General features: G+C 66.0%; 58 protein-coding genes (2 of these 58 running past the window's edge). 32 read left to right on the plus strand and 26 right to left on the minus strand.

All coding sequences use genetic code 11. The annotated features are described in order from the left end of the window. Positions 1-544 carry the 5' end (the start) of a glycosyltransferase family protein gene (locus tag IE113_RS06040; protein ID WP_229822159.1) on the minus strand. 572 nt of this gene lie to the left of the window's left edge, so only the first 544 of its 1,116 coding nucleotides appear in the window; the start codon lies at positions 542-544; its stop codon lies beyond the left edge, outside the window. Positions 545-676: 132 nt separating this feature from the next. On the opposite strand from IE113_RS06040, the gene ftsH reads away from it, so the two are divergent. Further along, positions 677-2,605, plus strand: coding sequence for an ATP-dependent zinc metalloprotease FtsH (ftsH, locus tag IE113_RS06045; protein ID WP_189539508.1), 1,929 nt, complete (start codon positions 677-679; stop codon positions 2,603-2,605). A 30-nt stretch (positions 2,606-2,635) separates the two neighbouring features. Here ftsH and IE113_RS06050 read toward each other — a convergent pair whose 3' ends face one another. After that, the gene (locus IE113_RS06050) at positions 2,636-3,673 is read right to left on the minus strand and encodes a DUF3667 domain-containing protein (protein WP_189539509.1); all 1,038 of its coding nucleotides are present in this window, start codon (positions 3,671-3,673) and stop codon (positions 2,636-2,638) included. A gap of 84 nt (positions 3,674-3,757) precedes the next feature. Between IE113_RS06050 and IE113_RS06055 the strand changes: the two genes are divergently transcribed. After that, on the plus strand, positions 3,758-4,141 hold the full coding sequence (locus IE113_RS06055) for a hypothetical protein (RefSeq protein ID WP_189539510.1): 384 nt from the start codon (positions 3,758-3,760) through the stop codon (positions 4,139-4,141). Between the two features lie 69 nt (positions 4,142-4,210). Here the strand turns inward: IE113_RS06055 and rpoZ are convergent, their stop codons facing one another. Further along, positions 4,211-4,555: a DNA-directed RNA polymerase subunit omega gene (rpoZ, locus tag IE113_RS06060; RefSeq protein ID WP_189539511.1), complete on the minus strand. Its 345-nt coding sequence runs from the start codon at positions 4,553-4,555 to the stop codon at positions 4,211-4,213. Between the two features lie 108 nt (positions 4,556-4,663). Further along, positions 4,664-6,172 carry a replicative DNA helicase gene (locus IE113_RS06065; protein WP_189539512.1) on the minus strand — a complete coding sequence of 503 codons (1,509 nt, stop codon included), beginning with the start codon at positions 6,170-6,172 and terminating at the stop codon, positions 4,664-4,666. 153 nt (positions 6,173-6,325) lie between these two features. Here IE113_RS06065 and IE113_RS06070 point away from each other — a divergent pair, with 153 nt between their 5' ends. From IE113_RS06070 to IE113_RS06080, 3 genes are read left to right on the plus strand one after another with little or no spacing between them, the layout of a single operon-like run. Further along, a complete protein-coding gene (locus IE113_RS06070) occupies positions 6,326-6,808 on the plus strand; it encodes a UPF0262 family protein (RefSeq protein ID WP_189539513.1) in 483 nt (160 codons plus the stop codon). Positions 6,809-6,833: 25 nt separating this feature from the next. Continuing rightward, positions 6,834-7,532, plus strand: coding sequence for a glycoside hydrolase family 25 protein (locus tag IE113_RS06075; protein WP_189539514.1), 699 nt, complete (start codon positions 6,834-6,836; stop codon positions 7,530-7,532). Between the two features lie 18 nt (positions 7,533-7,550). Then, the gene (locus IE113_RS06080; RefSeq protein WP_189539515.1) at positions 7,551-7,979 is read left to right on the plus strand and encodes a cytidine deaminase; all 429 of its coding nucleotides are present in this window, start codon (positions 7,551-7,553) and stop codon (positions 7,977-7,979) included. On the opposite strand, the gene IE113_RS06085 is transcribed toward IE113_RS06080, so the two are convergent. From IE113_RS06085 to IE113_RS06095, 3 genes are all read right to left on the minus strand, one after another. Further along, positions 7,976-9,118: a M14 family metallopeptidase gene (locus IE113_RS06085; RefSeq protein ID WP_189539516.1), complete on the minus strand. Its 1,143-nt coding sequence runs from the start codon at positions 9,116-9,118 to the stop codon at positions 7,976-7,978. The two genes, IE113_RS06080 and IE113_RS06085, sit on opposite strands and share 4 nt — an antisense overlap. Next, the gene (locus tag IE113_RS06090; protein ID WP_189539517.1) at positions 9,115-9,708 is read right to left on the minus strand and encodes a DUF4136 domain-containing protein; all 594 of its coding nucleotides are present in this window, start codon (positions 9,706-9,708) and stop codon (positions 9,115-9,117) included. The genes IE113_RS06085 and IE113_RS06090 overlap by 4 nt, the downstream gene beginning before the upstream one ends. A gap of 70 nt (positions 9,709-9,778) precedes the next feature. Further along, positions 9,779-10,447, minus strand: coding sequence for a DUF4136 domain-containing protein (locus IE113_RS06095; RefSeq protein ID WP_189539518.1), 669 nt, complete (start codon positions 10,445-10,447; stop codon positions 9,779-9,781). A gap of 130 nt (positions 10,448-10,577) precedes the next feature. Between IE113_RS06095 and galE the strand changes: the two genes are divergently transcribed. From galE to IE113_RS06110, 3 genes are all read left to right on the plus strand, one after another. Next, complete coding sequence (gene galE, locus IE113_RS06100) at positions 10,578-11,582, plus strand: UDP-glucose 4-epimerase GalE (RefSeq protein ID WP_189539519.1); 1,005 nt, start codon at positions 10,578-10,580, stop codon at positions 11,580-11,582. A gap of 137 nt (positions 11,583-11,719) precedes the next feature. Further along, positions 11,720-11,845 carry a type B 50S ribosomal protein L36 gene (ykgO, locus tag IE113_RS06105; protein WP_003046794.1) on the plus strand — a complete coding sequence of 42 codons (126 nt, stop codon included), beginning with the start codon at positions 11,720-11,722 and terminating at the stop codon, positions 11,843-11,845. Between the two features lie 108 nt (positions 11,846-11,953). Continuing rightward, positions 11,954-12,577, plus strand: a complete 624-nt coding sequence (locus IE113_RS06110; protein WP_189539520.1) for an HAD family hydrolase — start codon at positions 11,954-11,956, stop codon at positions 12,575-12,577. Positions 12,578-12,705: 128 nt separating this feature from the next. Here IE113_RS06110 and IE113_RS06115 read toward each other — a convergent pair whose 3' ends face one another. Continuing rightward, the gene (locus tag IE113_RS06115; RefSeq protein WP_189539521.1) at positions 12,706-13,050 is read right to left on the minus strand and encodes a DUF8200 family protein; all 345 of its coding nucleotides are present in this window, start codon (positions 13,048-13,050) and stop codon (positions 12,706-12,708) included. Positions 13,051-13,247: 197 nt separating this feature from the next. On the opposite strand from IE113_RS06115, the gene IE113_RS06120 reads away from it, so the two are divergent. Together IE113_RS06120 and IE113_RS06125 are read left to right on the plus strand one after the other, a co-directional pair. After that, positions 13,248-13,760: a winged helix-turn-helix transcriptional regulator gene (locus tag IE113_RS06120; protein WP_189539522.1), complete on the plus strand. Its 513-nt coding sequence runs from the start codon at positions 13,248-13,250 to the stop codon at positions 13,758-13,760. 41 nt (positions 13,761-13,801) lie between these two features. After that, positions 13,802-15,142: an aldehyde dehydrogenase family protein gene (locus tag IE113_RS06125; protein WP_189539523.1), complete on the plus strand. Its 1,341-nt coding sequence runs from the start codon at positions 13,802-13,804 to the stop codon at positions 15,140-15,142. A gap of 34 nt (positions 15,143-15,176) precedes the next feature. Here the strand turns inward: IE113_RS06125 and IE113_RS06130 are convergent, their stop codons facing one another. Continuing rightward, positions 15,177-16,685 (minus strand): YifB family Mg chelatase-like AAA ATPase, encoded by a 1,509-nt coding sequence (locus IE113_RS06130; RefSeq protein WP_189539524.1) that lies wholly within the window; start codon positions 16,683-16,685, stop codon positions 15,177-15,179. Positions 16,686-16,827: 142 nt separating this feature from the next. On the opposite strand from IE113_RS06130, the gene IE113_RS06135 reads away from it, so the two are divergent. The 7 genes from IE113_RS06135 (at position 16,828) to IE113_RS16380 (ending at position 21,681) form a co-directional block, all read left to right on the plus strand. Continuing rightward, a complete protein-coding gene (locus IE113_RS06135) occupies positions 16,828-17,514 on the plus strand; it encodes an alpha/beta hydrolase (protein ID WP_189539525.1) in 687 nt (228 codons plus the stop codon). A gap of 248 nt (positions 17,515-17,762) precedes the next feature. Continuing rightward, complete coding sequence (gene rpmH, locus IE113_RS06140; protein ID WP_039336437.1) at positions 17,763-17,897, plus strand: 50S ribosomal protein L34; 135 nt, start codon at positions 17,763-17,765, stop codon at positions 17,895-17,897. Between the two features lie 8 nt (positions 17,898-17,905). Next, positions 17,906-18,286 carry a ribonuclease P protein component gene (rnpA, locus tag IE113_RS06145; RefSeq protein WP_189539526.1) on the plus strand — a complete coding sequence of 127 codons (381 nt, stop codon included), beginning with the start codon at positions 17,906-17,908 and terminating at the stop codon, positions 18,284-18,286. Beyond that, a complete protein-coding gene (yidD, locus tag IE113_RS06150) occupies positions 18,283-18,492 on the plus strand; it encodes a membrane protein insertion efficiency factor YidD (protein WP_189539527.1) in 210 nt (69 codons plus the stop codon). Before rnpA ends, yidD begins: the two co-directional genes overlap by 4 nt. 55 nt (positions 18,493-18,547) lie before the next feature. After that, positions 18,548-20,317 (plus strand): membrane protein insertase YidC, encoded by a 1,770-nt coding sequence (yidC, locus tag IE113_RS06155; protein ID WP_189539528.1) that lies wholly within the window; start codon positions 18,548-18,550, stop codon positions 20,315-20,317. Then, complete coding sequence (yihA, locus tag IE113_RS06160) at positions 20,314-20,985, plus strand: ribosome biogenesis GTP-binding protein YihA/YsxC (RefSeq protein WP_229822160.1); 672 nt, start codon at positions 20,314-20,316, stop codon at positions 20,983-20,985. Before yidC ends, yihA begins: the two co-directional genes overlap by 4 nt. A 51-nt stretch (positions 20,986-21,036) precedes the next feature. Beyond that, complete coding sequence (locus IE113_RS16380; RefSeq protein ID WP_189539529.1) at positions 21,037-21,681, plus strand: TehB-like domain-containing protein; 645 nt, start codon at positions 21,037-21,039, stop codon at positions 21,679-21,681. A gap of 7 nt (positions 21,682-21,688) precedes the next feature. Here the strand turns inward: IE113_RS16380 and IE113_RS06170 are convergent, their stop codons facing one another. After that, positions 21,689-22,111, minus strand: a complete 423-nt coding sequence (locus IE113_RS06170) for a VOC family protein (protein ID WP_189539530.1) — start codon at positions 22,109-22,111, stop codon at positions 21,689-21,691. A gap of 73 nt (positions 22,112-22,184) precedes the next feature. Here IE113_RS06170 and IE113_RS06175 point away from each other — a divergent pair, with 73 nt between their 5' ends. The 4 genes from IE113_RS06175 to IE113_RS06190 all read left to right on the plus strand — a co-directional run bounded on the left by IE113_RS06175 (position 22,185) and on the right by IE113_RS06190 (position 26,313). Further along, on the plus strand, positions 22,185-22,853 hold the full coding sequence (locus tag IE113_RS06175) for a glutathione S-transferase family protein (RefSeq protein ID WP_189539531.1): 669 nt from the start codon (positions 22,185-22,187) through the stop codon (positions 22,851-22,853). Then, on the plus strand, positions 22,850-23,710 hold the full coding sequence (locus tag IE113_RS06180) for a S1/P1 nuclease (RefSeq protein ID WP_189539532.1): 861 nt from the start codon (positions 22,850-22,852) through the stop codon (positions 23,708-23,710). Before IE113_RS06175 ends, IE113_RS06180 begins: the two co-directional genes overlap by 4 nt. Positions 23,711-23,749: 39 nt before the next feature. Continuing rightward, the gene (gene dapE, locus IE113_RS06185; protein ID WP_189539533.1) at positions 23,750-24,880 is read left to right on the plus strand and encodes a succinyl-diaminopimelate desuccinylase; all 1,131 of its coding nucleotides are present in this window, start codon (positions 23,750-23,752) and stop codon (positions 24,878-24,880) included. A 65-nt stretch (positions 24,881-24,945) separates the two neighbouring features. Continuing rightward, complete coding sequence (locus tag IE113_RS06190; protein ID WP_189539534.1) at positions 24,946-26,313, plus strand: dicarboxylate/amino acid:cation symporter; 1,368 nt, start codon at positions 24,946-24,948, stop codon at positions 26,311-26,313. A 3-nt stretch (positions 26,314-26,316) separates the two neighbouring features. Here IE113_RS06190 and nth read toward each other — a convergent pair whose 3' ends face one another. Together nth and dapB are read right to left on the minus strand one after the other, a co-directional pair. Beyond that, on the minus strand, positions 26,317-26,970 hold the full coding sequence (gene nth / locus IE113_RS06195; RefSeq protein ID WP_189539535.1) for an endonuclease III: 654 nt from the start codon (positions 26,968-26,970) through the stop codon (positions 26,317-26,319). Then, positions 26,967-27,695, minus strand: a complete 729-nt coding sequence (gene dapB / locus IE113_RS06200) for a 4-hydroxy-tetrahydrodipicolinate reductase (RefSeq protein WP_189539536.1) — start codon at positions 27,693-27,695, stop codon at positions 26,967-26,969. The genes nth and dapB overlap by 4 nt, the downstream gene beginning before the upstream one ends. A 35-nt stretch (positions 27,696-27,730) precedes the next feature. On the opposite strand from dapB, the gene IE113_RS06205 reads away from it, so the two are divergent. Continuing rightward, positions 27,731-28,435: an NAD-dependent deacylase gene (locus IE113_RS06205; protein ID WP_189539684.1), complete on the plus strand. Its 705-nt coding sequence runs from the start codon at positions 27,731-27,733 to the stop codon at positions 28,433-28,435. On the opposite strand, the gene IE113_RS06210 is transcribed toward IE113_RS06205, so the two are convergent. Further along, positions 28,421-29,194 (minus strand): HesA/MoeB/ThiF family protein, encoded by a 774-nt coding sequence (locus IE113_RS06210; RefSeq protein ID WP_189539537.1) that lies wholly within the window; start codon positions 29,192-29,194, stop codon positions 28,421-28,423. The two genes, IE113_RS06205 and IE113_RS06210, sit on opposite strands and share 15 nt — an antisense overlap. Positions 29,195-29,297: 103 nt before the next feature. Between IE113_RS06210 and IE113_RS06215 the strand changes: the two genes are divergently transcribed. After that, positions 29,298-30,071 carry a glucose 1-dehydrogenase gene (locus tag IE113_RS06215; protein WP_189539538.1) on the plus strand — a complete coding sequence of 258 codons (774 nt, stop codon included), beginning with the start codon at positions 29,298-29,300 and terminating at the stop codon, positions 30,069-30,071. A 23-nt stretch (positions 30,072-30,094) separates the two neighbouring features. On the opposite strand, the gene IE113_RS06220 is transcribed toward IE113_RS06215, so the two are convergent. The 6 genes from IE113_RS06220 to IE113_RS06245 form a co-directional block, all read right to left on the minus strand. Continuing rightward, positions 30,095-30,835, minus strand: a complete 741-nt coding sequence (locus tag IE113_RS06220; RefSeq protein WP_189539539.1) for an alpha/beta fold hydrolase — start codon at positions 30,833-30,835, stop codon at positions 30,095-30,097. After that, on the minus strand, positions 30,832-31,299 hold the full coding sequence (locus tag IE113_RS06225) for a YbaK/EbsC family protein (protein WP_189539540.1): 468 nt from the start codon (positions 31,297-31,299) through the stop codon (positions 30,832-30,834). The genes IE113_RS06220 and IE113_RS06225 overlap by 4 nt, the downstream gene beginning before the upstream one ends. After that, positions 31,296-31,760 (minus strand): low molecular weight protein-tyrosine-phosphatase, encoded by a 465-nt coding sequence (locus IE113_RS06230; RefSeq protein ID WP_189539541.1) that lies wholly within the window; start codon positions 31,758-31,760, stop codon positions 31,296-31,298. Before IE113_RS06230 ends, IE113_RS06225 begins: the two co-directional genes overlap by 4 nt. Further along, positions 31,753-32,031 carry a hypothetical protein gene (locus IE113_RS06235; protein WP_189539542.1) on the minus strand — a complete coding sequence of 93 codons (279 nt, stop codon included), beginning with the start codon at positions 32,029-32,031 and terminating at the stop codon, positions 31,753-31,755. Before IE113_RS06235 ends, IE113_RS06230 begins: the two co-directional genes overlap by 8 nt. A 4-nt stretch (positions 32,032-32,035) precedes the next feature. Beyond that, positions 32,036-33,589, minus strand: coding sequence for a 2-polyprenylphenol 6-hydroxylase (gene ubiB / locus IE113_RS06240; RefSeq protein WP_189539543.1), 1,554 nt, complete (start codon positions 33,587-33,589; stop codon positions 32,036-32,038). A 152-nt stretch (positions 33,590-33,741) separates the two neighbouring features. Then, the gene (locus IE113_RS06245; RefSeq protein WP_189539544.1) at positions 33,742-34,473 is read right to left on the minus strand and encodes a class I SAM-dependent methyltransferase; all 732 of its coding nucleotides are present in this window, start codon (positions 34,471-34,473) and stop codon (positions 33,742-33,744) included. 55 nt (positions 34,474-34,528) lie between these two features. Here IE113_RS06245 and mutM point away from each other — a divergent pair, with 55 nt between their 5' ends. The 3 genes from mutM to dnaA all read left to right on the plus strand — a co-directional run bounded on the left by mutM (position 34,529) and on the right by dnaA (position 37,688). Further along, positions 34,529-35,344, plus strand: a complete 816-nt coding sequence (mutM, locus tag IE113_RS06250) for a bifunctional DNA-formamidopyrimidine glycosylase/DNA-(apurinic or apyrimidinic site) lyase (protein ID WP_189539545.1) — start codon at positions 34,529-34,531, stop codon at positions 35,342-35,344. Positions 35,345-35,500: 156 nt separating this feature from the next. After that, positions 35,501-35,761, plus strand: a complete 261-nt coding sequence (rpsT, locus tag IE113_RS06255) for a 30S ribosomal protein S20 (protein WP_189539546.1) — start codon at positions 35,501-35,503, stop codon at positions 35,759-35,761. Between the two features lie 499 nt (positions 35,762-36,260). Beyond that, positions 36,261-37,688, plus strand: a complete 1,428-nt coding sequence (dnaA, locus tag IE113_RS06260; RefSeq protein WP_189539547.1) for a chromosomal replication initiator protein DnaA — start codon at positions 36,261-36,263, stop codon at positions 37,686-37,688. A gap of 134 nt (positions 37,689-37,822) precedes the next feature. Here the strand turns inward: dnaA and IE113_RS06265 are convergent, their stop codons facing one another. Together IE113_RS06265 and IE113_RS06270 are read right to left on the minus strand one after the other, a co-directional pair. Next, positions 37,823-40,375, minus strand: a complete 2,553-nt coding sequence (locus IE113_RS06265) for a TonB-dependent receptor (protein WP_189539548.1) — start codon at positions 40,373-40,375, stop codon at positions 37,823-37,825. A gap of 136 nt (positions 40,376-40,511) precedes the next feature. Beyond that, positions 40,512-42,122, minus strand: a complete 1,611-nt coding sequence (locus IE113_RS06270) for a tetratricopeptide repeat-containing sulfotransferase family protein (protein WP_189539549.1) — start codon at positions 42,120-42,122, stop codon at positions 40,512-40,514. A gap of 66 nt (positions 42,123-42,188) precedes the next feature. On the opposite strand from IE113_RS06270, the gene IE113_RS06275 reads away from it, so the two are divergent. Continuing rightward, positions 42,189-43,481, plus strand: coding sequence for an APC family permease (locus IE113_RS06275; protein ID WP_189539550.1), 1,293 nt, complete (start codon positions 42,189-42,191; stop codon positions 43,479-43,481). Positions 43,482-43,483: 2 nt separating this feature from the next. Here IE113_RS06275 and IE113_RS06280 read toward each other — a convergent pair whose 3' ends face one another. Both IE113_RS06280 and IE113_RS06285 read right to left on the minus strand, forming a co-directional pair. Next, complete coding sequence (locus tag IE113_RS06280) at positions 43,484-45,082, minus strand: phytoene desaturase family protein (protein WP_189539551.1); 1,599 nt, start codon at positions 45,080-45,082, stop codon at positions 43,484-43,486. 3 nt (positions 45,083-45,085) lie between these two features. Continuing rightward, positions 45,086-46,267: an aromatic ring-hydroxylating oxygenase subunit alpha gene (locus IE113_RS06285; RefSeq protein WP_189539552.1), complete on the minus strand. Its 1,182-nt coding sequence runs from the start codon at positions 46,265-46,267 to the stop codon at positions 45,086-45,088. Positions 46,268-46,329: 62 nt separating this feature from the next. Here IE113_RS06285 and IE113_RS06290 point away from each other — a divergent pair, with 62 nt between their 5' ends. Further along, on the plus strand, positions 46,330-46,935 hold the full coding sequence (locus IE113_RS06290) for a TetR family transcriptional regulator C-terminal domain-containing protein (protein ID WP_189539553.1): 606 nt from the start codon (positions 46,330-46,332) through the stop codon (positions 46,933-46,935). Here IE113_RS06290 and IE113_RS06295 read toward each other — a convergent pair. Beyond that, positions 46,916-48,319 (minus strand): M20/M25/M40 family metallo-hydrolase, encoded by a 1,404-nt coding sequence (locus IE113_RS06295; RefSeq protein ID WP_189539554.1) that lies wholly within the window; start codon positions 48,317-48,319, stop codon positions 46,916-46,918. The genes IE113_RS06290 and IE113_RS06295 overlap by 20 nt on opposite strands. A gap of 115 nt (positions 48,320-48,434) precedes the next feature. Between IE113_RS06295 and IE113_RS06300 the strand changes: the two genes are divergently transcribed. From IE113_RS06300 to IE113_RS06310, 3 genes are all read left to right on the plus strand, one after another. Beyond that, positions 48,435-50,813 carry a putative bifunctional diguanylate cyclase/phosphodiesterase gene (locus tag IE113_RS06300; protein ID WP_189539555.1) on the plus strand — a complete coding sequence of 793 codons (2,379 nt, stop codon included), beginning with the start codon at positions 48,435-48,437 and terminating at the stop codon, positions 50,811-50,813. Between the two features lie 131 nt (positions 50,814-50,944). Next, positions 50,945-51,613: a L,D-transpeptidase family protein gene (locus IE113_RS06305; RefSeq protein WP_229822161.1), complete on the plus strand. Its 669-nt coding sequence runs from the start codon at positions 50,945-50,947 to the stop codon at positions 51,611-51,613. A gap of 84 nt (positions 51,614-51,697) precedes the next feature. Then, on the plus strand, positions 51,698-52,432 hold the full coding sequence (locus IE113_RS06310) for a class I SAM-dependent methyltransferase (protein ID WP_189539556.1): 735 nt from the start codon (positions 51,698-51,700) through the stop codon (positions 52,430-52,432). Between the two features lie 31 nt (positions 52,433-52,463). On the opposite strand, the gene IE113_RS06315 is transcribed toward IE113_RS06310, so the two are convergent. Continuing rightward, positions 52,464-53,255: an SDR family oxidoreductase gene (locus tag IE113_RS06315; RefSeq protein ID WP_189539557.1), complete on the minus strand. Its 792-nt coding sequence runs from the start codon at positions 53,253-53,255 to the stop codon at positions 52,464-52,466. 102 nt (positions 53,256-53,357) lie between these two features. Between IE113_RS06315 and IE113_RS06320 the strand changes: the two genes are divergently transcribed. Then, positions 53,358-54,059: a 2-hydroxychromene-2-carboxylate isomerase gene (locus IE113_RS06320; RefSeq protein WP_189539558.1), complete on the plus strand. Its 702-nt coding sequence runs from the start codon at positions 53,358-53,360 to the stop codon at positions 54,057-54,059. Here the strand turns inward: IE113_RS06320 and tilS are convergent. Then, positions 54,056-54,350, minus strand: partial view of a tRNA lysidine(34) synthetase TilS gene (gene tilS, locus IE113_RS06325; RefSeq protein ID WP_229822162.1) — the 3' portion only. It continues 641 nt past the right edge of the window; the window shows 295 of its 936 coding nt (coding positions 642-936); the start codon falls outside the window, past its right edge — the gene reads right to left on this strand; its stop codon occupies positions 54,056-54,058. The genes IE113_RS06320 and tilS overlap by 4 nt on opposite strands.

Raw genomic sequence — 54,350 nt, forward strand, 5'->3', positions numbered from 1 at the left:
CCCACAATTCGTGCAGCACGAAGTAATAGCGATTGAGCCCCAGCGACGCGCCAAAGAACAACAGCGCCAGCCCGATCCGGCGGGTGCGCGGATCGCCCGCCTCCTCGGCCAGCCGGTCCCACCAGGCCTTCAGCACGGCCAGCATCAGCACAATCGCCGCCACCATCTGCCCGACCGGCCCCAGCCACATCGCCAGATAGGCCAGCGTGGGCGGCCGCACCGCCCAACCGGGGGTAACCGGATAGTCCGAGCGGCGATGCTCCTCGGCCGCAACGGTATAGTAATTCTCGCCCTTGCCGATGCGTTCGATCACGGTGTCATACAGCGCCAGATCGTCATCGCGCGGACGTTCTGCCCCCGGCACTTCGGTGCCGGCCAGGTTCTCGACGAAATCCTTGGTGACGATATCCTGCTTGCCCACCGTGATCGGCACCAGGGCGGAAGCGATCAGCAGCAGCGCAAACGCCAGCAATGCCAGCCGCGCGGGCAGGCGCGGCCAGCTGGCAAAACGGTCTTCGGCCAGCGCGGCACGGGTCTGGTTCATCAAGTTCCCCCAAGGTCTTGAGGCCAGCTTGTGCATTGGCCCGCGCCGTGGTGCAAGCCATCGCAACTATTGCGGCGTTAGCTTGCGATTCAGCCATGCCGTCCTACATTGGCGGCGAAAGGACTTTTTGCGATGAATGAGGAACAGCCGAACGGCAATCCGATGATGAAGAGCCTGCTGATCTGGGGCGGCATCATCATGGCATTGCTGCTGGTGGTATCGATGATGAACGCGCGGAGCGAACCGGCGGGCAGCGCGATCGGCTATTCCGAGTTCCGCAATCGCGTGTCCGAAGGGGCAGTGGCATCGGTCCAGATCAGCGAAACCCGCATTACCGGCAAGTTCAAGAACGGCGATGCGTTCACCACCGTGCCCGTGCCGAACGATGCCACGCTGCAGCCGCTGCTGCAGGACAGCGGCGTCAAGTATGAAGGCAAGGCGCAGGAAGAACCCAACCTGCTGCTCTACATCCTGGTCCAGTCGCTGCCGTTCCTGCTGATCCTGGGCGTCGCGTTCTTTGCGCTGAAGCAGGTGCAGAAGGGCGGCGGCGGCGGCGCGATGGGCTTTGGCAAGTCCAAGGCCAAGCTGCTGACCGAACGCCAGGGCCGCGTCACGTTCGACGACGTGGCAGGCATCGACGAGGCGCGCGAGGAACTGGAGGAAATCGTCGAGTTCCTGCGCGATCCGCAGCGCTTCTCCAAGCTGGGCGGCCAGATCCCCAAGGGCGCGCTGCTGGTCGGCTCGCCCGGCACCGGCAAGACCCTGCTGGCCCGCGCCATCGCGGGTGAAGCGGGCGTGCCGTTCTTCACCATTTCGGGTTCGGACTTCGTCGAAATGTTCGTCGGCGTCGGCGCATCGCGCGTCCGCGACATGTTCGAACAGGCCAAGAAGAACGCGCCGTGCATCGTCTTCATCGACGAAATCGACGCCGTCGGCCGGCATCGCGGGCATGGCTTGGGCAATTCGAACGACGAACGCGAACAGACGCTCAACCAGCTGCTGGTCGAGATGGACGGGTTCGAGGCGAACGAAGGCATCATCATCATCGCCGCGACCAACCGCCCCGACGTGCTGGACCCGGCGCTGCTGCGCCCCGGCCGGTTCGACCGGCAGGTCGTGGTTCCGATCCCCGACATCGAGGGCCGCGAGAAGATCCTCTCGGTCCACATGAAGAAGGTGCCGCTGGCCCCCGACGTCAACCCGCGCGTGATCGCGCGCGGCACGCCGGGCTTTTCCGGTGCAGACCTCGCCAATCTGGTCAACGAGGCCGCCCTGCTCGCCGCCCGCCGCAACAAGCGGCTGGTCGCCATGCAGGAATTCGAGGACGCCAAGGACAAGGTCATGATGGGCGCGGAACGCCGCAGCATGGTTATGACCGAGGACGAGAAGAAGATGATCGCCTATCACGAGGCAGGCCATGCGATCGTCTCGGTCAACGAGCCGGCCAGCGATCCGATCCACAAGGCCACGATCATCCCGCGCGGCCGCGCGCTGGGCATGGTGATGCGCCTGCCGGAACGCGACAGCTATTCCTATCACCGCGACAAGATGCACGCCAACTTGTCGGTCAGCATGGGCGGCCGCGTGGCCGAGGAACTGATCTTCGGCTATGACAAAGTCTCGTCCGGCGCCTCGTCCGACATCCAGTACGCCACCGGCCTGGCCCGCAGCATGGTCACCAAGTGGGGCATGTCGGACAAGCTGGGGCCGCTCCAGTACGAGGACCAGCAGGAAGGCTACCTTGGCATGGGCGGGTCGCAGCGCACGTTCGCCTCTGACGAGACGAACAAGCTGATCGACAGCGAAATCCGCGGCCTGGTCGATGGCGCACACAAGCGCGCGACCGACATACTCAAGACCAACGAAGACAAGCTGCACCTGCTCGCCCAGGCACTGCTGGAATACGAAACGCTGACCGGGGACGAGATCAAGGAACTGCTGGAAACCGGCAAGATCGACCGTCCCGACAAGCCGAGCGGCCCGGCCCGCCCGGCCCCGGTGCAGGGTTCGGCCATTCCCAAGGCCGGCCGCCGCTTTACCGAAGCGCCGCAGGGCGCCTGAACTTACGCCTTCTGACTGGCCCGGTCTGGCTTAGCCGCCGGATTGGGCCAGGATCAGCATCGCGAACAGCATCAGCACCGTGGTGGCGATGAACAGCATTGCCCAGGTGCGCCAGATTGCCCCGAACCGGCTCAGCCCATAAGTGCCGCGCAGTTGCCGGTACATGTGCCAGGGCGGCAACAGCAGCGCTGCCATCACCACCAGCGGCGCCCCCGCCGCATTGGCCAGTGTCAGCACCACGGCCAGCAGCGACATGAAGCTGAGCGAATAGGTCACGAACACCGTGTGATCGTAGAGGTAGAACCGGCGGCTGAACGGGAACAGCAGCCACACGAACGGCACGGAAATCGGGATCAGTGCCCAGCTGTATTTGTAGGCGTTGGTTTGCAGCTGGAAGGTCACCAGCCCCGGATTGTCACGCATCGCCTTGATCGCCTGATCCAGCGCGGGAATGTCGCTGGCGTTTTCGAATTCGGGCGGAGTGCCATCCTTGATCCCGCGCAGCAGTTCCAGCGCCTGCCGGTTCTTCGCCAGTTCCTCGTCCAGCCCAGCGGTCGAGCGGCCCTGGCGCACCAGTTCGGCGCGCCGGGTTTCCTGCTGGCGCAGCGTCCCTTCCAGCTGGCTGATTGCGACAGGGACGTCGCCGTCCACCTGCAGGGCTTCGTTCGGGTCCAGTCCGCCCGCAACCTGTTTGACCACGGCGAACATCAGGAACACGCTGAACAGGAACAGCGCGATCGGGCTGACATAGCTGGCACGGCGGCCATCGATGTATTCGCGGGTCAGCCGTCCGGGGTTCCAAGCCAGCAGCGGCAGGGTCCGCCAGATTTTGCCTTCGAAGTGGAACACGCCGTGCATCAGATCGTGAAAGAACGCCCCCAGTGTGCGGTGAACGTGCGCGGCCTGACCGCAGGCGTGGCAATGGCTGCCAAGCAGCGCGGTGCCGCAATTCAGGCAGGCGGATCCATGGGCGGGGCCATCCGCCCGGCCGTGATCCGGTTCCACCGCCCGCGCAATCAAGGCGCCTTGCGCGATATCCCCAACGATTTCGCCGCCGTCCGAGTCCATGCTATTCCCCCAGCCAGAAACCGGTTCATGCTGTTGTCAGCCGGGCCGGGTCAAGCCATCGGCCTGATAAAACGGGAGAAGTGCATGAAGTCGATTACCGCCATCATCGGGGGCAGCCTGTTGCTGGCCGCCGCCCCGGCCCTGGCCAACCCCGGCGAAATGAGCGTTGCGACGTTCCTGGCCAAGGCAGACGCGCTGCGCGCCAAAGGCCCTGCCGCGCTGTTTTCAGGCGATATGAAAGTGCTGAAGTCCGAAGGCGAAGCCGCCGGCGCGGCCTATCGCGCGCGGCTTGCCGCAGAACGCGCGGCGGGCCGGCCCAGCAGTTGCCCGCCTCCCGGCGGCAAGGCGCGAATGTCGTCCGACCAGTTGCTGGCGCACTTGCGCGCCTATCCCGCCCCGGCGCGCGGCGGCACGACGATGAAAACCGCCATGGCGGACTATTTCATCAAGACGTATCCCTGCCGCTGAGCCCCAACTGAAACGGCCCGCCTCCCCAATGGGAAGCGGGCCGTGTCGTCAGGTAACGACCGGGACGGATCAGCCGTCGTAATCGCCGCCGATCGAGGTGTTGCGCACCGGCGCGGCCGCGGTGATCCGCAGCGCTTCCGCCGACTGGCTGAGCGAGCCGATGTCATCGACTTCATCATCATCATCGGGCAGCACGCGCTGAAGCGAGGTGATCACCGATTCCTTGAGGTTGGCCGGACGCACGGTCTGTTCCGCGATTTCGCGCAGGGCCACAACCGGGTTCTTGTCGCGGTCACGGTCAATCGTCAGTTCCGCGCCGCCCGAAATCTCGCGCGCGCGCTGCGCGGCAAGCAGCACCAGGTCGAAACGGTTCGGGATCTTGTCGACGCAATCTTCAACGGTAACGCGCGCCATCGGGCACTCCAGTCCATGAAATCCGGGAAAGTCCGGCTGCTACACGCCCGCCGATTCGCAAGTCAAGAAAAATTCGCATAAACAACTGCTATAAAACAGTTTTTAAGATCAGTCATCGGCATAGGCAGCCATCGAATCATCGGCCAGATCGCTGAACCGGGTGATGCGCGATTCGAAGCGCAGGCGAACCTTGCCGGTCGCACCGTGACGTTGCTTGGCCACGATCAGCTCGGCCGTCCCGAACACGCGCTCCATTTCCGCCTGCCAGGCGGCGTGAGCCTCGTGGATCTTGGCGTCGTCCGACCCTTCGGGCACTTTCGGTTCGCGCGCGGCGACGTAGTAATCCTCGCGGAACACGAACCAGACCATGTCCGCGTCCTGTTCGATCGAGCCGGATTCGCGCAAGTCGGACAGCATCGGGCGCTTGTCCTCGCGCTGTTCGACCGCACGGCTGAGCTGCGACAGCGCGATCACCGGGACGGACAGTTCCTTTGCCAGCGTTTTCAGGCCGCGGCTGATCTCCGAAATTTCGTTCACGCGGTTGTCGGTGGCGCGGCCCGACCCCTGCAGCAGCTGGAGATAGTCGATCACCACCAACCCGATGTCGTGCCGCCGCTTCAGGCGCCGCGCGCGGGTGCGCAGCGCGGCGATGGTCAGGCCCGGCGTATCGTCGATATACAGCGGCAGCTCGGCCAGACGCTGGCTGGCATAGGACAGCTGCTGGAAATCCTCGCGGCTGATCTTGCCCATGCGCAGGGCTTCACTGCTGATGCCGGACTGTTCGGCCAGGATACGCGTGGCCAGCTGGTCCGCGCTCATTTCCAAGCTGAAGAACGCGGTGGCGGCGCCGACTGACTTGGCCGGGTCGATCCCGTCGGCAATGTCACGCCGCAGCCGGTCGGCCGCGTTGAAGGCGATGTTGGTGGCGAGCGAAGTCTTGCCCATGCCCGGTCGCCCGGCCAGGATGATAAGGTCGGAATCGTGCAGTCCGCCGACCTTCTCGTTGACCGATGTCAGGCCCGTGGTCGTGCCGGACACGTGGCCGCCAGACAGCAGCGCCTTTTCGATCATCCCCAGCGCGGTGCGGGTCGCGGTGGCAAACCCTTGCGCCTCACTGCCGGTCGATGCGCCTTCGGCCACCTTGTAGAGCGCGGCTTCGGCAATGGAGATCTGCTCCATCGGCTCCACGCTTTCGGACGTATCCAGCGCGGAGTTGACCAGGTTGCGGCCCACCGCGACCAGTTCGCGCAGCAGCGCCAGATCGTAAATTTGCTCGGCCAGTTCGCGCGGGGCGAGCAGCCCCTGCCCATCCGCCGTCAGCCGCGCCAGATAGGATGCGCCGCCCAGTTCCTTGAGCGCCTCATCCGCTTCGAAATAGGGTTTCAGCGTGACCGGCGTGACCACGGCCTTGCGGTCCAGCAGTTGCAGGATGCGCTCGTAGATGCGGCCATGCACCGGCTCGAAGAAATGGTCCGGCCGCAGCGGCGTGACCAGCTCCTCGATCACGCGGTTGTCGATCAGCGCCGCGCCAAGGAACGCGGCCTCGGCCTCCACGTTGCTCGGCAGCGCGCGGGCGGCGGTTTCGGTCGGTCGGGTGATGAGATCGAGTTCAGACATGCCGGCCTTCTTTGCGCGCGGTCCCGGTGCGGTTCAAGGTTCCGCGCGGGGATGAGTTTTGCACAGGGTGTGCAAATTGTCCGCCGCCCTGCCGCCGGCCCGCCATTCCCCCCCTTGCCGCAGCATTTTGCATCTGCGAAAAGCGCGCGCAGGATGGCAGACGCACGGATCATCGACATCGCGCTGGATGAGGCGACGATTCTGTGGCGCAACGCCGATATCGAACAGGAACGCCGGATCGCGATCTTCGACCTGATCGAGGAGAACACGTTCAAGCCCCTGCGCGCCTGGAACGCCGGGCACGAAGGGCCATACCGGCTGCGTCTGTCGGTGAACGAGGGGCGACTGGTGCTGGACATCAGCGCCGAGGATGGCTCGCTGCTGGAATCGCTGATCCTGGCGCTGGGCCGATTCCGCCGCCACATCCGCGAATACTTTGCCATCTGCGACAGCTATTACCAGGCGATCCGCAAGGCGAGCGCCGCCGAGATCGAGACAATCGACATGGCCCGGCGCGGCGTTCATAACGAAGCGGCGGAAATGCTGCTGGAACGCCTTGAAGGAAAAGTGGAAACTGACTTTCCGACCGCCCGGCGGCTCTTTACCCTGATCTGCGTGCTGCATATCAGGGGTTAGAAGTTACAGGGTCGACACACGCATCATGGCACGCAAATCTTCCAGTCGCTGGCGGCTGCGCCTGCTCGGCGCGGGGCTGCTGATCGCCCTGATCGGCGGCGGCTGGGCCTGGTGGGACCTGCACCACTGGGTGCCCCCGCGCGCCGCCTTCCCGATGCAGGGCGTGGAAATCGGCGCGGAAGACGGCGCGGTGGATTGGGCCGCACTGAAAGCCATCGGTGCCGACTTTGCCTATCTCGATGCCTCGGCCAGCGCCTTTGCCCGCGACGGGGCGTTCGTAAAGAATCTGGAAGACGCACGCGCGGCCAGGCTGCAGGTTGGTGCGGTGCACCGCTATGATCCGTGCCAGCCCGCCGAAAAGCAGGCCGGCAATTTCGTCACCGTGGTGCCGCGCGATGGCAAGATGCTGCCCCCGGCAATCGACCTCGACATGCTGGCCGACGATTGCCCGGTCAAGGTCAGCGATGCCGCCGTGCAGAGCGAGCTCACCACGTTCATCAACCAGATCGAGACGCACACCGGCAAGCCATCGATCCTGAAAGTGTCGCGTGCATTCCAGCAGCGCTATGGCGTGGCAGCCGCGATCGACCGCAACCTGTGGCTGGTGCGCGACCGCTTCCAGCCGGACTATGCGGGCCGTCCGTGGATGCTGTGGACCGCCAACAGCGCGCTGGCAAACGAGGCCGGGGCATCTCCGGTGCGCTGGGTGGTCGTCCAGCCCTGAAGCGGTTAGGATGCGTGCATGACGATTGACCGCGACACCCTGATCGCCGCCGCCCGTGCGGCTGCCACTTCCGCCTACGCGCCCTATTCCAACTTCCACGTCGGCGCGGCGCTGAGCTTTGCCGATGGCTCGGTGGTGACCGGCGCGAACGTCGAAAACGCCAGCTATGGCCTGACGCTGTGTGCGGAAACGGTCGCGGTGGGCAAGGCGCTGTCTGAGGACTGGCGCGGCGCGCTGGAAGCTGTCGCGGTGATCGGCGGCAAGGCAGGTGGAGTGGGCGCAGGCGCCCCCGTCACCCCCTGCGGGCGCTGCCGCCAGATGCTCAACGAAGTGGCCGCGCTGGGCGCGAGTGATCCCACGGTATGGTGCGTGGGCCAGGACGAGGTCTTGGAACTGCGCTTGTCAGAATTGCTGCCCCACGCCTTCGGGCCGGATAGCCTGGCCTAGGCTGCGCCCTCCAGCCACTCCAGCAGCGCGCCCAGGCAATCGCGGCCCAGCAGTTTGCTGCGTTCCGGCGACCAGCCCTGCGCGGGGCACGGCAGGTCGTCGTTGTCCTTGAACGGCATTTCCAGCGTCATCGCGGTGCAGCCGAACCGCTCGGCCACCTGGTTGGTCGACATGGCCAGATTGGCACGGCCCTTGCCCGCGACCGGGTAGCCGTGACGGGTCTGGAAATCGGGGGTGCGCCGCTTGAGGATCGCCTTGTAGCGGTCAAATCCGCCCTGCTGGACTTCCGTCCACGACGGGATGCCTTCGAACCCCGCCAGGAAGACGTGGGGGATCGCCTCGTCGCCGTGGACGTCCATTGCAAAATCGACGCCGCTGGCGTCCATCGCATTCCGGATCGCCAGCACTTCGGGCGACTTGTCCGCGCTCGGCTCGGCCCATTCGCGGTTCAGGTTCATGCCCGCCGCGTTGGTGCGCAGATGCCCACGGCACGACCCGTCGGGATTGGCGTTGGGCACGATGTGGAACCGGCAGAGTTGCCGCAGCCGCCGCGCAATCGGGTCGGCCGGATCGGTCAGGCATTCCAGCGCGCCCTCCATCCACCATTCGGCCATCGATTCGCCGGGGTGCTGGCGGGCATAGAGCCAGACCTGCTTCGGACCCTCGCCCAGTTCCAGGCAATCGATCGCCTGCCCTTCCAGGCTATAGCCCAGCACGCGGTAATCGACCCCGTCCGCCTCGGCCATCGCGGCGACCAGATCGTGGTGGCGCTCCATCGAATAGGGCGCGAAATAGGCGAACCAGGCCAGGTTGCCGTCGGGGCGGTAACGGATGGTCAGCGTGCCGCCATCCTCGCCCGCGTCATAGCTGCTGTCGGCGCGGCCCCAGAAATCGCGGTCCTCGCTCACCGCCGCGCGATAGCCGGGCCAGCCATCGGGATAGGCCGATCCGGCAAGACCGGTGATCTTCAGCGTCAGTTCCCGGCCCTGCGCACGGGCGACGCGGAAGTGGAACCACTGGTAGAAGTCGGAATGCGCATCCTTGCGGATCGCCAGCCGGGCGGTGGCGCCAGCGATGGACAGGACTTCGATATTGCCGCTGTCAAACGCGGCGTCGATCTGGATGGGGGTGGTGCTCATGGCACCTCGATAGTCTCACCCGATTGTCCCGGAAAGCCCTTGAACAGCGCTTCGGCCATCTTGCCCGCCCCCAGCGTGGTATCGGCCAGCGGAGAGGAGGCGCGGACCGCGAAGCTGGCCCGCCCTTCCCACAGCGCCTGCCCGCTGGCCCGGTCCTTGATGATCACGCCCAGCGTCGTCTCGACTTGCGCGGCGGGTTTGGGTGACAGGTTGATGCCGATCCCGACGCCTAGGCCGGAACCATAGCTGCCGGTCGATCCGCCCACCCCCACGCTGACCGGGCTGCCCGCGCGTTCCGGCTGATAGGTGCCGCGCGCAAAGCGCAGTTCGGCCACTTGCCCGCCCGCCCCGGCGGCGGCCTCGGTGTAGCCGATCAACGTCAACTGGCGTTGCACCGCCATCTGATAGGTGCGCCATTCGATCGACGCGCCATCCATTCCGGGTGCCGGTTCGACCGAAATCGTCCCCTTGCCCAGCGCCGACACGTCCGGCACGTGAAAGCGCGTCACTTCCACCGGGCCGGTCGGCGCAACGCAACCTGCCAGCGGAACCAGTGCGAGGCACAATGCGGCGAATTTCAGCGACTTCATCGCGGGCGACCTCTCAAGCAGGGACTTATGCAACGATTGTGCGACCGCACCGCGCCCGATGCAAGCACCGTCAGGTGCCGGCGGCGGGGAAGCCTTCGAACAGTGCAGCAGCGAGGCGATCGGCAATCTTCTGATCGTTCCAGCGGGCATCGCCCTGCCGGGTCAGGATGTCGGCCCGGCCTTCCCACAGCACCGCCCCGCTGGCGCGGTCCTTGATCCGGGCTTCCAGCCGGGTGGAAACCAATGCGCCCTTGGGCTTGGTCAGGTCGATATTGATCCCCAGCCCCATCATCGATCCGCGATTCGACACGCCCACGGCCATTTCGCCGCTGACTGGCTTGCGGGGCGCTTCCTGCGGTTCAGCAATGGAATGAAGCACCCGCACTTCGGCCACATGGGCGCCGTCCGGCGTGGCCGTCTGATAACCCGCCCCGGCCAGCGCATCGATCACCGCCGCCTGAAAGGTCGCCATTTCGCGGGCATCGACCGGACTGGTCGCCGCTGCCTCGACCACGCTGACCGTGCCTTTGCCCAGTGCCGCCGCGAGCGCCGGATCTTCCGTCACGAAGCGGGCAACCTGCACTTTGCCTTCGCGGCTGGAGGATGCGGCGCGTGCGCTGCGGGCATAACCGCCCGGCGCGGTGGTCCACCCGCGCCCCCCCCATACCCCCGGCTGGGCCTGCGCCGGAGCGGCCAGCGCGAGGACGGACAGGACGGCCAGGGTGCGCGGCAGGGGCATGAAGGTCTCCGGGGAAAAGGATGGTGGCCGTCCCGCTAGGCGTTCCCGCTTTGCACGGACCTGAACGGGCAGGAAATTCGATTTCACGTTATCCACTTTATCATCCAGCGATGCTAACACCCTGATCGACATGACAACCAAACTCCCCGTGCTCGTCACCGGAGGCGCCGGCTATATCGGCAGCCACGCGGTCCTCGCCCTTCAGGATGCCGGCTGGCCGGTGGCCGTGATCGACAATCTCGTCACCGGTTTTCGCTGGGCCGTGCCCGAAGGCGTGCCGTTCTATCAGGGCGATATCGAGGACGGCGATCTGCTCGCCCGGATCTTTGCCGAACAGGGCATCCGCGCGGTGATGCATTTTGCCGGATCGGTGGTGGTGCCGGAATCGGTGTCCGATCCGCTGAAGTATTACCACAACAACACCGCCAAGACCCGCGCCCTGATCGCCGCCGCCGTGGCCGCGGGCGTGCCGCACTTCATCTTCAGTTCCACCGCCGCGACTTATGGCATACCCGAAGTCTCCCCCGTGACCGAGGACACCCCCCAGCGCCCGATCAATCCCTATGGGATGTCCAAGCTGATGACCGAATTCATGCTGCGCGACACGGCGGCCGCGCATCCCATGAATTTCTGCGCGCTGCGCTATTTCAACGTGGCCGGGGCCGATCCGCAGGGCCGCACCGGGCAATCGACCGCCGGAGCCACGCACCTGATCAAGGTTGCGGGCGAAGCCGCGCTGGGCAAGCGCGCGGGCGTGGAAGTGTTCGGAACTGATTTCGACACGCCTGACGGCACGGGCGTGCGCGATTACATCCACGTCAGCGACCTCGCCAATGCCCACGTACTTGCGCTGGAGCACCTGATCGCCCACCCGGCCGATTCGTTGACCATGAACTGCGGCTATGGTCAGGGCTATTCGGTGCTGGAAGTGCTCGATGCGGTGGACCGCGTGACCAACAACAAGATCGTGCGCACCCTGTCCCCCCGCCGCGCGGGCGATCCCGATTCGCTGATTTCGGACAATCGCCGGATCAAGGCGACCCTGCCCTGGGTACCGAAGTTCGCGGACCTCGACCTGATCGTGCGCCACGCCCTGTCATGGGAACGCAAACTGGGCGAGATCCGGGGAGAGTAAGCAGAACTGGCTTGCTGTGCCATCCCGCTCCCCCGCCCGACCTCACCAAACAAGCGACTACTGCCTTGACTTGGCCGGGACTCACCCTTAACGGCCCGGTCTCCAATTTCAGCGGCCTGCCGCCGCACGAGGATATCATGAAGATTCGCAACAGCCTGAAGTCGCTCAAGGACCGCCACCGGGACAACCGCGTGATCCGCCGCCGTGGCCGGACCTATGTGATCAACAAGACCAACCGTCGCTTCAAGGCGCGCCAGGGCTAATCACCCGGCGTTTGGCTGGCCCGGCACTGCCGGGCCGTCACCCTTAACGGCCCGCCTCCACCACCGGGGAGCGGGCCGAAGCTGTTTTATCCCTGCGGAGCCGCTGCCATGACTACGCGATTCGATGCACCGATCGATGCTGTGGTGTTCGATGTCGGCAAAGTGCTGGTGCGCTGGGAACGGCACCTGCCCTATGTGAACCACTTTGCCGATCCGGCGCAGCTGGACTGGTTCATGGACACGGTGATCCCGCTGGAATGGCACGCGGAACATGACGCGGGCCGCCCCGCGGCAGAGCTGATCGCGGAACGCAGCGCACTGTTCCCCGAGTATGCCCCGCTGATCGCCGACTGGTTCGGCCGGTTCAACGAGACGATCCCCGGCCTGGTCCCCGGCAGCCCCGAACTGGTCGAGGCGCTGCACGCACGCGGCGTGCCGCTTTACGCCATCACCAATTTCGGTGCCGACACCTGGGCCGGCTTCCGCCCGCACTTCCCGCTGGCCGACTGGTTTCTGGATGTGGTGGTGTCTGGCGTGGAACGCCTCGCCAAGCCGGATCCGGCGATCTATGCGCTGGCGGCAAGCCGGTTCGGCCATGCGCCACAGCGGATGCTGTTCATCGACGACAGCGAAGCCAATGTCCGTGCGGCGCGCGAATCGGGCTGGCACGCCCACCATTTCATCGACGCGGCCGGGCTTGAGGCGGAACTCAAGGCGCGCGCCCTGATCTGACCGGACCTGCATCTGCCCCCCCCATTTGGCAGGGCAGCGGGACGGCACAGCGCACAAAAAAAGGCCCTCGTCCGAAGACGAGGGCCTTTTCAGGGGGCTGTTATAAGGAGTGCCTGAGAGACTTGGCGTCAGGCAGCGCCGTTGCAGCGCGCGAGCTGGTCGGCGCTCAATTCGCCCTTCGGGGTGGCGAAGCTGGTGACGGGGCCAAAGGCCTTGACCACGCGCGCGCAGGTGCGCGCAGGCGCGGAACCGTCGCTCGAACCGGTGCAGCTGGTGCCGGTGCAGGTCCACGCGGCGCCATTCACCACCTTCTTCGCCGGAGCTTCCAGCGCGGTGGCGAGCACGGCGGTGTAGCGGGCCGACTGGGCCAGCGCGGGAGTGGTGGTGGCGGTGAACGAACCGATGGTGCCGACGATGGCCAGCGCACCGACAAACAGGGTGCGCGCAAGCGGACGCTGGAAAACAGTGGTCATGATACTTCCCTTTCGTTGCCGAACGCAGGGACCGAAGCGCCTGGGAGGGAGGGTGCCGATTTGCGTTGCTGAGGGCCAGATAGTGCGATAGGTATTAAGTTGCAACCTGAAACGGTGCATTGCAGCAAAGATTTTTTTGTCACATCCGAAGCCCGATTGCGATAGGCTTCGATTCAGGGATTGGGGACATTCGACTGATGGGTATGCTTCGCGAACCGCTTGACGAAATCCAGAGCTGCGGATTGCCCTCCGCGCTGGAAGTCATGGGAGAACGCTGGTCGTTCATGATCCTGCGCGCGGCGTTCAATGGCCTCCATCATTTCGAGGAGTTCCTGGGGGAGCTGGGCATTGCCCGCAACATCCTGTCCAACCGGCTGGCACGGCTGGTCGAACATGGGATCATGAAGCGTGAGCACATGCCCGATGATCGCCGCAAGATCGAATACCGCCTGACCGCCAAGGGGCTGGACCTGCTGCCCGCGATGCTGGCACTGCGCCAGTGGGGCGAGAAGTATGGCGTCGGCGTTCCGGCCAACCCCGTGCTGTGCGACACCCGCGATGGCCAGCCGATTGCCCCGATCGCCATTCACGCCCACGATGGCCGCCCGCTGGCCCCCGTCGAGCTGGAATGGCGCAACCGCGCCGACATCGGCAAAGCGCTGCACGCACCGGAAGATGACGCGGTTCGTCCCCGGCTGAACGTGCTGTAACCGCCCCCGTTTCCAAGCAACGACCACAGGCAGTCCTCCCCATGACCAGCGCCCCGTCCCCCTCGCCCGCCGAGCTCGCCCGCGTTTTCGCGCTGCAACAGGATCACCAGTGGACGGTGAAGGCCTCCACTGCCGAGCAGCGCAAGGCCAAGCTGGCCCGGCTGAAAGCCGCGGTCGAGGCCCATGCCGACGAGATCGTTGCCGCCGTGCTGGAAGACACGCGCAAGCCCGAAGCCGAAATCCGCGTAACCGAAGTGCTGAACATCATCGGCAATATCCAGCGCAACATCGACAATCTCGATGCCTGGATGGCCCCGACCGAAGTCACGCCTTCGATGAATCCCAATGACCGCGCGCAGATCCTGTATGAAGCGCGCGGGGTGTGCCTGATCCTGGGGCCGTGGAACTTTCCGCTTGGCCTCACGCTCGGCCCGGTCGCAGCGGCCGTCGCGGCGGGCAACTGCTGCATGGTCAAGCTGACCGACCTGTGCCCCGCCACCGCGCGGATCGCGGGCGTCATCATCCGCGAGGCGTTCGAGGAGAACGAAGTCGCCCTGTTCGAAGGCGATGTCGGCGTGGCCACCGCGCTGCTTGAACTGCCGTTCCACCACATCTTCTTCACCGGCAGCACCCGCGTCGGCAAGATCGTGATGGCGGCCGCGGCAAAGCACCTGGCCAGCGTGACGCTGGAACTGGGCGGCAAGTCGCCGGTAATCATCGACGACGGCGCCGATATCGACAAGATCGCCGCCGATCTCGCCGGGGCCAAGCAGTTCAACGGCGGGCAGGCCTGCATCTGCCCGGACTATGTCTTCGTGAAGGAAGATCAGCAGGACCGGCTGGTCGAGGGCTTCCGCGCGAACGTGGCGAAGAACCTGTATGACGACGCCGGGCAGATCCGCAAGGAGAGCATCGCCCAGATCGTCAACGCGGCCAACTTCAACCGGGTGAAGACCATGTTCGACGATGCCGTGGAACAAGGCGCGACCGTGGCGGTCGGCGGCACGCTGGATGCCAGCGACCTGACCATTCACCCCACCATGCTGACGAACGTCACCCCGCAGATGAAGATCCTGCAGGACGAGATCTTCGCCCCCGTCCTGCCGGTAATGACCTATGACAAGCTGGACCAGGTGATCGATTACATCGCCGCACGCGACAAGCCGCTGGCGCTCTACATCTACAGCCCGGACGAAGCGAACATCCAGAAAGTGCTCAGCCGCACGTCATCGGGCGGGGTCACGGTCAACGGCGTGTTCAGCCATTACCTTGAAAACAACCTGCCCTTCGGCGGCGTGAACCAGAGCGGCATGGGCAGCTATCACGGCTATTTCGGATTCAAGGCCTTCAGCCACGAACGCGCGATCTATCGCCACCAGTAAGGGCGCAAACCCTAAACTTTCAGGCCCGAAACTGTCAGGCCCGGACCCCGATCCGGCGATAGCTGAGTGCTTCGGCAACATGGATCCGGCCGATCCCGTCGCTGCCGGCCAGATCCGCGATCGTGCGCGCCACGCGCAGGATGCGGGTATAGCCGCGCGCGGACAGGCGCATCGCCTCGGCCGCCTGCATCAGCAGCTTGCGCCCGGCCTCATCCGGGGTGGCATGGGCTTCCAGCAGATCGCCGTCGAGTTCGGCGTTGGTCCGCCGGCTCGTCCCAGCCAGCCGCGCGGTCTGCACTGCGCGCGCGGCGGCGACGCGGACGGCGACTTCGGCGCTGCCCTCGGACGGGGGCGGCAGGGCCAGATCGGCGGCGCTGACGGGATCGACCTCGACGTGCAAGTCGATCCGGTCCAGCAGCGGCCCGGATACCTTGGACTGGTAATCGGCAGCGCAGCGCGGGGCGCGGCTGCACGCCAGCGCCGGATCGCCGAGATAGCCGCAACGGCACGGGTTCATCGCCGCAATCAGCTGCACCCGCGCCGGGAATGTCACGTGGGCGTTGGCCCGCGCCACGGTCACTTCACCCGTTTCCAGCGGCTGACGCAGCGAATCGAGCACCGCACGCTGGAATTCGGGCAGTTCATCCAGGAACAGCACGCCCAGGTGCGCCAGGCTGACTTCGCCGGGTTTGACCTTCAGGCCGCCCCCGGTCAGCGCCGCCATCGACGCCGAATGGTGGGGCGCGCGAAACGGGCGGGCGCGGCTGATCCGGCCATCTTCCAGCAGTCCCGCAACCGAAGCGACCATCGACGTTTCCAGCGCCTCTGCCGCTGTCAGTTCCGGCAGGATTCCGGGCAGGCAGCTGGCCAGCAGCGACTTGCCCGCGCCCGGCGGTCCGCTCATCAACAGGTTATGCCCGCCTGCGGCCGCGATTTCGAGGGCACGCTTGGCGGTTTCCTGGCCCTTCACCTGCTTCAGGTCCGGCCCCCTGGCGGGCGGCTCGGCCTCTCCCGGCTGGGGCGCGGGCAAGGTCTGCACCCCTTTCAGGTGGTTGAGCAGGCTGACCAGATCCGGCGCGGCCAGCACCGGAATGCCGCTGGCCCAGCGCGCCTCTGACCCCTGCGCCGCCGGGCAGATCAGGCCGAGGTCCGCCCCGCTGGCATGAAGCGCGGCCAGCAGCACGCCGGGAGACGGCACCACCCGGCCATCCAGCGCCAGTTCGCCCACCGCGATGAAATCGGCCAGTTGCTCCGCATCGGTCACGCCCATCGCCGCCAGCAGCGCCAGCGCGATCGGCAGGTCATAGTGCGAGCCTTCCTTGGGCAGGTCGGCGGGGGACAGGTTGATGGTGATTCGCTTGGGCGGCAGCGATAGGCCCATCGCCGCCAGCGCGGCGTTAACCCGCTCGCGGCTTTCGTTCACCGCCTTGTCCGGCAGGCCGACCAGGTTGAAGCGCGGCAAACCCGGCGCGATCTGGCACTGCACCTCAACCCCGCGCGCTTCCAGCCCCAGGTAAGCCACTGTCCGAACCAGTGCGACCAAATTCACCCCCGTACATACACCTAAGCCGTTGATGGAGCAGCCGTGCCGCGCTGTCGAGGGGGACTGCACCATGGCGGCGGTAACGCGTCCTTAACCGCTGGCATTGGGTTTGGTGTAAGCTCGCGCGGGTAAACTGGGCGTCATGAACCGGTTTGCCGCCCTGCTGCTTCCCCTGCTCGCGCTTGGCGCCAGCCCCGCGCTGGCCGATGCGGTCGTGGAAACGGTGGAAGTGACCGAAGTGGTCAGCACCGATGCAATCAGCACCGGCGGCTCGGAACGCTATGTCGTCAGCACGCCCGCACTGGTGCCGCAGGGGATTGCCCGGTTCGGCCCGTTCCGCGTGCTGGATGGCAGCCGCGCAGCGCTGGTCGACGTCACCGATACACACAGCCCCGCCCAGTTCGAAGCGATGCTGCGGGCCTTTCCCGGCATTTCGCTGATCGAGATGATCGACTGCCCCGGCACCGAGGATGACCGCGCCAACCTGAAACTGGGGCGGATGATCCACGCCCGCCAGATCACGACGTATGTGCCGCAGGGCGGCTCGGTCCGCTCGGGCGGGGTGGAGTTGTTCCTGGCGGGCAAGCAGCGGATCGCCGATCCGGGCGCGGAGTTCGCGGTGCACAGCTGGGCGGACGAGGACGGGCGCGAGGCGAAAGACTATCCCGCCAACGCCCCGGAAAACCGGGCCTACCTTGATTACTACGCCGAAATGGGCATGAGCGCAGGGCAGGCCAAGGCGTTCTATGCCATGACCAACTCCGTCCCGTTCGACGATGCCCGCTGGCTGACCGCGCAGGACATGGGCAAGTGGGTGGCCCTGAATTAGTTGATGGTGCGGTCAGCCCATCCGGCCTGACCTTGCCGCACCGGCCCGCTCCCCCGCCCGGCCACCCAACGGAATTGTACGTTGTGGGTGGCCGGGCGGGGGAGCGGGCCGGTGCGGCGAACTGCCGGAAGGCAGAAGGGGTCTCTCCCGAATCCCTTGACTCATATCCGGGCCTCCGTTAACGGCCCGATCCCTGTATTCCAGCCGTCTTGTCGGGCGGTGTTGTTGTTATTGTATCCGAGGTTATCATGAAGCGCACCTTCCAGCCCAGCAATCTCGTGCGTGCCCGTCGTCACGGTTTCCGCGCCCGCACCGCCACTGTCGGCGGTCGCAAGGTGCTGGCCGCGCGTCGCGCTCGCGGCCGCAAGAAGCTCTCGGCCTGATCCTACCCGTGAAACTTCCCGTCCTTTCGCGGCGGGCAGATTTCCTAGCCGCAAACCGGGGCCTGCGTGTATCGCGCCCCGGTTTTGTGTTGCTTGCCCGGCCCAATGATGCCGGCACGATGCGGTTCGGCATCACTGTCACCAAGAAGATCGGCAATGCGGTGGTCCGCAACCGGATGAAGCGGCGGTTTCGCGCGCTGATCCGCGATATGCTGCCAACCCAGGGCCTGCCCGGCCACGATCATGTGCTGATCGGCCGCGAAGGCGGGGTGGAACGCGACTTTGCCCTGCTGCGCACCGAACTGCAGGCCGCCCTGGCCCGCGCCGCCGCCGGCAAGGGCGATCCGCCACGCAAGCCCCGCACCACCGGACAACGCGGCAAGCGATGAAGCGCGCCCTGATCCTGCTGTCGCGCGCCTGGCAACTCGGCCCGTCGCGCATCCTGCCGCCCAGTTGCCGCTATGCCCCGTCGTGCTCGCAATACATGATCGAGGCCGTTGAAAAGCATGGTGCGATTAAGGGTGGCTGGCTGGGCCTCAAACGTATATTGCGCTGCCATCCTTGGGGAGGGCACGGGTATGACCCGGTGCCTTGACCAGGCCAGCCGCCTTCCCATCTGACCAAGACTTCAAGAAAACAGGGACGCCTTCGTGGAGAACCATAATCAGCGCAACCTGATCCTGGCGGTCGTGCTTACGGCACTGATCCTGTTCGGATGGGACGCGGCACTTCGCTATATGTACCCCAACGCGGACAAGGCCCAGCCGGTGGCCGAAGCCGCTGCCGGGGCAGCTCCGGCCGATGCGGCCAAGCCGACGCGCGAAGGCGGGCTGACCGCGCCCGCCGATATCGCGGCCGAAGCGCGCGACCTCAAGACGGCGTTGAACCCGGCAGCCCGCGTGGCCATCGCCGCACCGGGGCTGACCGGCTCGATCAACCTGGCGGGCGGGGTGCTGGATGACCTGACCACCAACCGCCACACCGCCGCGCTGGACCCCAAGGAGGGGCCGCAGCGGATCTTCTCTCCCGCCGGCACCCCGGCCCAGCACTACGCCCAGTTCGGCTGGGTGGGCGACAATCTGGCCGTGCCGAACGCCGCGACCGTGTGGACCGCCCCCGCAGGCGCGAAGCTGACCCCGCAGACCCCGGTCACGCTGACCTGGAACAACGGCGCCGGCCTGACCTTCGCGCTGACTTACGCGATCGACGCGGACTACATGGTCACCGTCAAGCAGACGGTCGCCAACACCGGCGGCGCGCCGGTGGCGGTGAAGCCCTTCGCGCTGATCAACCGCACCAGCAAGACCGCCAGCCTGGACAGCTTCAACGTCCATTCCGGCCCGTTCGGCGCGTTCGACGGCACCGTCTCGTTCGGTCCCGACTATGACGACGTGACCGAAGCCGGCCAGGTCAGCAACGCCGGCAAGACCGACTGGATCGGCTTTACCGACGTGTACTGGATGACCTCGCTGATCCCGGACAAGGCCGGGGCGACCAGCGATTTCCGCGCCATGGGCAACGACATCTACCGCGCGGACCTGGTCTATGGCGCGGTCAACGTCGGCGCGGGCCAGCAGGTTGCGCGCACGACGCGGCTGTTTGCCGGGGCCAAGGAAAGCCAGGTGCTGGACCGCTATGAGGAAACCGGCATCGTCAACTTTGGCCTGGCGATCGACTGGGGCTGGTTCCGCTGGTTTGAAAAGCCGATCTTCCTGCTGCTGACCAAGCTGTTCGAACTGGCCGGCAACTTTGGCGTGGCGATCATCCTGCTGACGCTGATCGTGCGCGGGATCATGTTCCCGATCGCGCAGAAGCAGTTCGCCAGCATGGCTGCGATGCGCGCGATCCAGCCCAAGATGAAGGCGATCCAGGAACGCTACAAGGACGACAAGCCCAAGCAGCAGGAAGAGATCATGGCCCTCTACAAGAAGGAAGGCGTCAACCCGCTCGCGGGCTGTCTGCCGATCTTCCTGCAGATCCCGATCTTCTTCGCGCTCTACAAGACGCTGATCGTCGCGGTCGAAATGCGCCACCAGCCCTTCGCGCTGTGGATCAAGGACCTGTCCGCCCCCGATCCACTGCACATCCTGAACCTGTTCGGCCTGCTGCCGTTCGAAGTGCCCGCTTTCCTGGGCATCGGCGTGCTGGCGATCCTGCTGGGCATCACGATGTGGCTGCAGTTCAAGCTGCAGCCCGCGCAGATGGACCCGGTGCAGCAGCAGGTCTTCGCGATCATGCCGTGGATGATGATGTTCATCATGGCGCCGTTCGCGGCCGGCCTGCTGATCTACTGGATCACCTCCAACGTGCTGACCATCGCCCAGCAGAAGTACCTCTACAGCAAGCACCCGCAGCTGAAGGCGCAGGCTGAAAAGGACGCGGCGGATGCGGCGCGGGCCAAGGAACGGGCGAAGTCGTGACCGATGAAGTGGTGACAGGCGACGCCCCGCTTCCCGGCGATGAGGACCTGGCCGAACGGGCGCGCCGCCTGTTCGCCGGGCCGATCGCATTCCTGAAAAGCGCGCCCGCCCTGCACTTCCTGCCCGATCCGGAATTTCCGGAAGTGGCGCTGGCCGGACGCTCGAACGTGGGCAAGAGCTCGCTGCTCAACGCGCTGACCAACCGCAAGTCGCTGGCCCGCACGTCGGTGACGCCGGGCCGCACGCAGGAACTGAACTTCTTCGACGTCGGCGATCCGGTCACCCTGCGGCTGGTCGACATGCCCGGTTACGGCTTTGCCAAGGCTCCGCTGAAAGTGGTGGAGCAGTGGAAGCGGCTGGTGCGCGATTTTCTGCGCGGGCGCGTTTCGCTGAAGCGGGCGCTGGTGCTGATCGATTCGCGCCACGGCGTGAAGCCGGTCGACATCGACATGATGAAGATGCTGGACGAAGCGGCCGTGGGCTATCGCCTGGTCCTGACCAAGGCCGACAAGGTCAAGGCCAGCGAACTGGCTGCCGTCCTCGCCGCGACCGAGGTGGAAGCGCGCAAGCATTCCGCCGCCTTCCCGCAAGTGCTGGTGACATCGTCCGAAAAGGGCATGGGCATCGCCGAACTGCGTGCCGCCGTACTGGCCGACGCGGAGACTTGAAGCTATCCTGCTTGCCCGGCCGCTTGGCCGGCAAGCGAGGAGTCGCAGGGCATGAACCCGGACATTTCCGAAGCCGATCTGGCGGCGCTGGTCCCCGCCTTTTACGCCCGTGTCCGGCAGGATGACCTGATCGGGCCGGTGTTCAATGGCGCGATCCATGATTGGGACCACCACCTGGTCCAGCTGATCGCATTCTGGTCTTCGGTGATGCGCTCCACCGGGCGCTACAAGGGCAGCCCGATGGCCGCGCACCTGCGGCACAAGGACACGATCACGCCCGCGATGTTCGACCGCTGGCTGGCCCTGTGGGGCGAAGTGACCGCGGCGTTACTCCCCGCCGCCAAGGCCGCGGCCATGCAGGCCAAGGCCGCCACCATCGGCGAAAGCCTGAAGCTGGCGCTGTTCTTCCGCATGCCCAGGGGCGCCCCGCCGCAGCCCTACAAAGTCACGGCGGAATGGGATGAAACGACCCTGCCTGCCGCGATCCGGGGGCGGCACAACACCAAGGCCGGGGTCTGGGGCCTGCTGCGCGTGCTGGAAGGCCGCGTGTCGCTGGTGTTCGAAGACCCGGCCCGCCGGGTCGAGGTTACGCCGGATCAGCCCGCCGAGATTCCGCCCGAACAGTGGCACCATGTGGAGCTGGGCGGACCGGCGCGGATGCGGGTGGAATTCTACCGCGAGAAGCCGCTGGGCTGAATGCCCCCTACTTCGCGAACAATTGCTCCAGGCTGGCAAAGGCCTTCATCTCGATCGCGTTGCCGGATGGATCGCGGAAGAACATCGTCGCCTGTTCCCCCGGCTGGCCCTTGAAGCGCACATAGGGCTCAATCTCGAACTGCACCCCGGCCGCTCTCAAGCGCTCGGCCAGCGCCTCCCAGTCTTGCAGCGTCAGCACGATGCCGAAATGCGGCACCGGCACGCCATGGCCGTCCACCGGGTTCGCCCCGGCATCGCTCACCGCCCGCTCGCCCACGCAATGCGCGACGATCTGGTGGCCGTAGAAATCGAAGTCGATCCAGTCATCGCTGCTGCGCCCTTCCGCGCAGCCCATTATCCCACCCCAGAACGCCCGCGCCTCCGCCAGGTCGCGGACGGGGAATGCCAGGTGGAACGGGCGCAGGGACATGGCGTGAACTCCTTTGCGGCGGCGATATCCGTTCAGGCTCGACAGCGTCAAGCTGAACAGATAGTCCGGCCCCATGAAGCTCATCATCGGCAACAAGAACTATTCCAGCTGGTCGCTGCGCGGCTGGCTGGCGGCCAAGCAATCGGGCCTGGCGTTCGAGGAGATTACCGTTCCGCTGTTCGGCGACGACTGGGACCAGCGCAAGAAGAACGATGGCGATATCGCCCCCTCATCCGGCAAGGTGCCCGTGCTGTGGGATGGTGACGCGGTGGTGTGGGACAGTCTGGCGATCATCGAATACTTGGCCGACAAGGTCGGGCGCGAGCGGTTCTGGCCCAAGGCCGATGATGCTCGCGCGATGGCACGATCGATGGTGGCGGAAATGCATTCGTCCTATCAGGCCCTGCGCGCCGAATGCCCGATGAACATGCGCCGGCAGTTCGAGGAAATCGAACTGAGCGACGCCGCCCGCGCCGACATCGTGCGCATCCTGACCCTCTGGGCCGAGGCACGGGCGCGGTTCGGCATGGGCGGGCCGTTCCTGTTTGGCACCTACAGCGCCGCCGACATCTTCTATGCCCCGGTGGTCAGCCGCTTCATGACCTATGGGATAGGTGTGCCGGGCTTCGCCCTCGCCTATATGGATGCCGTATGGGATCACGAATGGATGCAGTCCTGGCTCGCCGCCGCCGAGGCTGAGGACTGGGTGATCGAACAATACGAGATGCCGGAAGCAAAATGATCCGCAAACTTGCCACTGCCTGCGCCGCGCTGCTGGCGCTGCTGAGTACGCCCGCGCTGGCCTGGGGCGGGTTCGGCCATGAAACGACCGCGCAGATCGCGCTGGCCAACGTCTCACCTAGAACCCGCGCCGAAATCGCGCGGCTGCTGCGCGCCGAAGCGGCGCTGGGCACGCCCTATTGCCGGATGCGCAGCCTGGAAGAAGCCTCGACCTGGGCCGATTGCCTGCGCCGCGAAAGCTGGCGCTGGGCCTATACTTTCGCATGGCATTACCAGACCGAGAACATCTGCAAGCCCTATGACGTGAAGGCCAACTGTTCCGGCGGCAACTGCGTGACGGCGCAGATCGTGCGCAATCGCCGCATCCTGGCCGACAAGACACTGCCCGCCGCCCAGCGGCTGGAAGCGCTGGCGTGGCTGGCGCATGCCATCGGCGATCTGCACATGCCGCTCCATTCGGGCGACAATGCGGACCTGGGCGGCAACGCCGTCGCGGCAAAGTATGGCATCGCGCCGGGGCGCAACCTGCACTCGGTGTGGGACGGGCCATTGGCGGAACGCGGGATCACTTCGGCCGAGCCGCCGCTGGTGCGGCGTTATTCGGCTGAGGAACGCGCCGAACTGGCCAGTGGCGATGTGGCCGACTGGGGCCGCGAAAGCTGGCAGATCGCCCGCGACCTGGTCTACGCCCGCGCGTTCGACCGCGATCCCTGCGCGGGCGGTGAAGCCCCCAAGGACGTTGTGTGGAGCAACGAGGACATCGAGGCCAGCCTGCCCACCCTGCGCCAGCGGGTCACGCAGGCCGGCTTGCGGCTGGCCCGCGATCTGGATGCCGCACTGGGCGGCGCGGCGCGCTAACTTGCCCCGGCGCGCGCTTGCCCATATGCAGCGCCTGATATGACCGCTTCCCCCGTTCTCCCGCTCGCTGAGGCGCTGATCGCCTGCCCCAGCGTCACGCCAGCCACCGGTTCGGTGTTCGATTGCCTTGAAGGGATGCTGACCCCGCTGGGCTTTGCCGTGCACCGCTTCACGGCGGGCGAAGCGCCGGACGGCCCGGTGGAGAACCTGTTCGCAATCCGGCAGAGCCCGGTGGGCAGCCGCCACTTCGCCTTTGCTGGCCACGTCGATGTCGTGCCCCCCGGCGAGGGCTGGGCCAGCGCGCCGTTCGCGCCGGAAGTGCGCGGGGACCTGCTCTATGGGCGCGGCGCGGTCGACATGAAGGGCTCCATCGCGGCGATGGTCCATGCGGCGGCCAGCATCCCGCAAGATGCCGGAACGCTCAGCTTCATCATCACCGGGGACGAGGAAGGCCCGGCCCGCTTCGGCACCGTCGCGCTGATCGAACACATGCGCGAGGTAGGCGCGATCCCGGATCTTTGCCTGGTGGGGGAACCGACTTCGGTCCACCGGCTGGGCGACATGATGAAGATCGGGCGGCGCGGCTCGGTCAACATCTGGCTGGAAGTGGCAGGGACGCAGGGCCACGTTGCCTATCCGCACCTTGCCGACAACCCGATCCCCCGGCTGGTCGCCATGCTGGCCGAACTGGACGCGCTGGTGCTGGACGAAGGGACCGACTGGTTTCAGCCGTCCAATCTGGAATTGACCGACATCACCGTCGGCAACCCGGCAACCAACGTGATCCCGGCCAAGGCATCGGCGCGCATCTCGATCCGCTTCAACGACCTGCACACGGGGCAGGAACTTGCCGACCGTGTGGCCGCCATTGCCGAGCGCCACGGCGGCAGTGCCCGCGCGGTGATCTCGGGCGAGGCGTTCCTCACCCCGCCCGGCGCGTTCTCCGCGATGATCGCCCGCGCGGTGGAAGGCGAAACCGGCCTGATCCCCGAAGCTTCCACCACCGGCGGCACCAGCGACGCGCGTTTCCTGAAAGACCTGTGCCCGGTGATCGAATTTGGTCTGTGCAACGCGACGATGCACAAGCGCGACGAAGCCGTGGCGATCCCCGATCTCGACGCGCTCGCCCGGATCTATACCCGCGTGGCTGTGGACGCGCTGTCCGCCTGATTGCCGTCACTGCCTCAGCCTGTTAGGTTGCCCCGCAAGATTGTTACAAGCAGGGGATACCTTTGATGACCGAGCGCCGTTCGCTGTTCAGCGGCCTGACCGAACGGCTCAGCCGGAACCTGACCGCGTGGATCCTGATCGGGATGGTGCTGGGCGTGATCGTGGGGCAGGTGCTGCACACCCAGCTGGCCGCCGACGTCATCAAGGAATCGGTCGCTCCCTGGCTGAAGCTGCTGTCGGACATCTTCCTGCACCTGATCAAGCTGCTGGTCGCGCCGCTGGTGCTCTCCACCATCGTCGTCGGGATTGCCCACATGGGCGATGGCGCGGCGCTGGGCCGGATCGGCACGCGCGCGATTGCCTGGTTCATCACCGCCAGCCTGATCTCGATTGGTCTGGGGCTGGTCATGGTCAACCTGTTCCAGCCCGGTGTCGGTGCCCCGATCCCCGATGTGGAGGCCGCGAAGGCCGCCGTCGGCACCGTTCCGGAAACCAGCGCGACCGGCTTCATCCTGTCGATCTTCCCCAAGAACGCGTTTGAAGCGCTGGCCACCAACAACATCCTGCAGATCCTGGTTTTCTCGATCTTCGCGGGCGTTGCCCTAGCCGCCATCGGTGAAAAGGGCGCGCCGCTGGTGCGCGGGGCCGATGCGCTGGCGGAAATGATGCTGCAGATCACCGGCTACGTCATGCGCTATGCCCCGATCGCGGTGTTCGGGGCGATCGCCAACGTGGTGGCGGCCAGCGGGCTCGACATCCTGAAAACCTATCTGGAACTTCTGGTCGAATTCTACCTCAGCCTGGTCCTGCTGTGGGTGATCCTGCTGGCCATCGGCGCGATTTTCCTGGGACGGCGGATCGTGACGCTGGTAAAGTACATTCGCCAGCCGTTGATGATCGCCTTCTCCACCGCCAGCAGCGAAGCCGCCCTGCCCAAGATGTTCGAACAGCTGGACCGGTTCGGCGTTCCCCGCCGGATTTCGGGCTTCATGCTGCCGCTGGGCTACAGCTTCAACCTCGACGGGTCGATGATGTACATGAGCTTTGCGACGATCTTCATCGCGCAGGCCTATGGCATCGACTTGACGATCAGCACGCAGATCATGATCCTGCTGACCCTGATGATCAGCTCCAAGGGCATCGCCGCCGTTCCGCGCGCCAGCCTTGTGGTCATCACCGGCACGCTGGCGATGTTCGGCCTGCCGGTGGAAGGCGTGGCGATCATCCTGGCGATCGACCAGTTCCTCGACATGGGCCGCACCGCCACCAACGTGGTCGGCAACGCGGTGGCGACCTCGGTCATCACCAAGTGGGAAGGCATGCTGGAAGTGGAAGAGCCCGAATATGTCGAGCATCCCCACATTCCGGCGCACACCGCCGCCGATGGCCGGGCCGGGCTGGACCTCGACGAATCGAACTTCAAGCAGGGCTGACGGTTACGCCTGCGCCCCCTTGGGCGCGGGCGTCTTCGGCTTGAAGGCGCACAAGTCTGCCACCGGGCAGCGCCAGCATTCGGGCGTGCGGGCCTTGCAGATGTAGCGGCCGTGCAGGATCATCCAGTGGTGCGATCCCACCCGGAACGGCTGCGGCACGCGCTTATCGAGCAGCTTTTCCACCGCCAGCGGGGTCTTCCCCTTGGCCATGCCGGTGCGGTTCGCGACGCGGAAGATGTGCGTATCCACCGCGAAAGTCTCGGCCCCGAAAGCGCAGTTCATCACCACGTTGGCGGTCTTGCGCCCGACGCCGGGCAACGTGGTCAGCACGTCGCGGTCGGCCGGAACCTCGCCCCCAAAATCACGCACCAAAATCTCGGACAGCGCGATCACGTTCTTCGCCTTGGAATTGAACAGGCCGATGGTCTTGATGTGCTCCTTCAGGCCTTCTTCGCCCAATTCAATCATTTCAGCGGGAGTCTTCACCTGCTGGAACAGCTCGCGCGTTGCCTTGTTGACGCCGACGTCGGTCGACTGCGCGGATAGCACCACCGCAACCAGCAACTGATAGGTATTGCCGAATTCCAGCTCGGTTTCAGGCGAGGGATTGTCCTCGGCCAGCCGGCGGAAGAATTCGAAGATCGCGTCCTTCTTCAAAGGTCCAGCACCTGCGGCATGGTATAGCGCCCCGCGTCCTTGCCGATCAGCCACTGCGCCGCGCGCACGGCTCCACGCGCAAAGATCGCGCGGTTTTCGGCCAGGTGCGACAGGCTGAGCCGTTCGTTGTCGGCCAGGAAGTGCACCGTGTGATCCCCCGCCACCGTGCCGCCGCGCAAGGATGCAAAGCCGATTTCCCCCGCAGTCCGCGCGCCGGTGATCCCGTCGCGCCCGCGCGCGCTGTTGGCCGCCAGATCGATCCCGCGCCCCTCTGCGGCCGCATGGCCCAGCAGCAGCGCCGTGCCGGACGGCGCATCGACCTTCATGCGGTGGTGGGTTTCGACGATCTCGATATCCCAGTCCGCGCCCAGCCGCTGCGCTGCCTCGCGCACCAGGTGCGCCAGCAGCGTCACCCCCAGCGAGGTGTTCCCGGTTTGCAGCACGGCGGTGCGCAGGGCGGCATCGTCGCACAGGAAATGGTGGCGCTCTTCCAGCCCGGTGGTGCCGACCACGATCGGCACGCCGGCGGCCACCGCCGCATCCAGATTGGCCTCAAGCGCGTGGGGGCTGGAAAAATCGACCAGCACATCGCTGGCCTGCGCCAGAGCGAGCGGATCGCCGCCCTTGTCGATCCCGCCGGACAGCGTCTCGCCAGCCGCCGCAATCGCGTCCGCCAGCGCCTGCCCCATGCGCCCCGCGCTGCCGATGATGCCGATTCTTGCCATTGCTGTCCCCATTGAAGGCGTGCTTCATGGGCGACATGACCGAAATCCGCAACATCGTGATCCTGACCGGCGCGGGCATTTCCGCCGAAAGCGGGATCGACACCTTCCGCAGCGCGGGCGGGCTGTGGGAACAGCACCGGGTAGAGGATGTCGCCACACCCGAAGCCTTCGCGCGCGATCCCGATCTGGTTTACCGCTTTTACGACATGCGCCGCGCCTCGATTCAGGAAAAGCTGCCCAACCCGGCGCACTTCGCACTGGCCGAGCTGGACGCGGCATGGCGCGGGAACCTGCTGATCGTCACGCAGAACGTCGATGACTTGCACACCCGCGCGGGCGCGCGGCGGGTGCTGCACATGCATGGCGAACACCTGAAGGCATGGTGCACCAGCTGCGACGTCCGCTCCCACTGGCGCGGGCCATTGATCGACCGCCCGCCATGCCCGATCTGCCAGTCTCGAAGCCTGCGGCCCGACGTGGTGTGGTTCGGCGAGATGCCGTATCGCATGGGCGAGATTTACGGCGCGCTGCGCGAGGCAGACCTGTTCGTCTCCATCGGCACATCGGGCGCGGTCTATCCCGCCGCCGGGTTCGTCCAGAACGCCCGCGAACTGGGCATCCGCACGCTGGAACTGAACCTGGAGGAAAGCCAGGGCTCTCGCTGGTTCCACGAATCGCGGCTGGGACCGGCGAGCGAGGTCGTGCCCGCGTGGGTGGCGGAAGTGCTAGGCGGCGGCTGAACAGCCCCGGCAAGCCTCGTCCCTGACGATCCGCATCGTTCGCAGCGACGGCGTCAGCCCGTCCAGCAAGTACAGCTTGCCCCACTGCGGATCGCCCAGCGCGGCGTGGCCTTCCAGAATGACCCGCATCGCCGCCATCGCCGCGAACGTGCCAACCATGCCGACCATCGCCCCCAAGACGCCATCGGCGGCGCAAGTGTCGCAATCCTCGGCATCGAAGGCGTCACCCACGAAGCAGCGATAGCAGCTCTGCCCGGGCAAGTGCCCGGCGAAGTTGGCGACCTGCCCCTGAAACCGCCCGATTGCCGCTGTGGTTAACGGGATGCCCTGCCGCACACAGGTATCCGACACGAGCAGGCGAGTCGCGAAGTTGTCACACCCGTCGATTACTACGGTGGCACTCTCGATGACCTGCGCGGCGTTATGCCCCCCAACCCTTCCGGCGACCGCGCGGGCATCGAGAACCGGATCGAACCGACGCACCCAATCGGCAGCGGCTTCGGCCTTGGACCGGCCGATGTCGGCAGGCGTGAAGATCGTCTGGCGTTGCAGGTTGCTGGCATCGACCACATCGTCATCGACCAGCGTCAACCGCCCGATTCCCGCTCCGGCGAGGTATTGCAGCGCGGGCGAACCAATCCCCCCGCAGCCGATCAGCACGACATGCGCCTGCGCCAGCGCCACCTGCCCTGCCCCGCCCACTTCGGGCAGCACGATGTGGCGGGCAAAACGGTCGAGGCGGTCAGCGGACAGGGTCATGCGGGCGCTTTAGGCGCAATCGCCGCGCGATGCCACGTTTCCGCGCGTGACAAGTGCCCGCCCTTTGCGCAGACTTGCGCCAAAGCACATGAAGGAGAGGGATATGTCTGATCTTGCCGGGCGCGTTGCGCTGGTTACCGGGGCGTCGCGCGGGCTGGGGCTGGCAACGGCGCGGGCACTGGCCGCGGCGGGCGCAAAAGTGGCCGTTACCGACCTGACCGCACCGGAAGATCTCGCCCACGAAATCGGCGGGATCGCCCGCGCGCAGGACGTGACGAGCGAGGCGGACTGGGCCGCGACGATGGACTGGGTCAAGGCCGCAGCGGGCGGGCTGGACATTCTGGTCAACAACGCCGGGCTGTGGCTGTTCAAGCCGATCACCGAAACCACACTGGACGACTGGCGGCGGCTGCATTCCGTGAACGTCGAGGGCGTGTTCCTGGGCACCCGCGCCGCGATCCCGCTGCTGGCGGAACGCGCGCACTTGTGGCGCGGCGGCACCGCGATCGTGAACCTGTCCTCGGTCGCCGGGCTGCAAGGCGCAGCGGGGGCGAGCTGCTACAATTCCACCAAGGGCGCGGTACGGCTGTTCACCAAGGGCTGCGCGGTGGAACTGGCCGGCGCACGCATCCGCGTCAATTCCGTCCACCCCGGCGTGATCGATACCGACATGGGCCGCAAGCTGGTCGACGATTTCGCCGCCGCGCAAGGGGCCGGGAACAACGAGATGCTGGCGCAGGTCTCCGCCATGCACCCGCTCGGCCACCTGGGCGAGCCGCGCAACGTGGCCGATGCGGTGGTGTTCCTGGCGTCAGACCGCGCGGCCTTTACCACCGGCAGCGAACTGGTGGTCGATGGCGGGCTCCACGCGGGGTAAGTGCCCTCACGCGCTGGCCGGGATCAGATCGCGATCCGCGCCAGCGCCGCCTGCAAGGCGCTATAGTGCGATGCGCCCGGTAACATGATCGTGGTGACTTCGCCCGGCAACGCCGCGGCGAGCGCTGCAGCCATGGCGGGCGGTGTCCAGTTGTCAGAATCGCCCTGCCAGATCGTGACCGGCGCATGGACCTGCGCCAGCGTGTCCCGCCAATCCTCCACATAGCGGCGGATCTGGCCGATGTAGCCGGTGGCGCTGAACCCGAACCCGGTGCGCAGCGTTTCCGCCATCGCCGCGCGCCAGGCAGGATCGCGCATCAAGGCACGGTCATCGCCGGCCGCGCCGCTCATCAGGCGGCTCAGCAGGAAACTGGGGGTCTTCCAGGCCATCCAGCTTTGCGCGCGCGACAGGATACCAAACCAGTTGGGATGGTTCGCCGCGAACCAGAACAGCTTGCCGCCCTGCATCTGCGGCAGGAAATCACCCAGCTGAAGCGGTGCCGCCGGGGACACCAGATGCACCGCGCCAACCCGGCTGCCCGCCGCTGCCGCGACTTGCAGCGCGGCCTGCGCGCCCAGCGAAAAGCCGATCAGCACAGCCCCTTGCGGCAGACCAGCCGCGAACCCCGCTGCATCGAACGATGGCTGGTTGCGATCCGGCATGGCCGCGGCATCAACCAGATGCGCGGGGGCATTGGCCGCCCATTCACCGGGGCCGCCGGGGATCCCGTGAAAATAGGCGACAGTCTTTTCGGAGTGTTTCATTCAGGCAACTTGCAAATGTCGGTCCACTGCGCAGAAACCAGCGCGGCCAGCCGGTCAGGCGCGATTTCGACCGAACTGGTGCGCGAGCCTGCGGCAGGAAACACGGTGGGAAAGGATAACAGCGAACGATCTGTCAGGATCGGTAACGGGGTGGCCAGACCGAACGGGCAGACGCCGCCCACGGCATGGCCGGTCAGCGCCAGCGTCTCGTCCGGATCCAGCATCCGGGGGCGTCCGCCCAGCGCGGACTTGCACTTGGCATTGTCGAGCCGCGCATCACCGCGCGTCACCAGCAGCATCGCGCGCTCGCCCACGCGGAACGCCAGGGTCTTGGCGATTCGGCCCGGCTCCACCCCCAGCGTGGCCGCGGCTTCGGCCACCGTAGCGGTGCTTTGCGCCTGATCGATCAGGGTGATGTCTGGAGCATGGCGGGCCAGCCAGGCCACTGCCGATTCATGGCTCATCGGCGCAAGGCCTGGACCAGCGCTGCAGCGGCCCGGCTGACATCGGCCCAGGTGTCCTCGAAATGCTCTTCACCGCCGTAATAGGGGTCGGCTACCGCGGCACCTTCGCGGCCGGGCACCAGATCCAGCAGCAGCTGCGGCTGGCAAACCGCATCCTCTGGCACGATTGCGCGGGCATCGGCCAGATTCGCGTGATCCATCACCAGCACATGGGTAAAGCGGCGGAAATCAGCTGCCACCAGTTGCCGACCGCGCAATCCGCCAATGTCTGCTCCATGCCTGCGGGCCATTTCCTGCGCGCGCGGATCAGGCGGTTCGCCGACGTGATAGGCGGCGGTTCCGGCGCTATCGATGGTCACGGCCAGCCCGGCCGCCTCCGCCGCCGCGCGAAAGGCTCCCTCGGCCATCGGTGAGCGGCAGATGTTGCCAAGGCAGACGAACAGCACGGCGGGTTCAGTCATCCTGCCCCCCGAACCGTTCCAGCCGGAACGCGGCAGACAGGTAATCCTCCGCCGCAGCCTTCAGCGCCGGTTCCTTGGCAAAGGCTTCAGCGGGCAGCGGAGCCTCGCCCAGTGCCTCCAGCAGCGTCCACAGCGCGAACTTGCGGCCGGGTTCGCGCTCCACCCCGAACCCGATCTTCAGCCGTTCAAGGCCAAGGTCAAAGTCCGCTTCGGTCAGAGTCGTCGGATCGTCGGTCTCGAAGAAATGCAGGATCAGCGCGTCGAGGTCCATCGCGTCAGAACCAGCCGAGCGCCTGCGCGCCCCACACGGCCGCGCCGCCTGCCAGCAGCGCCAGCACGTATCCGCCCCAGCCGCGACCTGAGCGCGCGCGTCGGTCCCATACCAGTTCCACCTCCGGCAGCGGCGGCGGTTCGGGCGCGCCGCCCTTGGCGGGGAAGCGTTCCTCAATGCGGCGAACCAGATCGGGCAGGCGCAGCAAGGTCTGCGCATCCTCGCGCAGCCGCTCCGCAATCGCGGCTTCGGGGCCAAGTTCGTCGCGGATCCAGTTCTTCACGAACGGACCGGAGACGTCCCACATGTTGATCGAGGGGTCGAGCTGGGTCGCCAGCCCTTCGACCATCACCATCGTCTTTTGCAGCAGCAGAAGATGCGGCTGGGTCTGCATGTCGAAATCGCGGGTGATTGCGAACAGCCCGTCGAGCATCTGCCCGACCGACAGCTCGCTCACCGGCTTGCCGCGCATCGGTTCGCCCACAGCGCGCAGCGCGGTCGCGAATTCGTCGACCGAGTGATAGCTGGGGACGTATTGCGCCTCGAAATGGATTTCCGCGACGCGGCGATAATTGCCGGTGGTCAGCCCGAACAGGATTTCCGCCAGCCAGAACCGGGCGCGCCGGTCGATCCGGCCCATGATCCCGAAATCGATCGCCACCACCGTGCCATCATCCTGCACGAACAGGTTGCCCTGGTGCATGTCGGCATGGAAATAGCCGTGGCTGATCGCCTGGGTCAGGAACGACAGCACCAGCCGCCGCGCCAGTTCGGGCATATCGTGCCCGGCGGATTGCAACGCGGCCGTGTCGCTGATCTTGGTGCCCGCGATCCATTCCTGGGTCATCACGCGGCCATTGGTGCGATCCCAGTCGACCGCCGGCACGCGAAAGCCCTCATACCCCTTCATCGCATCGGCGAGTTCGGAGGCCGAGGCGGCTTCGCGCCGCAGGTCCAGTTCGCGGGCGGTCCAGCGTTTGAAATTGGCGATGGTCAGGCGCGGGCGCAGCCGGGCGGCCTCTCCACCCAAGGCTTCCAGATGAGCGGCCGCCCATTCATACGTCTCGATATCGCGCGCCAGCTTGTCGCGGATGCCGGGGCGGATCACCTTGACCGCCACCGTGCGGCCATCGGTCGTCACCGCGCGGTGGACCTGCGCGATCGAGGCCGCGCCGACCGGCGTCTCCTCGATACTGGCGAACAGCACCTCCAGCGGTTTGCCGAACGAGCTTTCGATTTCGCGGCGGATCAGGCTGAAACTGACCGGAGGCAGGCTGTCCTGCAAGGTCAGCAGGTTGCGCGCGGCTTCCTCGCCCACCAGATCGGGCCGGGTGGCGAGCGCCTGCCCCAGCTTGATCGCGGCCGGGCCAATCGCCTCGAACGCGCCGGCATAGTCCGGCACATCCGGCTGGAACGTGCCGAGCCGCGCAATCCGGCACAGCCTCCGCACCGGCGCGGGGGTGTTGGGATCGCGCTCGATCCCGCGCAGCGCACCGTGCTTCGCCAGAATGCGGCCCCAGCGCAGAAGGCGCAGCAGATGCGTAGTCGGGCGGGTCATTGCTGCCAGCCTGACGGCTGGAAACGGCACCGGCCCGCTCCCCCGCCCGGCCACCCACAAATGTACCCTGAATGGGTGGCCGGGCGGGGGAGCGGGCCGGTGCCGCGCGAGGCGCCAGCTTGCTGGCGCCGGTCAACGCACTGAAACACTATCTAGACCTTCCAGCCCGAATGGATCGCCACCAGCCCGCCCAGGATCGGCTCAACGCGGGTCCGGGTGAAACCGGCGTCGCGGATCATCTGCTCGAATTCCGGCATTGGCGGGAAGCGGCGGATCGATTCGATGAGATAGCGATAGCTGTCGGCATCCCCCGCAATCGCCTGCCCGATCCTGGGCACCAGCTGGTGCGAGTAGAAGTCATAGACTTCCTTGAAGCCCGGCCATTCGGTGGTCGAGAATTCCAGGCAGAAGAACCGCCCGCCGTGCTTCAACACGCGGTAAGCCTCTGCCAGCGCCTTGTCGATGTGGGTCACGTTGCGAATGCCGAACGCGATCGTGTAGGCATCGAAGAACCGGCTGGGAAAGCTCAGCTCCTCGGCGTTCTGGCGTGACCAGACCAGCGAATCCAGGCCCTTGTCCATCGCCCGCTCGATCCCGACGTCGAGCATGTCCTGGTTGATGTCGGACACCGTCACGGTTGCCCCGCGCGCGGCGAGGCGGAACGCGATGTCGCCGGTGCCGCCCGCCATATCCAGAATCTGCTCGCCCGGCTGGGGCTTCACCCGCCGCACGAACTTGTCCTTCCACAGGCGGTGCATGCCCGCGGACATAGCGTCGTTCATCACGTCATAATTCTTGGCAACGCTGGAAAAGACCGCGCCGACGCGCTGGACCTTTTCCTCAGGAGTGACGTTTTCGTAGCCGAAGGAAACCTGTTCGCTCATGCCATGGCCCTTAGGGGAGTTTCAGTCTGCCGCAAAGCTTGTTAGCAGCTTCGCCATGCCGGAATTACCCGAAGTTGAAACCACTGTGCGTGGCCTTGCCCGCTACCTCGATGGCGCACGGCTGGCGCGGGTGGAACTGCGCCGCGCAGACTTGCGCCGCCCCTTCCCCGTCGATCTGGTACAAGTGCTGACCGGGGCAACTGTCACCGGCATGGGGCGGCGGGCCAAGTACGGCCTGATCCATACCGACCGGGGGCAGACCATGGTGTTTCACCTTGGCATGTCGGGCCGCTGGCGGATCGAGCCGGAGGAACTAGGGCCGCATGACCACATGGTGCTGGAAACGGCGAGCGGCCACGTGCTGGCGCTGTGCGATCCGCGCCGGTTTGGCTCGGTCGATCTGGTGCAGACCGATTCGCTGGAACAGTGGCCGCAATTCGCCGCGATGGGACCGGAACCGCTTGGCGAAGCGCTGACCGCGCGGCACCTGAAGGCGGCGCTGGCCGGGCGCAGCGCTGCAATCAAGCTGATGCTGCTGGACCAGCGGATCGTCGCAGGCCTGGGCAACATCTATGTTTGCGAGGCGCTGTTCCGGGCCGGCATCGCCCCGGACAAGGCGGCAGGCCGGGTGTCGGGCCCGGCGCTGGAACGGCTGGTCCCCGCGATCAAGGCCGTGATTGCCGAAGCGATCGAAGCCGGCGGGTCGACCCTGCGCGACTATGCCCAGCCCGATGGCCAGCTGGGCTATTTCTCCAAGCAGTTCGACGTCTATGATCGCACCGGGCAGCCCTGCACCCGCTGCGGCCATGAAGTGGCCCGCTTCGCGCAGGGCGGGCGCAGCACCTGGCACTGTCCGAAATGCCAGAAGTAAAACCGGCGCCGGCATCGCACTCCCTTGTTGACGATTCGGCCCCGCACGGTTAAGGGCCGCGCTTCTTGCGGGATCGACTTCGGTCGGGCGCTCCGCATTTGCAACAGATTAAACCGCTAGGGTGGCTGCACGAAGGCAGCCGAATGAAGGACGAACATGGCCAATACGCCGCAAGCCAAGAAGCGCATCCGCCGCAACGAACGTCGCGCCGAAATCAACGGCAACCGCCTGTCGCGCATTCGCACTTTCGTGAAGAAGGTCGAATCGGCGCTGGCCGGTGGCGACAAGGCCGCTGCTGCCGATGCCCTGAAGGCTGCCCAGCCGGAACTGGCGCGCGGCGTGGCGCGTGGCGTGCTGCACAAGAACACCGCCGCCCGCAAGCTGTCGCGTCTGACGAAGCGGGTTGCTTCGCTCTGATTCGCGAATCGGATGCGCCAATCGCGGCGCTCCGGCGGAACGAAATGGGAAAAAAGCCGGCGCTAAACCCGCCGGCTTTTTTCGTGTCCAAAACGGGTGTTTTTGCTGCTGTGCGGCAACCCTTTGAATTCCGCCGATTCGGTGGCTCTCAACTTTGAAAATCTAGCGTTAACAGCGCTTTAGGCATTACCTTCGGGATTCTCCCGCGGCTGCCTGAGTCAAGAGCCATTATTTCAATATTTTTACATCGGCCGCCTTGCCCTTGGCGCTGAAGCGTCCATAAAACCGGAACTGCCTGAGGCGGTTCTCGCCGGGGCATCACATCAAAGTCTGAATAATGGCGTTGGCCTTGTGGGAAGGCTGGCGGGGGCATGGTCTGTGCCATTGGCACCGGCTTGTGGGTTGTTTGTTTGCAGTGGGGGCGCACCGGGTGACTGGTACGGGTTCGAGCAGCCAGCGCAGTGGCGCAGGCGCCAATAACAGGAATGACGCAGAGCGCATGATCGACGAACAAGAAGCGCTCGACCTTGCAGCGGACTGGGCTGACATCAGCCAGGGGCTGCGCAAGGATTTGGGGCAGCAGCTGCACGCGCAATGGATCAAGCCGATCCAGCTGGGCAGCTTCTGCAAGGAAACCGGCACGCTGGACCTTTATCTGCCCACCGAATTTTCGGCCAACTGGGTGGCGGATCGCTTTGCCGACCGCCTGTCGCTGGCGTGGAAGATCGCCCGCCCCGATGTGCGCCACGTGCGCGTTTCGGTGCTGCCGGGCCGCCGCGCAATGCAGGGCCTGCGGCTTGGCCGCGATGAGGGCACGCGCCGCGCCGCCAACGATTCGGTCCCGGCCCAGCCGGGCGATGCGCTGGGCCTGGGCGCGGCGGAACTGGGCGGCATCGGCCAGGCCCCGATCGGGCTAGACCCGTCGCTGACCTTTGCCAGCTTCGTGACCGGGGCGGCCAACGTGCTGGCCTCGAACGCGGCGCAGCGCATGGCGGCGGTGGAAACCCCGCAGTTCGCTCCGCTCTACCTCAAGGCGGCAACCGGCCAGGGCAAGACGCACCTGCTTCACGCCATCGGTCACGCCTATCTGGCGGCGCATCCGCGCGCCCGGATCTTCTACTGCTCGGCCGAGCGCTTCATGGTCGAATTCGTTCAGGCGCTGCGCCAGAACCAGACCATCGAATTCAAGGCCCGGCTGCGCGGATTCGACCTGCTGCTGGTGGACGATATCCAGTTCATCATCGGCAAGGCCTCTGCACAAGAAGAGCTACTTTACACGATCGATGCGCTGCTGGCCGAAGGCAAGCGACTGGTCTTTGCCGCCGACCGCGCCCCGCAGGCGCTGGACGGGGTGGAACAGCGCCTGCTGTCGCGCCTGTCGATGGGTCTGGTGGCCGATATCCAGCCCGCCGACATCGAACTGCGCCGCGCGATCCTCGAACACCGTCTGGCCCGGTTCTCGCCCACGCATGTTCCGGCGGACGTGGTCGAGTTTCTCGCCCGCACGATCAACCGCAACGTGCGCGAACTGGTTGGCGGCCTGAACAAGCTGATCGCCTATGCCCAGCTGACCGGCCAGGCCGTGTCGCTGCAACTGGCCGAAGAACAGCTGACCGACATCCTTTCGGCCAACCGCCGCCGGATCACCATTGACGAGATCCAGCGCACGGTCTGCCAGTTCTACCGGGTCGACCGCACCGAAATGGCCAGCAAGCGTCGCGCCCGCGCGGTCGTGCGCCCCCGGCAGGTGGCGATGTATCTGGCAAAGGTGCTGACCCCGCGCAGCTACCCGGAAATCGGCCGCAAGTTCGGCGGGCGCGATCACTCCACCGTAATCCACGCCGTGCGCCTGATCGAAGACCTGCGCACCCGCGACGCCGACATGGACGGCGACGTCCGCTCGCTGCTGCGCCAGCTGGAAAGCTGATCGCCAACACCTTTCGCTGAAACGGAAACGGGAGCTTCGGCTCCCGTTTTTGCGTCTGGTTTCGGTCCAAAAGGAAAGGGCGGAGGCAGCCTGTGCTGCCCCCGCCCCGGTCCTTTACCAATCGACCTGCGCGATCAGAAGTCAATCCCGGCGCGCAGCCCGAACGTGCGCGGCGTGACCGGCACGACATAGCCGCGCTGGGCGCAGCTGCCGCACTGCTGGAAGCGGGACAGCTGGCCGCGTTCGTCGAACAGGTTGGCCACGAAGAACTCCAGGTTCAGCTTGCCGATGTCCGCACCGACCGCGAGGTTCACCGTAGCGAACTGTTCGAGGTCGCCCAGGTTGGCTGCCGGGCTGATCACGTTGCCGGAGAACGTTTCATAGACCGCCGTGCGGATGTCCGACGCGGCCTTGCTCTGATAGGCGACGTTGATCTGGCCATAGGGCTTCACGCTGCCCATGTCGGCGGTGTAGCGCAGCGTGCTCGACACCTTCCACTTGGGCGTGATCGGCAGGCGGATGCCCTTGGGCGCCGAGATCATGTTGCCCGGCCCGGTGCAGGCATAGGTCGGGTCATCGATGATGCACAGGTTCTGCAGCGTCTTGGCGTCCGTGTAGGACCCCGCCACGTTGAAGAACAGCCCACCGCCATTGTAGGTCAGGTCCATTTCGACGCCCTTGATGCGCGCATCGGGGCCGTTGTGGATTTCGGTGAAGCTGTTCGCCCCCAGGAACGAGAACTGGAAGTCCTTCCATTCCTGCTGATAGACTGCGCCGTTAAAGCGCAGGCCCGGAGCCAGCGTGGTCTTCCACCCCAGTTCGAAGTTGATCAGGTAATCCGGCGCATAGGGCGCCACGTCCGCACGGCGGTTGATCCCGCCGGGGCGGAAGCCCTTGGACACCGTGCCATAGAGCATCACGCTGTTGGTCGGCTTCCAGTTCAGGTTGAAGCGATAGGTCGCCCCATCGCCCTTGGCCTGGACCGGATTGACCTTGCCATTGGCCCAGGTGCCCAGGTTGGTGCACGGCGTGCCCGGAATGGCACCCGGCGCGAAGGTCAGCGCCCCGCCCGTGGCGATCGCGTTGCGCAGGCGGTCACCCGTGGTGGTGAAGCAGCCCGCCACCCCGGTGCGCGAGCTCCACGCGCCGTTATAGGGCGTGTCGGTATAACCATTGCCCGGATTGCGGCCGAACCCGAAGAACCCGATCAGCGTATTGTCATACTTGAACCCGCGCACCCCGGCGGTGAGCGTCAGGTTTTCCATGATGTCATAGCTGACTTCGCCGAACAGGGCGTAGTCCTTGTCCACGCGGTGCTGCTTGGTCAGCCACAGCGTGCCGGGGTTGCCGTTGACCGACATCAGCGGGCCCAGGTTGGGGATCTGATAGTCTTGGAAAATGTCGTTCGACTGGCGCTGGAAGAACGCCCCCGCCACCATCCGCAGCGGCTTGTCCGCCGGCGAGGAGAAGCGCAGTTCCTGGCTGAGCTTCTTGAAGTGGTCGCTGCCGATGACCAGCTGCGCCGGGTTGGTCGTGTTCCCCAGCGCATCGGTATAGGCGAAGTAATAGGCCAGCCCGCCGACCGATTCATACAGCGAGTCATAGGCTTCGGCGTAGTCGGTGTAGTCGCTGGAACTGAACGTCTTGCGGTCCAGATAGGCGCCCGCATAGGTCACGTCCCAGTTGCCGATCTTCCCTTCGATGGTCAGCGCGGCCTGGATGAACTTGTCCGAGCGGTATTCCGGGAAGAAGTGCTGGACCTGCAGGTCGCCCAGGCTGTCGTCATAGCCGTAGGAGCCGTTGCTCTTGGTGTTCTGGTACATGACGGTCGGCGTCACGGTCCAGTTGTCGTCCAGGTCAACCTTCAGCGCGGCGCGCGCGCCATAGCTTTCGGTGTCGTTGTAGTTCTTTTCGACGAAGCGGGCGTTGTTCATCGAGATGCCGTCGCGCAAGCAGCCATTCGCCGCCCCGCCTGCGTCATACAGCGTCGTGCCGCAGAACGTGCGGGTGCCCGCGATGTTGTCGATGTAACCGCCATCGCGGCGATAGAAGCCGACCACGCGCAGCGCCGCACGGTCGGACAGCGGCGCGTTGACCATGCCTTCGATCTTGCCGCCGATATCGCCGCTCTTCACGGTGTTGATTTCACCATCGACGCTGCCGGCGAAACCGCTAGTGTCGGGCTTGTTGGTGATGATGCGGATCGTACCCGCTTCCGACGAGGCGCCATAGAGCGTGCCCTGCGGGCCGGACAGGCTTTCGATGCGGGCGATGTCATAGATATGGACATCGAGGTTGCCGCCGATGGTGGTGACCGGCTGTTCATCGAAATAGACGCCGACCGACGGCAGCGAGCCGGAGTGGTTGCCGTCTCCGCCCGATGCGACGCCCCGCATATAGATCACGCTGTTGCCGGGCGTGCCGCTCGACTGGAACGAGACCGAGGGCAGCTGCTGCGCATAGCCCTTGAAGTCCGAGATGTTCAGTTCTTCCAGCTTGGCCGTGCCAAGCGCCTGGATCGAGATCGGCACCTTTTGCAGGCTTTCACTGCGCTTTTGCGCGGTGACGACGATTTCGTTGGCATCGACCGCTTCGTCAGCGGCCTCCTGCGCGAAGACCGGAGCCGCGCTGAGCGCGGTGGAAGCGAAAAGCGCTGCGGTGACAGCGCGCCGAGTGGCAATGTGCATTGATACCCCATCCATGGACTAGTCCGTGAATGAGACTGAATCTCGCCGCCCGATCAGTCAAGCGGTGGACAGTTTTCGCAATCGCAACATTGCCGCTGCGTGACAGATTTGTCACGCAAGCGCCGATTTGGCGGTGTTACCAGCCCTCAGGCACCCCCGGATAGGCGTCCAGCACCGGCCCCAGCGCCTTTCGCAGGTTCCCAAGGAACGGTTCGAACGGCACGTGCGCCTCGGTCCCTTCGCGGAAGATCGGGCGGCGGACCTGTTCGCTGCTGGCGGTGCGCACCGCGCGCTCGGTCTGGTGGAAAGCCAGGCAGGCGTCCTCGAACGGCACGCCGACGTAATCGAGCAAGCGGCGCACTTCGGCCTCGGTGTGGTCCACCATGTCCTCGTAGATCACCCGGTGGACCAGCCCCGGCTGGACCCGGTCGAGGTGCGCCATCAGCCGCACATAGTCGGCATAGTAATGTCCCATGTCGGCAAGGCTGTAGCTGAACGCCTGCCCCTTGGCGAAGTGCTGCTTGTAGTTGGAAAAGCAGCAGCCCAGCGGATGACGGCGGGCATCGATGATCCTGGCGTTGGGCAGGATCAGGCGGATGAACACCGTATGGACCCAGTTGTTGGGCAGCTTGTCGATGAACAGGGGCCGCTCGGTCTTGCGCTGGATGCGGGTGCGCTGGAGGAATTCCTCGCCCAGCGCGCGCAGCTGCTCCCCCGTCAGGTCGGGCAGCCCGCGCGGATATTCGCCATCACGGCGAGCGAGCGCGGGAATGTCGGGCAGCTCGCTCGTCCCCTCGATCAGGCTGTGGCTGGACAGGATCTGCTCGACCAGCGTGGACCCGGCGCGCGGCATCCCCAGGATGAACACCGGATCGGGCGCATCGCAGCCCTGCCCCGCGCGCGCTGCGAAAAACTCTGGCGTGGCAATCGCGATCAGCTGGTCGACGAAGCGACTGGTGTCGCTGGCCTGATAGTCCAGCCGGGTGCGGCGCAGGGCATTGGCCGCGTCATAATGCGCGAAGGATGCCGCCACCTCGCCCCGGTCCTCCAGCGCCTTGGCAATCGCAAAATCGAGGTGGAAGCGATCCTCTACCGCAATGTCGCCGCGTTCCAGCGCGGCCTCCATCGCGGCAATGTCTGCATCAGTGAACTTGACCGTTTTCAGATTTGCCAGGCTCCACCACGCCTCGCCCAGCTCGGGCATCAGCTCCAGCGCCTTGCGGTAGGCGGCCACCCCATCGGCCGTGCGCCCAACGGTCTTGAGCATATGACCAAAGCTCATCCAGACGCGCGGCTGGCGCGGGGCCTGCGCCAGCACTTTCTCATAGAGCGCAATCGCGTCCTCGAACTCACCCAGACGGCCCAGCGCGGCAGCCTGGAGGTTGGTGTGGCCGGCATTGTCCGGCTCTTCCGCCAGCACGCGGTTTAGTTCCGCAATCGCTTCTTCCGGGCGGTTCTGGCGGTAAAGCACCAGCGCCAGGTTGGCCCTTGCGGCGGTGAACGCGGGCGACAGTTCCAGCGCGCGGCGCAGCAGGTTCTCGCTGTCGCGATAACGCCCGATCCGCCCGGCCAGCTCGGCAAACATCCGGATCGCGGCAACGTCCAGCGGATCGGCCTTGAGGTGTTCGCGCAGCAAGGGTTCGGCGCGCGGCAGGTCGTTCTCGTTCAGCGCGACAGCAGCGGCGATCAGGCGCGGGTGATAGCGGCCAAGGCGGCTCAGCCAGGATTGTTGCGGTAAGGATGCCATGTGCCCCCAAGAAACATGATGACGCGCCGCAATCAAGCGATAGGTTGCACGGTGAAGGGGATCACCATGACCGCAGCGGCTTCGGCATCCACGTCCGGCAAACTCGGCTTTGCCGCGCTGCTGGCGCTGGTCATCGGCAACATGATCGGATCGGGCATCTATCTGCTGCCCGCCACGCTTGCCCCGCTGGGATGGAACCAGCTGGCCGGCTGGGGCACCACCATCATCGGCGCGCTGGCGCTGGCCTTCGTGTTCGCGCGGCTGGGGGCCAAATTGCCGATCTCCGGCGGGCCCTATGCCTACGCCAATGCCGCCTTCGGGCCGTTCGCCGGGTTTGCGACCGCGTGGTCGTACTGGGTGATGAGCTGGGTTGGCAACGGCGCGGTGGCCGTGGCGGTGGTATCCGCGCTCAGCCTGATCTTCCCCGCCATCGGCCAGACCCAAGGATTGCCGGCATTGCTGGCGGTCACCTGCGTCTGGCTGGTCACGTGGATCAACATTCGCGGCGTGCGCGAGGCGGGCTATGTGCAAAGCGTGACGGTGGTGCTGAAGCTGCTGCCGCTGCTGGCGCTGATCGGGGTGGCGCTGTGGCTGTGGCTGAGCGGGGGGGAGCGTGTGCCCGATCCAGGCGTGCCGTTCAGCACGGCCTCGCTGGCCACGGCGGCGGGCCTGACGTTCTGGGGCTTTCTGGGGCTGGAAGCGGGAACCGTCCCGGCGGACAAGGTCGATGATCCCGCACGCAATGTTCCCCGCGCAACCATGATCGGGGTCATGGTGACGGGGCTGGTCTATGTGGGCATTTCCGTTGCCTTTGCGCTGTTCATGCCGGTGGGCGAAGCCGCCTCATCAGCCGCGCCGATTGCCGATTTCCTGGGCCGCTACCTGGGCGGGGAACTGGCCATCGTGGTCGCCGCCTGCGCCGCGATCAGCGCGTTCGGCACGCTAAACGGCTGGGTGCTGGTGCAGGCGGAAATGCCCTGGGCGATGGCGCGCGGCGGGGTGTTCCCGCGCTGGTTCGCGGCCGAGGGCAAGCACGGCACGCCGGTGCGCTCGCACCTGGTCTCCAGCGCGCTCCTGACGCTGGTGACGCTGATGAACTATCAAAAGGGCATGGCCGAATTGTTCGGCTTCATTGCCTCGATCAGTCTGGCGGCCGGTCTGCTGACCTATCTGATGAGTGCGCTGGCCGCGCTGCGGCTGATGCCCGGCGACCGCCCGCTGGGCATCGCCGCGCTGATCGCGGCGGCGTTCACCCTGTGGGCCGAATGGGGCCTGGGGGTGGAGGCCATGCTGTATGGTGCACTGCTGATCCTGTGCGGCGCACCGGTCTATTGGGCGGTGCGCCGACAGGATACCTAGGTTCAGCTCCGCAGCAGCTTCCTGAGCAGGGGCCGGTCCGCCAGAATCGCGTGGGCTGCGTTGTGGCCCGGCGCGCCGGTCACGCCGCCACCGGGGTGCGTGCCCGCGCCGCACATGTAGAGGCCCTTGATCGGCCCGCGATAGTCGCCATGCCCCAGCACGGGCCGCGCGGCCCACAGTTGATCGATGCCCATCGTGCCATGCATGATGTCGCCGCCGATCAGGCCGAACTTGCGTTCCAGATCGAGCGGCGAATGGATCTGACGCGCGATCACGCTGGCCTTGAAATTGGGAGCGTGGTCGTTGACCGTGTCGATGATAAGGTCCGCCACGGCTTCGCGGTGGGTGTCCCAATCGACCTTCGGATCGAACTGCTGGCAAAACAGGCTGGCGACGTGCTGGCCCGGAGGGGCCAGACTGTCATCGACCGTGCTGGGCAGCATGATCTCCACAATCGGCTTCTTTGACCAGCCGTGCTGCTGCGCGTCGGTAAAGGCGCGGTCCATGTAGTCCAGCCCCGGCGCGATGATGATCCCGGCGGTGTGGTGTTCGGCCTGCGCCTTGCCCGGCAGGACCGAGAAGTCGGGCAGCTCCGACAGTGCGACGTTCATGCGGAACGTGCCGGAGCAGGTCTTGTAGCCCTTGATCCGGCGCTTGAAATCGTCGTCCAGATCACTGGGATCGACCAGTTGGCGATAGAGCAGCGCGGGGCCAGCGTTCGACGCGACGATGGTGGCGGCGATTTCCTCGCCGCTTTCCAGCTTCACGCCGCGCACCTTGCCGCCATCGACCAGGACCTTGGCGACGGGCGATTCCAGGCTGATTTCGACCCCGGCGGCTTCGCACGCGCGGGCCATCGCCTGCGTGATCGCGCCCATGCCGCCCACTGCGTGCCCCCACGCGCCGGGCTTGCCGTTCACTTCGCCGAACACGTGGTGCAGCAGGACATAGGCCGAACCCGGCGTGGACACGCCCGCGAAGTTGCCGACCACCGCGTCGAACGCGAAAGCGGTTTTCACGCGGTCATCCTCGAACCAGCCGTCGAGGAAATCGCGCGCGGACTTGGTGAAGATGTCCAGCAGGTCGCGCTGCACCGACAGGTCCATCTGCGCCATCGGCCAGCCCTGCTTCGCCGCCGCGACCAGCGCCGACAGCCCGCCGCCGACGTTGGGCGGGATCTGCATAGACAGGTCGCGCAGCACATTGGCCACCTTTTCCAGCGCGGCGTCATACTGGGGATAGGCGGCGGCATCGGCAGCGGAAAAGCGGGCGAATTCCGCCTCGGTCCGGCCCTGCCCGCCGCCCAGCTTCAGGTAGTCATTCTCGAACGGGAAGAAGTTGCTGATCGTGCGTTCGATCACGCGATAGCCGTGCTCGTGCAACTTCATGTCCGCGATCACCTTGGGCCGCAGCAGGCTGACGGTGTAGCTGGCGGTGGAATTGCGGAAACCGGGGTGGAACTCCTCGGTCACGGCGGCCCCGCCCACCACGGCGCGCCGCTCCAGCACGCGCACCCGCATCCCCGCCTTGGCAAGGTAGAAGGCGCAGGTCAGGCCGTTGTGGCCGCCGCCGATGATCAGCGCGTCATAGGTCTTGGTCATGATTTAAGTCCTGCTCCAGCCCGGTGCGGGCGCAAAGGGTTGGCGGGCCTGCGGGATCAGCGCGCGGATCTTTTTGGCGAAGCTGCGCAGGCAGACCTCGCTCTTGCCGATGGGGCCATTGCCATAAGTGCGGCTCTGCATCCCCTGCTGCACGCGGTTGATCAGCCAGGTGTCCTCAGCATTGACCACCCGGTTGATCCGCCAGTTGGCATAGCGGACCAGCTTCATCTCGCGCCGGTCATCCGGCAGGCAATAGGCCACTTCGCGCAGCAGGCAGGTCGTCGGGCTGATCGGCAGCCACTGCATGAAGTCGATCTGGTCGGCATAGATGTCGAACGCCATGTTCGGCCAGAGCTTGAAATAGAGCCAGCGCCCGTGCGCTTCCTCCGGCAGGTGATCGACGCGGGGCATGTGGGCGGAATAGAACTTCTCCCAGAAGTTCTGCTTCTCGTTCTTCACCACATCGCCATAGAGCCGGTCGGCCCAGCCATGCGCCTCGATCCGATAGGTCTTGCCGACCAGTCGGGTCAACCCGTCATGCGCGACCGGGATGTGCAGGTTGTCGGAATAGTTGTCGCCCACGTTCTTCCAGTTGACGTCGCGCGGGCGGTGGCGAACGTCGCCCATGGGGCGCATGTCCGCAAACCGGTACTGCGCCACTTCCGCCTCGAACGGAGCCATCATTTCGCCGGGCGTGGGGAAGCCTTCAGGCTGAAGGCAGACGAACACGAAGCCGTGCCACACTTCCAGCGCGACTGGCACCAGCCCGTGCTCTTCCAGCTTCAGCGCAGGGTATTCGGACTTCATCGGCACGCCCGACAGCCGTCCGTCGGTTTCGAACGTCCACGCGTGATAGGGGCAGACCAGCTTTTTCGCGCAGCCTGCCGGCCCTTCGACCAGCCGCATCGCGCGGTGGCGGCAGACGTTGGTGAAGGCGCGGATTTCGCCGTCGTCGCCGCGAATGACAATCACGCTCTCGCCCAGGAAGTCGAGCGTGCGGTAATCGCCCGCGCCCTCGATTTCGCTCACATGGCAGACGATCTGCCAGCTGGGGCGGAAGATCCGCGCCTGCTCCAGCGCGAAGAATTCCGGGTCGTGATAGATCCACCCCGGCAGGCTGAAATCGGCGTCGGGATCGGCCGTTTCGGCGGCGATCTCGGCAAAAGCGTGGTCGGGGTGGCCCATGGGTGCGACGATTCCTGCAATGCTTGTTGGACAGTCGTACAACAACTGCTAGGTTCCAGCAAGTGACGAGCCCGCCCGCCTTTCGCCGGTCCGAACCCGATGCCCGCCGCGCCGACCTGATCGCCGCGACCGCGCGGGTGCTGGCGCGTGAGGGGACCGGCGGGGCCAGCGTGCGGGCCATCGCGGTGGAGGCGGGCGTCTCGCCGGGGCTGGTCGGGCATTACTTCGCCGGGATCGACGCGCTGGTCGCGGCGACGTATGCCCACGTCGAGCACACGGTTAGCGAAGCGCTGGACGCCGCCGTCGCCGCCGCCGGGCCAGACCCGCGCGCGCGGCTGGATGCCTTCGTCACCGCCAGCTTCAGCCCGCCCATCGCCAGTGGTGAACTGCTCGCCACCTGGACCGCGTTCTGGAGCCTGGTGCGCAGCCGCGATGACATCGCCCGCCAGCATGACGAGCAATACGCCGCCTTTCGCGCGCGGCTGGAATCGCTGCTGGCGGAATGCGGCCTCCCCGCCCCGCGCCTGCGCCACGCGGCGATTGCCATTACCGCGCTGGTCGACGGCCTGTGGCTGGAGCTGTGCCTGTCACCGCAGGCGTTCAGCGCGGACGAAGCGGGCACGATCGCCCGCTCCGTCCTCGATGCGCTTACTTCGTCAGGTCGGTGACCAGGCTGAGGTAGTAAACCAGCCCCGGCTTGATGTTGGACAGCGCCACCCGCTCGTTCAGCCCGTGGGCGTAATCGTCCGAATCCTTGCTGAAGGTCGCGCTGGCGCCATAGCTGTCGACGCCCTGCGCGCGGAACCACATCGAATCGGTCGCGCCCGACGACTGCATTGGGAACACCGGAGTGCCGGGCCGCGCCTTGGCAATTGCGCGTTCGGCCGCACGGAGGAAATCGGGCCGCATCGGTGAAGCCGGGGCGGCAACCGATTCATCGCCGGTCGCGTCCGTCACCTTCAGCCCCGGCACCGCGGCAATCCGCTCCAACTCCACGCGGATTTCCTCGCGGCTGTGGCCGGGGAAAATGCGGCAGTTGACGTTGGCGGTGGCGCGCTGCGGCAGGGCGTTCTGCGCGTGACCGCCGCTGACCATCGTCGGCACGCAGGTCGTCCCGACCTTGCCGACATAGGCCTGGTTGGCGCGCAGGATCGCCAGCGCAGCTTCGTCCTGCGGGTTGGCGGCAAAGGCGCGCATTGCGCCGGCCAGCTTCGCGTCGGTCTCGAACCGGGCGGCCTGCTCGAAATAGGCCTTGGTCACCGGGTTGATCTCGGCCGGGAAACGATAGCTGCCGATCCGTTCCAGCGCGGTCGCCAGCTGGACAATCGCGTTGTCGGGACGCGGGGCAGAACTGTGCCCGCCCGGATTGGTCACTTCCAGCAGGTAATCGTTGTAGGTCTTTTCCGCGCCCTGCCAGGTCCAGTAGAGCGGCTTGGCCGTAGCTTCGTCCAGCGTGCCGCCGCCACCATCGATGTTGATCACCATCTCTGCGTGCTTCAGCCGCTCGGCCACGATCCGGCTGGTCTTCATCGTGGTTTCTTCATCGCCGGAAAACTGCAGGATGATGGTGCGCTTGGGCTTGTAGCCCTGGCGGCGCAGCTCGATCAGGCTGGACGTGGCCATCGCCGCGTCGAACTTCATGTCGCTCGCCCCGCGCCCGAACAGATAGCCGTTTTCCACCACCGGGGTGAAGGGATCCCGCTCCCAGTCGGACGGCTTGGCTTCCACCACGTCCATGTGGCCGGAAATCACCAGCGGCTTGAGCTTCGGGTCGCTGCCCGGCCAGGTGGCGATGAAATAGGCGGTATCGTCGACCGGCGTGATTTCCACCTGATCGGTGCGCCAGCCGCCCGCCACGAGCGCGGCCTTGACCAGTTCCAGCGCCTCGGCGGTCTTGTTGCCTTCGCCGCGCACGGTGCGCAGCGCGATCAGCTGCTTCGACAGGTCCAGCACTTGCGCTTCGGCCTGGGGGTAGCTTGCCGGGGCCGCCGCCAGCGGGGCCGCGCCAGCGCCCAGCAGGGCCAGCGTCAACGGGACAGTCATGAAACGCATCGTCGAATCTCCTTTGCCGCGAAAATAGCCCCCCCCCTAAGTGCGGCGCTAGGGATATGTTTACTCTGGCCAGATATGCTGCGCTGTCTGGAATTTTCAGGATGCGCGCAAGGACATGGTAAGCCCCAGGGCCGTGCTGCGCACGGTGATCCCGCCAGAACTGCGCGAATGGGTCGATAACCGGCTGATCAGCGCGCACATCCGCATCGTCCGGCCGCTCGTGCTGGGTTCGCTGCTGAATGCCAGCGTTATCCTGATGGTGCTGTACGGTCACGTTTCGACCCTGCAACTGGGCCTGTTCGCCGGGTCGACCGCATTGGCCGGCTTCCACCGGCTGTGGTTGTCCGAAGGGATCGAGCGCGGCCGCCGCCGCAAGCGCACCGCCAAGATGAAGCGGGCATTCCACCTCAGCAGCATCTGGCAGGGGTTGAACATCGCGATCCCGCTGGCCCTGTGGTTTCCGCAAGTTGCGCCCGGCGGGCAATTGCTGCTGGCGATCTGCGGCGTGACCCAGATCGCGGCGGCGGCCTATACCGTCCGCACGATGCCCTGGGCAGCGGCGGTGTACATTTCCCTGCAGGCACTGGGGCTGGCGATTGGCCTGCTGCGCCATGAATCCCCCGCTGCGACCGCAGCGGCGGTGGTCCTGCTGACCACCAGCGGGTTGCTGATCCGCATGGCCTTTGCCGCGCACGACCTGTTCGTCACCCGCATCCTGTCCGATCGGGAACTGGCCGCCAGCGCCCGCACCGTGAAGCTGCTGCTCAACGAATACGAAGCCTCCAGCTCGGACTGGTTGTTCGAACTGGATAGCCAGCACCAGCTGATCAACGTCTCGGATCGCTTTGCGGCCGCCACCGGCCGGCCCGCGCCAGAGCTGGAAGGCCTGCCGTTTGCCGCGCTGTTCGCCGCTGACGCGATCCGCGACACGGTGGTCACCACGCTGAACCGCCGCCAGCCGCTGCGCCATGTCATCCTGCAACTGGCTGCCAGGCCCGACGAGGCCCCGAGCTGGTGGTCGATCAGCGGGCGCCCCACTTATGTTTCCGCCGGTGAGCGCGTGGCCTTTCGCGGCGTGATCAGCGATGTCACCAGCCGCCATCAGGCCGAAACCCGCGCCCGCCAGATGGCGCATTACGACGCGTTGACGGGCCTGCCCAACCGGGCGCTGTGCGATCAGACGCTGCACGAAATGCTGGACGGGCGCGATTCCACCGAAGGGGTGGCGCTGCTGCACATCGATGTCGATCACTTCAAGGCGATCAACGACGAGTTCGGCCATCCCGGCGGCGACGCGTTCCTGCGGCAGGTGGCCTTGCGCCTCACCGGCGTGGTCGAGCAGAGCGGGCTGGGCGGCAGCCAGCGCATGGTCGCGCGGCTGGGCGGCGATGAATTCGCGATCCTGACTTGCGGGGCCGATGCCTGCGACCATGCCGTGCGGATGGCCGAACAGCTGCTGGCCGAAATGGCGCGCCCCGTTACCATCGACGGACATGATGTGCCCGTCTCGATCTCGATCGGGATCGCGCTGGCCCCGTTCCACACCGAATCGAAGCAGCAACTGCTGTCCTATGCCGATATCGCGATGTCGGCGGCCAAGCGCAGCGAGCGCGGCATCTGGGAAATGTTCGAACCCGGCATGGACGCCGCGCTGCATGAACGCCACGCGCTGGCGCGCGACTTGCGCCATGCCGTGGCGCGCGGCGAACTGCGCCTGTTCCTGCAGCCGCTGGTCGATGTCGCCAGCGAAGGGACCACCGGGTACGAGGCGCTGCTGCGCTGGCAGCATCCCGAACGCGGGCTGGTGCCGCCCGACAGGTTCATCCCGATTGCCGAGGAAACCGGCCTGATCGTGGGGATCGGTGAATGGGTGATCCGCACCGCCTTTGCCGAAGCCGCGCAGTGGCCGGGGGGAGAGACGATTTCGATCAATCTCTCGCCGGTCCAGTTTGGCAGCGCAAACCTGCTGCCCACCATCGTTCACGCCCTGGCTGACAGCGGGATCGAACCGGGCCGGGTGGAATTCGAGATCACGGAAGGCGTGCTGCTGCACAATTCCGAAGCGAACATCGCGCTGCTCAACCGGCTGCACGATCTGGGCGTTAAGATCGCGCTCGACGATTTCGGCACCGGCTATGCCTCGCTCAATTATCTGCTGACCTTCCCGTTCGACAAGATCAAGATCGACCGCCGGTTCGTGAGCGACCTGATCACGCGCGAGGAATCGCGGGCCATCGTCGGCGCGGTGATCGCGCTGGCCAACCAGCTGGGCATGTGCACTCTGGCCGAAGGCGTGGAAGAGCGCGAGCAACTGGTGCAGCTGCGCCGCGACGGGTGCCGGATGGTGCAGGGCTGGCTGTTCGGCAAGGCCCAGCCGTTCGAACACTATCACCCGCGCATTCAGGGCATCGTTGCCCCGACTGCCACGACGCGCATTTCGCGCCGCCGCTATGATCCGCGCCCACTGGGTCTGTCCGGACGGCAGCGCGGCTGATCCGGCCCGAACCGCTCCGTTAACCTTTCCGCGCTAGCAAGTCCCGGCACGGAACGGCTGGAAATCAGGGCTGGCGCCAACCGCCGCGCTCTTCCAGTGTCAACGCTGAACCAATCCCTGCGAGGAACCCGATGGGCCTGAAGCTCAACCCTGCAACTGTGATGATCGGTGGCTTTGTCGGCCTCTCGGTCGCTGCTGGTGCCTTGCTGGTCCGCGAACCCGGCGCGACCGCGCAGACGCTGCCGACTGAAATCGACCAGGCCAACTTTGCCAAGGCTGCCCCGGCCAGGCCCGCCGCCCCTACCCCCGCCCCGCCGGCCAAGCCGCGCGACGAACGCTTCGTGATCAAGCGGGTGCTGCCGATCACCGGGCCGATCAGGTATGGCGAATTTCACTGGGACGAAACCGGCGTGCCGGACGGGCCGCTGGTGATGACGGTCGATCTGGAAGCACGGGTGCTCTCGGTGTTCCGCGGCGGTTATGAAATCGGCGCGACAGCGGTGCTGCTGGGCACGCAGGAAAAGCCGACCCCGCTGGGGGTGTTCCCGGTGATCTGGAAGAAGGCCGACCACTATTCCAGCATCTACGACGGTGCCCCGATGCCCTATACCCTGCGCCTCACCAATGACGGGATCTCGATCCACGGCACCAAGGTCGAAAAGGGCTATGCCAGCCACGGTTGCGTCGGCGTGCCGACCCCGTTCGCGAAGAAGCTGTTCGCCGTCGCGAAGCTGGGTGACCAGGTCTACATCACGCGCGGCAAGCGCATCGGCAAGGGCGATTCCCTGACCGGCGCATAGGGGCTACTCGCGCGGCCAGCAGTGTGTTAGCCGCGCCGCAGTTGGTCGCCCCACCGGGGCGGCTGCTTGTGGCAAGGACCCCCGATGTACCGACCGAGCTGGCCTGAACGCGCGCGTTTCCTGATCGGACTGCCGCTCAGCCTCATCTACTTCCCGCTGATGCTGCTGACGGTGGTGTTCTATGCCCTGATCCCGCGCGGCCTGTTCGCGCGGCTGCAGGATGCCAACCGGGCCAAGGAAGTCGCCGCGCGCCTCGCCGCGCTGCGCAGCCACGTCGCGCCGGGGGAAAGCGTGCTCGATTTCGGCGCGGGGCGCGGCGATTTCATGAAGCTGGTGGGCGATGAATTCGGCGCGGACATGATCGGGATCGACATCATCGACTACCGCGACGAAGGCATCAACGTGCTGCTGTTCGATGGCCGGACCATCCCCCTGCCCGACAAGAGCGTGGACGTCAGCATGGCCGCATTCGTGCTGCATCACACGATCGATCAGGATGCCGTCCTGCGGGAGTTGATCCGCGTGTCGCGCCAGCGGGTGGTGATCTTCGAGGACACCTATTTCAGCCCGTGGCAATATGCCTTCGTCGTCTGGAACGACTACTATTCGAACATCCTGATGGGCAGCCTGAAAGCGATGAAGCAGCTGGGCAAGTTCGCCATCACGTCCATGCCGATGCCGCTGACCTTCCGCCGGGTAAACGCGTGGGAGGCGTTCTTCCGGGGGCACGGGCTGACAGTCGCCAGCACGATGGTCCGCCACAACGCCGTCAAGCCGATGAGCAAGGTTACCTTCGTGCTGGACGTGCCGGCAGCCTGACCGTGCAGGCCACCGGCTATCCGAAGGCGGCTCAGGCCAGCCCCTTCTCCAGGCTGCGCTGCGTGGCATCCCCGACCTGGCTGCCGCCATCGCAATCGAGGATCGTGCCCGTCACATACTTCGCGGCATCGCTGCTGAGGAACACCGCGCATTCGGCCACTTCCTCGATATAGCCCCAGCGCTTCATGGCGATCCGGTCGAAGTGCTTGGTCTTGGTCGAGCTGTCCGGCGCGAGGCGGGCCATGCCCTCGGTCCCCTCGATCGGGCCGGGGGAGATGCCGTTGACCCGCACGTCCGGTCCCCATTCCAGCGCCAGCACGCGGACCAGTTGGTTGATCCCGGCCTTCGCCGCGCAGGCGTGGGCCTGAAGCTGCACCGCATTGACCGCCTGGCCCGCGGTGATCGCGATCAGCGACGCGCCGGGCAGGTTCAGCAGGTCATGACATCCCCGGAACACGTTGAACGTGCCGTTGAGGTCAATGTCGACCACCGTCTTGAAGGCATTTGCGCTCATCCCCAGCACCGGCGCCAGGAAGTTCCCCGCCGCGCCCGATACCACGATGTCCATCGGCCCCAGCCGGCCCCGCACTTCCTCCATCGCCGCGCGGATCGCCCCGTAATCGCGCACGTCGGCGGACAGGCCGAGCGCCCCCTCCCCGATTTCCGTCGCCGCGTTGGCAGCCTTTTCCGGGTTGCGTCCACACACCGCCACTTTCGCGCCAAGCTGCGCATATCGCTTGGCGATGCCCAGATTGATGCCGCTGGTTCCGCCAGCCACGAAGGCCACCTTGCCTTCCAGAATTCCATCGCGAAATGGTGACATTGCCTGCTCTCCCGCACAATTTAATCGTCCGATTAATACCTGCCCATTGACCTGCGGCAAGCACAATTCCAGCATGGACAAAACGAATGGGAGAAACAGCCTGTGACTACCCCTGCAACTTCGGGCGCAAACACGCCGGATTCGGGCGACCAGCCGCTATCGGTCGACCTCTACTGGTCCTTCCGCTCACCCTACAGCTATCTGGTCACGCCCCGGCTGATCGCGCTGGAGCAGGACTGGAACGCACGCGTCAACGTCAAGGTGGTTACCCCGATCGCCGTGCGGCAGCCGGACTTCTTTGCCAATGCCGATCCGCTATGGACCAGCTACCTGATGCGCGATTGCCACCGCAGCGCCGAGTTTCTGGGGATGCCGTTCCGCTGGCCGCGTCCCGACCCGGTGGTGATGGACTTTGCCACGCGGACATATCCCAGGGAGCAGCCCCACATCCACCGGCTGTGCCGTCTTGGTCAGCTTGCGGCCGAACGTGGGCACGGTCTGGCACTGCTGTCCGCCGTCAGCACCCTGCTGTGGAACGGCCAGACCGACAATTGGCATGAGGGCGATCACCTTGCCAACGCCCTGGCGACCATCGGCTGCGACCTCGCCGAAATGGATGCCGCAATTACGGCCGAGGAAGCGCGCATCGACGCCGCCCTGCGCCAGAACGAGGCTGAGCAGCGCGATGGCGGGCACTACGGCGTGCCGCTGATGGTGTTCGATGGAGAACCGTTCTTCGGTCAGGACCGGTTCGACCAGCTATTGTGGCGAATGCAGCAAAAGGGCCTGCAACCGCGCGGCTAAGCGCGGCGTTTGGGCGCGCGGGCAAAGCTCCACCCGCCCGGCAGGGCCCGCGCCACCAGCCCGCCGATAGAGGCGGGTTGCCGGGCCAGCAACGTATCGAACAGCCGGGCGACAGCACTGCCGCGCGGGGCTTCGCCATCGAGTTCGGTCACAATCCGCGCCAGCACCCGAAGCGCCACCGCGCGTGGGGCTTGCGGGCGATAGGTGATGCCCATCGCGCCGCGCTCCACCTGCTCGGCCCACTCCCGCGCTGCCGCCCACTCGAGCGCGGCGTCGGCATCGGCCAGATGC

This window comes from Novosphingobium arvoryzae (assembly GCF_014652615.1).
In the GTDB taxonomy this organism is placed as follows: domain Bacteria; phylum Pseudomonadota; class Alphaproteobacteria; order Sphingomonadales; family Sphingomonadaceae; genus Novosphingobium; species Novosphingobium arvoryzae.

What these genes read in the sequence shown, in the direction of transcription:
- ftsH (WP_189539508.1), top strand. Translation starts at nt 677, where the DNA reads ATGAATGAGGAACAGCCGAACGGCAATCCGATGATGAAGAGCCTGCTG.
- IE113_RS06050 (WP_189539509.1), bottom strand. Translation starts at nt 3,673, where the DNA reads ATGGACTCGGACGGCGGCGAAATCGTTGGGGATATCGCGCAAGGCGCC.
- IE113_RS06055 (WP_189539510.1), top strand. Translation starts at nt 3,758, where the DNA reads ATGAAGTCGATTACCGCCATCATCGGGGGCAGCCTGTTGCTGGCCGCC.
- rpoZ (WP_189539511.1), bottom strand. Translation starts at nt 4,555, where the DNA reads ATGGCGCGCGTTACCGTTGAAGATTGCGTCGACAAGATCCCGAACCGT.
- IE113_RS06065 (WP_189539512.1), bottom strand. Translation starts at nt 6,172, where the DNA reads ATGTCTGAACTCGATCTCATCACCCGACCGACCGAAACCGCCGCCCGC.
- IE113_RS06070 (WP_189539513.1), top strand. Translation starts at nt 6,326, where the DNA reads ATGGCAGACGCACGGATCATCGACATCGCGCTGGATGAGGCGACGATT.
- IE113_RS06075 (WP_189539514.1), top strand. Translation starts at nt 6,834, where the DNA reads ATGGCACGCAAATCTTCCAGTCGCTGGCGGCTGCGCCTGCTCGGCGCG.
- IE113_RS06080 (WP_189539515.1), top strand. Translation starts at nt 7,551, where the DNA reads ATGACGATTGACCGCGACACCCTGATCGCCGCCGCCCGTGCGGCTGCC.
- IE113_RS06085 (WP_189539516.1), bottom strand. Translation starts at nt 9,118, where the DNA reads ATGAGCACCACCCCCATCCAGATCGACGCCGCGTTTGACAGCGGCAAT.
- IE113_RS06090 (WP_189539517.1), bottom strand. Translation starts at nt 9,708, where the DNA reads ATGAAGTCGCTGAAATTCGCCGCATTGTGCCTCGCACTGGTTCCGCTG.
- IE113_RS06095 (WP_189539518.1), bottom strand. Translation starts at nt 10,447, where the DNA reads ATGCCCCTGCCGCGCACCCTGGCCGTCCTGTCCGTCCTCGCGCTGGCC.
- galE (WP_189539519.1), top strand. Translation starts at nt 10,578, where the DNA reads ATGACAACCAAACTCCCCGTGCTCGTCACCGGAGGCGCCGGCTATATC.
- ykgO (WP_003046794.1), top strand. Translation starts at nt 11,720, where the DNA reads ATGAAGATTCGCAACAGCCTGAAGTCGCTCAAGGACCGCCACCGGGAC.
- IE113_RS06110 (WP_189539520.1), top strand. Translation starts at nt 11,954, where the DNA reads ATGACTACGCGATTCGATGCACCGATCGATGCTGTGGTGTTCGATGTC.
- IE113_RS06115 (WP_189539521.1), bottom strand. Translation starts at nt 13,050, where the DNA reads ATGACCACTGTTTTCCAGCGTCCGCTTGCGCGCACCCTGTTTGTCGGT.
- IE113_RS06120 (WP_189539522.1), top strand. Translation starts at nt 13,248, where the DNA reads ATGGGTATGCTTCGCGAACCGCTTGACGAAATCCAGAGCTGCGGATTG.
- IE113_RS06125 (WP_189539523.1), top strand. Translation starts at nt 13,802, where the DNA reads ATGACCAGCGCCCCGTCCCCCTCGCCCGCCGAGCTCGCCCGCGTTTTC.
- IE113_RS06135 (WP_189539525.1), top strand. Translation starts at nt 16,828, where the DNA reads ATGAACCGGTTTGCCGCCCTGCTGCTTCCCCTGCTCGCGCTTGGCGCC.
- rpmH (WP_039336437.1), top strand. Translation starts at nt 17,763, where the DNA reads ATGAAGCGCACCTTCCAGCCCAGCAATCTCGTGCGTGCCCGTCGTCAC.
- yidD (WP_189539527.1), top strand. Translation starts at nt 18,283, where the DNA reads ATGAAGCGCGCCCTGATCCTGCTGTCGCGCGCCTGGCAACTCGGCCCG.
- IE113_RS16380 (WP_189539529.1), top strand. Translation starts at nt 21,037, where the DNA reads ATGAACCCGGACATTTCCGAAGCCGATCTGGCGGCGCTGGTCCCCGCC.
- IE113_RS06170 (WP_189539530.1), bottom strand. Translation starts at nt 22,111, where the DNA reads ATGTCCCTGCGCCCGTTCCACCTGGCATTCCCCGTCCGCGACCTGGCG.
- IE113_RS06175 (WP_189539531.1), top strand. Translation starts at nt 22,185, where the DNA reads ATGAAGCTCATCATCGGCAACAAGAACTATTCCAGCTGGTCGCTGCGC.
- IE113_RS06180 (WP_189539532.1), top strand. Translation starts at nt 22,850, where the DNA reads ATGATCCGCAAACTTGCCACTGCCTGCGCCGCGCTGCTGGCGCTGCTG.
- dapE (WP_189539533.1), top strand. Translation starts at nt 23,750, where the DNA reads ATGACCGCTTCCCCCGTTCTCCCGCTCGCTGAGGCGCTGATCGCCTGC.
- IE113_RS06190 (WP_189539534.1), top strand. Translation starts at nt 24,946, where the DNA reads ATGACCGAGCGCCGTTCGCTGTTCAGCGGCCTGACCGAACGGCTCAGC.
- dapB (WP_189539536.1), bottom strand. Translation starts at nt 27,695, where the DNA reads ATGGCAAGAATCGGCATCATCGGCAGCGCGGGGCGCATGGGGCAGGCG.
- IE113_RS06205 (WP_189539684.1), top strand. Translation starts at nt 27,731, where the DNA reads ATGACCGAAATCCGCAACATCGTGATCCTGACCGGCGCGGGCATTTCC.
- IE113_RS06210 (WP_189539537.1), bottom strand. Translation starts at nt 29,194, where the DNA reads ATGACCCTGTCCGCTGACCGCCTCGACCGTTTTGCCCGCCACATCGTG.
- IE113_RS06215 (WP_189539538.1), top strand. Translation starts at nt 29,298, where the DNA reads ATGTCTGATCTTGCCGGGCGCGTTGCGCTGGTTACCGGGGCGTCGCGC.
- IE113_RS06220 (WP_189539539.1), bottom strand. Translation starts at nt 30,835, where the DNA reads ATGAAACACTCCGAAAAGACTGTCGCCTATTTTCACGGGATCCCCGGC.
- IE113_RS06225 (WP_189539540.1), bottom strand. Translation starts at nt 31,299, where the DNA reads ATGAGCCATGAATCGGCAGTGGCCTGGCTGGCCCGCCATGCTCCAGAC.
- IE113_RS06230 (WP_189539541.1), bottom strand. Translation starts at nt 31,760, where the DNA reads ATGACTGAACCCGCCGTGCTGTTCGTCTGCCTTGGCAACATCTGCCGC.
- IE113_RS06235 (WP_189539542.1), bottom strand. Translation starts at nt 32,031, where the DNA reads ATGGACCTCGACGCGCTGATCCTGCATTTCTTCGAGACCGACGATCCG.
- ubiB (WP_189539543.1), bottom strand. Translation starts at nt 33,589, where the DNA reads ATGACCCGCCCGACTACGCATCTGCTGCGCCTTCTGCGCTGGGGCCGC.
- IE113_RS06245 (WP_189539544.1), bottom strand. Translation starts at nt 34,473, where the DNA reads ATGAGCGAACAGGTTTCCTTCGGCTACGAAAACGTCACTCCTGAGGAA.
- mutM (WP_189539545.1), top strand. Translation starts at nt 34,529, where the DNA reads ATGCCGGAATTACCCGAAGTTGAAACCACTGTGCGTGGCCTTGCCCGC.
- rpsT (WP_189539546.1), top strand. Translation starts at nt 35,501, where the DNA reads ATGGCCAATACGCCGCAAGCCAAGAAGCGCATCCGCCGCAACGAACGT.
- dnaA (WP_189539547.1), top strand. Translation starts at nt 36,261, where the DNA reads ATGATCGACGAACAAGAAGCGCTCGACCTTGCAGCGGACTGGGCTGAC.
- IE113_RS06265 (WP_189539548.1), bottom strand. Translation starts at nt 40,375, where the DNA reads ATGCACATTGCCACTCGGCGCGCTGTCACCGCAGCGCTTTTCGCTTCC.
- IE113_RS06270 (WP_189539549.1), bottom strand. Translation starts at nt 42,122, where the DNA reads ATGGCATCCTTACCGCAACAATCCTGGCTGAGCCGCCTTGGCCGCTAT.
- IE113_RS06275 (WP_189539550.1), top strand. Translation starts at nt 42,189, where the DNA reads ATGACCGCAGCGGCTTCGGCATCCACGTCCGGCAAACTCGGCTTTGCC.
- IE113_RS06280 (WP_189539551.1), bottom strand. Translation starts at nt 45,082, where the DNA reads ATGACCAAGACCTATGACGCGCTGATCATCGGCGGCGGCCACAACGGC.
- IE113_RS06285 (WP_189539552.1), bottom strand. Translation starts at nt 46,267, where the DNA reads ATGGGCCACCCCGACCACGCTTTTGCCGAGATCGCCGCCGAAACGGCC.
- IE113_RS06295 (WP_189539554.1), bottom strand. Translation starts at nt 48,319, where the DNA reads ATGCGTTTCATGACTGTCCCGTTGACGCTGGCCCTGCTGGGCGCTGGC.
- IE113_RS06300 (WP_189539555.1), top strand. Translation starts at nt 48,435, where the DNA reads ATGGTAAGCCCCAGGGCCGTGCTGCGCACGGTGATCCCGCCAGAACTG.
- IE113_RS06305 (WP_229822161.1), top strand. Translation starts at nt 50,945, where the DNA reads ATGGGCCTGAAGCTCAACCCTGCAACTGTGATGATCGGTGGCTTTGTC.
- IE113_RS06310 (WP_189539556.1), top strand. Translation starts at nt 51,698, where the DNA reads ATGTACCGACCGAGCTGGCCTGAACGCGCGCGTTTCCTGATCGGACTG.
- IE113_RS06315 (WP_189539557.1), bottom strand. Translation starts at nt 53,255, where the DNA reads ATGTCACCATTTCGCGATGGAATTCTGGAAGGCAAGGTGGCCTTCGTG.